The sequence below is a fragment of the Arthrobacter sp. CAN_A212 genome, from assembly GCF_015752345.1.
Classification (GTDB): Bacteria; Actinomycetota; Actinomycetes; order Actinomycetales; family Micrococcaceae; genus Arthrobacter_D.
In genome coordinates, this window is record NZ_JADOUT010000003.1 from 57,672 (window position 1) to 114,450 (window position 56,779).

General features: G+C 66.0%; 51 protein-coding genes (2 of these 51 only partly in view). 23 read left to right on the forward strand and 28 right to left on the reverse strand.

Annotation, left to right across the window (positions count from 1 at the left end; genetic code table 11):
• Window positions 1–80 carry the start of an aconitate hydratase gene (locus IWX64_RS04565; protein ID WP_196865978.1) on the reverse strand. Its footprint begins 2,752 nt before the window's first position, so 80 of the gene's 2,832 nt are visible here — the first part of the coding sequence; it begins with the start codon at window positions 78–80; its stop codon lies off the left edge, out of view.
• Between the two features lie 343 nt (window positions 81–423).
• On the opposite strand from IWX64_RS04565, the gene IWX64_RS04570 reads away from it, so the two are divergent.
• From IWX64_RS04570 to IWX64_RS04580, 3 genes are read left to right on the forward strand one after another with little or no spacing between them, the layout of a single operon-like run.
• Window positions 424–1,461, forward strand: coding sequence for an NAD(P)-dependent alcohol dehydrogenase (locus tag IWX64_RS04570; protein WP_196865979.1), 1,038 nt, complete (start codon window positions 424–426; stop codon window positions 1,459–1,461).
• Between the two features lie 2 nt (window positions 1,462–1,463).
• Window positions 1,464–2,066, forward strand: a complete 603-nt coding sequence (locus IWX64_RS04575) for a hypothetical protein (RefSeq protein WP_196865980.1) — start codon at window positions 1,464–1,466, stop codon at window positions 2,064–2,066.
• Complete coding sequence (locus IWX64_RS04580; protein WP_196865981.1) at window positions 2,063–3,661, forward strand: GMC family oxidoreductase; 1,599 nt, start codon at window positions 2,063–2,065, stop codon at window positions 3,659–3,661. Before IWX64_RS04575 ends, IWX64_RS04580 begins: the two co-directional genes overlap by 4 nt.
• Before the next feature lie 67 nt (window positions 3,662–3,728).
• On the opposite strand, the gene IWX64_RS04585 is transcribed toward IWX64_RS04580, so the two are convergent.
• Genes IWX64_RS04585 through IWX64_RS04595 form a run of 3 tightly spaced genes read right to left on the reverse strand, consistent with a single transcriptional unit; the run spans window position 3,729 to window position 5,300 of the window.
• The gene (locus tag IWX64_RS04585) at window positions 3,729–4,127 is read right to left on the reverse strand and encodes a hypothetical protein (protein WP_196865982.1); all 399 of its coding nucleotides are present in this window, start codon (window positions 4,125–4,127) and stop codon (window positions 3,729–3,731) included.
• Between the two features lie 20 nt (window positions 4,128–4,147).
• Window positions 4,148–4,942, reverse strand: a complete 795-nt coding sequence (locus tag IWX64_RS04590; RefSeq protein ID WP_196865983.1) for an IclR family transcriptional regulator — start codon at window positions 4,940–4,942, stop codon at window positions 4,148–4,150.
• A gap of 37 nt (window positions 4,943–4,979) precedes the next feature.
• Window positions 4,980–5,300, reverse strand: a complete 321-nt coding sequence (locus IWX64_RS04595) for a putative quinol monooxygenase (protein WP_196866077.1) — start codon at window positions 5,298–5,300, stop codon at window positions 4,980–4,982.
• A gap of 167 nt (window positions 5,301–5,467) precedes the next feature.
• Between IWX64_RS04595 and IWX64_RS04600 the strand changes: the two genes are divergently transcribed.
• From IWX64_RS04600 to IWX64_RS04610, 3 genes are read left to right on the forward strand one after another with little or no spacing between them, the layout of a single operon-like run.
• The gene (locus IWX64_RS04600; protein WP_245345745.1) at window positions 5,468–6,619 is read left to right on the forward strand and encodes a glycerol dehydrogenase; all 1,152 of its coding nucleotides are present in this window, start codon (window positions 5,468–5,470) and stop codon (window positions 6,617–6,619) included.
• Between the two features lie 20 nt (window positions 6,620–6,639).
• The gene (locus IWX64_RS04605; RefSeq protein WP_196865984.1) at window positions 6,640–9,462 is read left to right on the forward strand and encodes an FAD-binding and (Fe-S)-binding domain-containing protein; all 2,823 of its coding nucleotides are present in this window, start codon (window positions 6,640–6,642) and stop codon (window positions 9,460–9,462) included.
• Window positions 9,453–10,100, forward strand: a complete 648-nt coding sequence (locus IWX64_RS04610; protein WP_196865985.1) for an MBL fold metallo-hydrolase — start codon at window positions 9,453–9,455, stop codon at window positions 10,098–10,100. Before IWX64_RS04605 ends, IWX64_RS04610 begins: the two co-directional genes overlap by 10 nt.
• Before the next feature lie 5 nt (window positions 10,101–10,105).
• Here the strand turns inward: IWX64_RS04610 and IWX64_RS04615 are convergent, their stop codons facing one another.
• The gene (locus tag IWX64_RS04615) at window positions 10,106–10,453 is read right to left on the reverse strand and encodes a 2-polyprenylphenol hydroxylase (protein ID WP_196865986.1); all 348 of its coding nucleotides are present in this window, start codon (window positions 10,451–10,453) and stop codon (window positions 10,106–10,108) included.
• Window positions 10,454–10,490: 37 nt separating this feature from the next.
• The gene (locus tag IWX64_RS04620) at window positions 10,491–10,949 is read right to left on the reverse strand and encodes a DUF3817 domain-containing protein (RefSeq protein ID WP_196865987.1); all 459 of its coding nucleotides are present in this window, start codon (window positions 10,947–10,949) and stop codon (window positions 10,491–10,493) included.
• A 162-nt stretch (window positions 10,950–11,111) separates the two neighbouring features.
• Here IWX64_RS04620 and IWX64_RS04625 point away from each other — a divergent pair, with 162 nt between their 5' ends.
• On the forward strand, window positions 11,112–14,660 hold the full coding sequence (locus tag IWX64_RS04625; RefSeq protein WP_196865988.1) for a TM0106 family RecB-like putative nuclease: 3,549 nt from the start codon (window positions 11,112–11,114) through the stop codon (window positions 14,658–14,660).
• On the opposite strand, the gene IWX64_RS04630 is transcribed toward IWX64_RS04625, so the two are convergent.
• Window positions 14,657–15,214, reverse strand: a complete 558-nt coding sequence (locus IWX64_RS04630) for a helix-turn-helix domain-containing protein (RefSeq protein WP_196865989.1) — start codon at window positions 15,212–15,214, stop codon at window positions 14,657–14,659. The two genes, IWX64_RS04625 and IWX64_RS04630, sit on opposite strands and share 4 nt — an antisense overlap.
• An 83-nt stretch (window positions 15,215–15,297) precedes the next feature.
• Between IWX64_RS04630 and IWX64_RS04635 the strand changes: the two genes are divergently transcribed.
• Window positions 15,298–16,515, forward strand: coding sequence for a benzoate/H(+) symporter BenE family transporter (locus tag IWX64_RS04635; RefSeq protein WP_334683159.1), 1,218 nt, complete (start codon window positions 15,298–15,300; stop codon window positions 16,513–16,515).
• Between the two features lie 97 nt (window positions 16,516–16,612).
• A complete protein-coding gene (locus tag IWX64_RS04640; protein ID WP_196865990.1) occupies window positions 16,613–16,894 on the forward strand; it encodes a hypothetical protein in 282 nt (93 codons plus the stop codon).
• 84 nt (window positions 16,895–16,978) lie between these two features.
• Here the strand turns inward: IWX64_RS04640 and IWX64_RS04645 are convergent, their stop codons facing one another.
• Complete coding sequence (locus IWX64_RS04645; protein WP_019483883.1) at window positions 16,979–17,182, reverse strand: cold-shock protein; 204 nt, start codon at window positions 17,180–17,182, stop codon at window positions 16,979–16,981.
• 288 nt (window positions 17,183–17,470) lie between these two features.
• Between IWX64_RS04645 and IWX64_RS04650 the strand changes: the two genes are divergently transcribed.
• Window positions 17,471–18,448 carry a zinc-binding dehydrogenase gene (locus IWX64_RS04650; protein WP_196865991.1) on the forward strand — a complete coding sequence of 326 codons (978 nt, stop codon included), beginning with the start codon at window positions 17,471–17,473 and terminating at the stop codon, window positions 18,446–18,448.
• Between the two features lie 38 nt (window positions 18,449–18,486).
• A complete protein-coding gene (locus tag IWX64_RS04655; protein ID WP_196865992.1) occupies window positions 18,487–19,251 on the forward strand; it encodes a hypothetical protein in 765 nt (254 codons plus the stop codon).
• 37 nt (window positions 19,252–19,288) lie between these two features.
• On the opposite strand, the gene IWX64_RS04660 is transcribed toward IWX64_RS04655, so the two are convergent.
• Window positions 19,289–20,512, reverse strand: coding sequence for a hypothetical protein (locus tag IWX64_RS04660; RefSeq protein ID WP_196865993.1), 1,224 nt, complete (start codon window positions 20,510–20,512; stop codon window positions 19,289–19,291).
• Window positions 20,513–20,711: 199 nt separating this feature from the next.
• On the opposite strand from IWX64_RS04660, the gene IWX64_RS04665 reads away from it, so the two are divergent.
• Together IWX64_RS04665 and uvrA are read left to right on the forward strand one after the other, a co-directional pair.
• Window positions 20,712–23,993 carry a DEAD/DEAH box helicase gene (locus IWX64_RS04665; RefSeq protein ID WP_245345746.1) on the forward strand — a complete coding sequence of 1,094 codons (3,282 nt, stop codon included), beginning with the start codon at window positions 20,712–20,714 and terminating at the stop codon, window positions 23,991–23,993.
• A 10-nt stretch (window positions 23,994–24,003) separates the two neighbouring features.
• Window positions 24,004–26,535: an excinuclease ABC subunit UvrA gene (uvrA, locus tag IWX64_RS04670; protein WP_196865994.1), complete on the forward strand. Its 2,532-nt coding sequence runs from the start codon at window positions 24,004–24,006 to the stop codon at window positions 26,533–26,535.
• Between the two features lie 45 nt (window positions 26,536–26,580).
• On the opposite strand, the gene IWX64_RS04675 is transcribed toward uvrA, so the two are convergent.
• Window positions 26,581–26,826, reverse strand: coding sequence for a YegP family protein (locus tag IWX64_RS04675; RefSeq protein ID WP_196865995.1), 246 nt, complete (start codon window positions 26,824–26,826; stop codon window positions 26,581–26,583).
• A 249-nt stretch (window positions 26,827–27,075) separates the two neighbouring features.
• Here IWX64_RS04675 and IWX64_RS04680 point away from each other — a divergent pair, with 249 nt between their 5' ends.
• Entirely contained in the window at window positions 27,076–27,546 is a 471-nt protein-coding gene (locus IWX64_RS04680) for a DUF4383 domain-containing protein (RefSeq protein WP_196865996.1), read from the forward strand.
• Window positions 27,547–27,736: 190 nt separating this feature from the next.
• On the forward strand, window positions 27,737–28,954 hold the full coding sequence (gene fdhA, locus IWX64_RS04685) for a formaldehyde dehydrogenase, glutathione-independent (RefSeq protein ID WP_196865997.1): 1,218 nt from the start codon (window positions 27,737–27,739) through the stop codon (window positions 28,952–28,954).
• 72 nt (window positions 28,955–29,026) lie between these two features.
• On the opposite strand, the gene IWX64_RS04690 is transcribed toward fdhA, so the two are convergent.
• Window positions 29,027–29,458, reverse strand: coding sequence for an acyl-CoA thioesterase (locus tag IWX64_RS04690; RefSeq protein WP_196865998.1), 432 nt, complete (start codon window positions 29,456–29,458; stop codon window positions 29,027–29,029).
• A 309-nt stretch (window positions 29,459–29,767) separates the two neighbouring features.
• Here IWX64_RS04690 and IWX64_RS04695 point away from each other — a divergent pair, with 309 nt between their 5' ends.
• Window positions 29,768–30,529, forward strand: coding sequence for a transglycosylase family protein (locus tag IWX64_RS04695; RefSeq protein WP_196865999.1), 762 nt, complete (start codon window positions 29,768–29,770; stop codon window positions 30,527–30,529).
• A 104-nt stretch (window positions 30,530–30,633) separates the two neighbouring features.
• Here the strand turns inward: IWX64_RS04695 and IWX64_RS04700 are convergent, their stop codons facing one another.
• The 5 genes from IWX64_RS04700 to IWX64_RS04720 all read right to left on the reverse strand — a co-directional run bounded on the left by IWX64_RS04700 (window position 30,634) and on the right by IWX64_RS04720 (window position 35,823).
• Window positions 30,634–33,018: a Tex family protein gene (locus IWX64_RS04700; RefSeq protein WP_196866000.1), complete on the reverse strand. Its 2,385-nt coding sequence runs from the start codon at window positions 33,016–33,018 to the stop codon at window positions 30,634–30,636.
• Window positions 33,019–33,071: 53 nt separating this feature from the next.
• Window positions 33,072–33,398 (reverse strand): SHOCT domain-containing protein, encoded by a 327-nt coding sequence (locus IWX64_RS04705; RefSeq protein ID WP_196866001.1) that lies wholly within the window; start codon window positions 33,396–33,398, stop codon window positions 33,072–33,074.
• 147 nt (window positions 33,399–33,545) lie between these two features.
• On the reverse strand, window positions 33,546–33,851 hold the full coding sequence (locus IWX64_RS04710; protein ID WP_312884063.1) for a DUF6325 family protein: 306 nt from the start codon (window positions 33,849–33,851) through the stop codon (window positions 33,546–33,548).
• Window positions 33,852–33,986: 135 nt separating this feature from the next.
• Window positions 33,987–34,661 carry a hypothetical protein gene (locus tag IWX64_RS04715; protein WP_196866002.1) on the reverse strand — a complete coding sequence of 225 codons (675 nt, stop codon included), beginning with the start codon at window positions 34,659–34,661 and terminating at the stop codon, window positions 33,987–33,989.
• Between the two features lie 130 nt (window positions 34,662–34,791).
• Window positions 34,792–35,823: a hypothetical protein gene (locus IWX64_RS04720; protein WP_196866003.1), complete on the reverse strand. Its 1,032-nt coding sequence runs from the start codon at window positions 35,821–35,823 to the stop codon at window positions 34,792–34,794.
• 72 nt (window positions 35,824–35,895) lie between these two features.
• On the opposite strand from IWX64_RS04720, the gene IWX64_RS04725 reads away from it, so the two are divergent.
• The 4 genes from IWX64_RS04725 to IWX64_RS04740 all read left to right on the forward strand — a co-directional run bounded on the left by IWX64_RS04725 (window position 35,896) and on the right by IWX64_RS04740 (window position 39,375).
• A complete protein-coding gene (locus IWX64_RS04725) occupies window positions 35,896–36,366 on the forward strand; it encodes an SRPBCC domain-containing protein (protein WP_196866004.1) in 471 nt (156 codons plus the stop codon).
• Window positions 36,367–36,428: 62 nt separating this feature from the next.
• The gene (locus IWX64_RS04730) at window positions 36,429–37,559 is read left to right on the forward strand and encodes a type III polyketide synthase (RefSeq protein WP_196866005.1); all 1,131 of its coding nucleotides are present in this window, start codon (window positions 36,429–36,431) and stop codon (window positions 37,557–37,559) included.
• Window positions 37,560–38,255 (forward strand): class I SAM-dependent methyltransferase, encoded by a 696-nt coding sequence (locus tag IWX64_RS04735; RefSeq protein ID WP_196866006.1) that lies wholly within the window; start codon window positions 37,560–37,562, stop codon window positions 38,253–38,255.
• The gene (locus IWX64_RS04740; RefSeq protein WP_196866007.1) at window positions 38,248–39,375 is read left to right on the forward strand and encodes an FAD-dependent oxidoreductase; all 1,128 of its coding nucleotides are present in this window, start codon (window positions 38,248–38,250) and stop codon (window positions 39,373–39,375) included. The genes IWX64_RS04735 and IWX64_RS04740 overlap by 8 nt, the downstream gene beginning before the upstream one ends.
• A gap of 46 nt (window positions 39,376–39,421) precedes the next feature.
• Here IWX64_RS04740 and IWX64_RS04745 read toward each other — a convergent pair whose 3' ends face one another.
• The gene (locus IWX64_RS04745) at window positions 39,422–41,092 is read right to left on the reverse strand and encodes a thiamine pyrophosphate-binding protein (RefSeq protein WP_196866008.1); all 1,671 of its coding nucleotides are present in this window, start codon (window positions 41,090–41,092) and stop codon (window positions 39,422–39,424) included.
• Window positions 41,093–42,100: an agmatinase gene (gene speB / locus IWX64_RS04750; RefSeq protein WP_196866009.1), complete on the reverse strand. Its 1,008-nt coding sequence runs from the start codon at window positions 42,098–42,100 to the stop codon at window positions 41,093–41,095.
• A gap of 352 nt (window positions 42,101–42,452) precedes the next feature.
• Here speB and IWX64_RS04755 point away from each other — a divergent pair, with 352 nt between their 5' ends.
• Window positions 42,453–44,261 carry an amino acid transporter gene (locus IWX64_RS04755; RefSeq protein ID WP_196866081.1) on the forward strand — a complete coding sequence of 603 codons (1,809 nt, stop codon included), beginning with the start codon at window positions 42,453–42,455 and terminating at the stop codon, window positions 44,259–44,261.
• 4 nt (window positions 44,262–44,265) lie between these two features.
• Here the strand turns inward: IWX64_RS04755 and IWX64_RS04760 are convergent, their stop codons facing one another.
• On the reverse strand, window positions 44,266–44,844 hold the full coding sequence (locus tag IWX64_RS04760) for a helix-turn-helix domain-containing protein (RefSeq protein WP_196866010.1): 579 nt from the start codon (window positions 44,842–44,844) through the stop codon (window positions 44,266–44,268).
• 186 nt (window positions 44,845–45,030) lie between these two features.
• On the opposite strand from IWX64_RS04760, the gene IWX64_RS04765 reads away from it, so the two are divergent.
• Complete coding sequence (locus tag IWX64_RS04765) at window positions 45,031–46,569, forward strand: sodium:solute symporter (RefSeq protein ID WP_196866011.1); 1,539 nt, start codon at window positions 45,031–45,033, stop codon at window positions 46,567–46,569.
• 75 nt (window positions 46,570–46,644) lie between these two features.
• Here the strand turns inward: IWX64_RS04765 and IWX64_RS04770 are convergent, their stop codons facing one another.
• The 4 genes from IWX64_RS04770 to IWX64_RS04785 all read right to left on the reverse strand — a co-directional run bounded on the left by IWX64_RS04770 (window position 46,645) and on the right by IWX64_RS04785 (window position 50,459).
• On the reverse strand, window positions 46,645–47,886 hold the full coding sequence (locus tag IWX64_RS04770) for an AI-2E family transporter (protein WP_196866012.1): 1,242 nt from the start codon (window positions 47,884–47,886) through the stop codon (window positions 46,645–46,647).
• A 34-nt stretch (window positions 47,887–47,920) separates the two neighbouring features.
• On the reverse strand, window positions 47,921–49,627 hold the full coding sequence (locus IWX64_RS04775; protein WP_196866013.1) for a long-chain-fatty-acid--CoA ligase: 1,707 nt from the start codon (window positions 49,625–49,627) through the stop codon (window positions 47,921–47,923).
• 82 nt (window positions 49,628–49,709) lie between these two features.
• Complete coding sequence (locus tag IWX64_RS04780) at window positions 49,710–50,036, reverse strand: DUF202 domain-containing protein (protein WP_196866014.1); 327 nt, start codon at window positions 50,034–50,036, stop codon at window positions 49,710–49,712.
• A 27-nt stretch (window positions 50,037–50,063) separates the two neighbouring features.
• Entirely contained in the window at window positions 50,064–50,459 is a 396-nt protein-coding gene (locus IWX64_RS04785; protein ID WP_196866015.1) for a YidH family protein, read from the reverse strand.
• A 260-nt stretch (window positions 50,460–50,719) separates the two neighbouring features.
• Between IWX64_RS04785 and IWX64_RS04790 the strand changes: the two genes are divergently transcribed.
• Window positions 50,720–51,928 carry a VIT1/CCC1 family protein gene (locus IWX64_RS04790; RefSeq protein WP_395939878.1) on the forward strand — a complete coding sequence of 403 codons (1,209 nt, stop codon included), beginning with the start codon at window positions 50,720–50,722 and terminating at the stop codon, window positions 51,926–51,928.
• A gap of 25 nt (window positions 51,929–51,953) precedes the next feature.
• Here the strand turns inward: IWX64_RS04790 and IWX64_RS04795 are convergent, their stop codons facing one another.
• The 5 genes from IWX64_RS04795 to sucD form a co-directional block, all read right to left on the reverse strand.
• On the reverse strand, window positions 51,954–52,391 hold the full coding sequence (locus tag IWX64_RS04795) for an SRPBCC family protein (RefSeq protein WP_196866017.1): 438 nt from the start codon (window positions 52,389–52,391) through the stop codon (window positions 51,954–51,956).
• A gap of 4 nt (window positions 52,392–52,395) precedes the next feature.
• Window positions 52,396–53,961 (reverse strand): MDR family MFS transporter, encoded by a 1,566-nt coding sequence (locus tag IWX64_RS04800; RefSeq protein WP_196866018.1) that lies wholly within the window; start codon window positions 53,959–53,961, stop codon window positions 52,396–52,398.
• Window positions 53,958–54,581, reverse strand: coding sequence for a TetR/AcrR family transcriptional regulator (locus tag IWX64_RS04805; RefSeq protein WP_196866019.1), 624 nt, complete (start codon window positions 54,579–54,581; stop codon window positions 53,958–53,960). Before IWX64_RS04805 ends, IWX64_RS04800 begins: the two co-directional genes overlap by 4 nt.
• Window positions 54,582–54,730: 149 nt before the next feature.
• Window positions 54,731–55,786, reverse strand: coding sequence for a zinc-dependent alcohol dehydrogenase family protein (locus IWX64_RS04810; protein ID WP_196866020.1), 1,056 nt, complete (start codon window positions 55,784–55,786; stop codon window positions 54,731–54,733).
• A gap of 112 nt (window positions 55,787–55,898) precedes the next feature.
• Window positions 55,899–56,779, reverse strand: partial view of a succinate--CoA ligase subunit alpha gene (gene sucD, locus IWX64_RS04815; RefSeq protein ID WP_171620499.1) — the 3' portion only. The gene runs 22 nt beyond the window's last position; the window shows 881 of its 903 coding nt (coding positions 23–903); its start codon lies off the right edge, out of view; the stop codon is at window positions 55,899–55,901.

Consider the following 56,779-nt stretch of genomic DNA (forward strand, 5'->3'; position numbering starts at 1 on the left):
GCGTCGAGGCGGAAGATCTGATACTCAGCTCCCGCTACCTCGAGTACGTCTTTGGAACCGAATGTGTCGACAGCAGTCATTGCTAGTATCCCTTCCAGGATTGGTTACGCCTTTGAACCCATCATATCCCGAAACGCAAGAATGCTGTATACAGTCGTACACACTAGCGTGGCGCCCCGGAAAAGTGGCGGCCCCGCAGGCTAGTGGTGGCCCCACCGCTTCGATGCGGGTCGGCCACTTTTCTGGGCCGCCAGCCGCCCAACCGGCACCGTTGCAGCGCGGCAGCGGGATTCTCACCCCGCGATAAGCCCCCTTCCCTATCGATGTGACGCCGGGCACACTTGCACCAGCACTCATTTACCGCTGGGAGAGCGCCGGAAGTCCGTCGGAACCTGCCCGCGTACGCCATCGCCGAGGAGGACCATGAGAGCCGTTCGGGTACACCGCTACCAGGAAGACCCGCTGATCGATGACGTGGCGGAACCCACGGTAACCGGCCCGTGGGACGTCGTCGTCGACATCGGCGCTGCGGGCCTATGCCGCACCGATCTGCACGTCATCGAGGGGCAGTGGGACACCATCCAGCACCCCAAACTCCCCTACATTCTCGGACACGAGAACGCCGGGTGGGTCCGGGAGGTGGGCTCAGCCGTCACCAACGTCCAACCCGGCGACACCGTGATCATGCACCCGATCGTCACATGCGGCCTCTGCCTGGCATGCCGCGAAGGTCAGGACTCCCACTGCGAAAACTCCACCTTCCCTGGCCTGAACGTCGACGGCGGGATGGCCGAGGTGATGAAGACCAACGCCCGCTCGGTCGTGAAACTCGACCCGTCGCTCAAGCCCGCCGACATCGCCGCCCTGGCCGATGCCGGCCTCACCGCCTATCACGCGGTTCGCAAGGCCGCGCCGCTGCTGCACCCCGGAACCCACGCGGTCGTGATCGGAAGCGGCGGGTTGGGCCACATCGGCATCCAGTCCCTGAAGGCACTCACGGCGGCCCAGATCACCGTCGTCGACACGTCCGAGGAGGCGCTCGAGCTGGCGACGGCACTCGGCGCTGACCACACGCTGTCCCAGGCGGGCGACGGCGGGAAGCTCCTCGAGATCACCGGCGGCGGCGCGCACGTGGTTTTCGACTTCGTCGGTGAACACGGCACTGAGGCACTCGGGCTGAACGTGCTGCGGAACCGTGGCAGCTACTACACGATCGGTTATGGCGGGGCAGTGAGCATCGACACCATCGAGATTATTTCCCGGGAAATCAACATCGTGGGAAATCTCGTGGGCACCTACCTCGACCTCGTGGAACTTATGACCCTCACTGCGCAGGGCCAGGTCACCCTACACACCCAGACGTACGACCTCGAAAACGCCGTCCAGGCGATGCACGATCTGGACAGCGGCAAGCTGGTCGGCCGTGGCATTCTCGTTCCCAACCACACCCAAGGGAGTTAACAATGGCGTATCCCGCTAAGTATTCGACGCTCAACGAGCTGCAACTGACGGAGGAGGCCCGGCGGATCCTGGTCCGGATTATCCGGGTGGCGTTCCCGCACCCGAAGATTCCGGACGGGCCGTACGAGCGGATGGCCGACAAGATCATCACCGAGTCCAACGAATCCACCTGGTTCAGGGTGGCATTGACCCAGGGGCTGCTGACGCTGAACCAGCAGGGCGGTGAGAACTTTCTCGACCTCTCCGACGACCGCGCCCTCGCCGTGCTGCAGCGCATCGCCGACCTTGAGTTCTTCGGCTTCATCCGGCGCACCACCGTCCTGAACTTCTATGACGACCCCGAAGTCTGGGACGTCTTCGGCTACGAGGGCGAGTCATTCTCCAAGGGCGGCTACCTGCACCGCGGATTCGATGACCTGGACTGGCTCCCCAACCCCCGGGTCGAGGAGGCGGACGAGCCGCTCACCGAAATTGGGCCGCTCGGTTACGACATCGCGCAGCAGGCACCGCAGCGGGTCAGGGACGCCGCAGACAGCACCGGCGAAGAGCCCGTCGAGGACCTCTTCAAGGGCCAGGACAAAGTTCAAGGAGCACAGACCATATGAGCAACGAGACCGCTGAACACTTTGACAGCGCACACTTCGGCCTGGACGACGGCTCGGTGGTCGTCATCATCGGCTCCGGGGCGGGCGGCGGCACCCTGGCCCACGAACTCACCGCGAAGGGCATCAAGGTGGTGGTCCTCGAAGCGGGCGGCCACATCAAGCACGACGAGTACATCAACCACGAGTGGGAATCGTTCAACCAGATGGCCTGGCTGGACCCGCGGACGACGTCGGGCACCTGGCGGATTGCGCGCGACTTCCCGAATCTGCCCGCCTGGCTGGTGAAGGCAGTGGGCGGCACCACCACCCACTGGTCCGGCGCCACCCCGCGGTTCAAGGCCCACGAGTTCAAGACCCGCAGCACCTACGGGCGGATCGACGGCGCCAACCTGCTGGACTGGCCCATCACCCTCGACGATCTGGCACCGTATTACGACAAGGCCGAGCAGAAAATCGGCAGCACCCACCGCCACGGGCGCCCGGCGATGCCCGCCAACAACAACTACAAGGTGCTCGCGGCTGGCGCCGAGCGGATCGGTTACCGGCATTACGCCACCGGTCCGTACGGCACCAACGCCGAACCCTACGATGGCCGGCCCGCCTCCATCCAGGACGGCTTCAACTTCCAGGGCGACAAGAACAAGTCCAAATGGTCCACCCTGGTGTCCGAAATCCCGAAGGCACTGCGCACCGGGAAGCTGGACCTCCGCCCGAACTGCCACGCCGTGCAAATCACCCACACCCCCGAAGGCACCGTGGACAGCGTCATGTACATCGACGACGCCGGGAACCTCCAACGCCAGCAGGCTCGCCTCGTGGCGGTGGCTGGAAACTCGATCGAGACGCCGCGCCTGCTGCTGCTCTCCGGGTCTCCCCTGTTCCCGGATGGGCTGGCCAACTCCTCCGGCCAGCTGGGCCGGAACTACATGCGCCACACCACCGGCTCGGTGTACGCCAAGTTCGACAAGCCGGTCCACATGTACCGCGGGGAGACGATGGCCGGTCTCGTGGCTGACGAGTCACGGCACGACGTCGACCGCGGCTTCTCGGGTGGCTACTACCTCGAGACCATTGCGTTGGGTCCGGCGTTCCTGGCCAGCTTCGCGGACCCGGGAGCGTGGGGTCCGAACTTCGCGTCGTTGCTCGACGACTACGAGAACACGGCGGGTCTGTGGATTGTCGGCGAGGACATGCCGCAGGAGACCAACCGGGTCACCCTGAACACCAGCGTGACGGACCGGCTGGGCCTGCCTGTCCCGAACGTCCACTTCGACGATCACCCCAACGATACGGCGATGCGCAACCACGGCTACCAGCAGGCGTCGCTACTCTACGAGGCGGTGGGCGCCCTGTCCTCGCACCACACCCCGCCGTACCCGTCGACCCACAACATGGGAACCGCACGGATGAGCGAGCGCCCGGAAGACGGCGTGGTCAATCAGTGGGGTCAGACCCACGATGTGAAGAACCTGTTCGTGTCCGACGGTTCGCAGTTCACGACGGGCGCGGCGGCCAACCCGACCCTGACCATCGTGGCGCTGGCGATCCGGCAGGCGGAGTACATCGCGGAGCAACTGGCGACGTCGGCCCTATAAGGCGGTCGGGAGGACCGCCAAGGGGTGTGGTCCCGAGCCGAGGCTCGGGACCACACCCGCCGGAACATCACACGAAGATCAGCACGAGCCCCACCACCGCGGCGACCGCACCAATCCCGGTCAGGACCCAGCCAAGGACCCTGAGCGAGTGCGCCGGTGGGACCGGTTCAGTCAGGGAGTACTGGTCGGGATCCCGCCGGTTGTAGTAAAGGGTGAATTCGGTGCCCGGCACCATGTCCTTGCCCTCCCTGAAGGAGAACAGGGCCTCCCGGATCTCGTATTCCTGGTCATGCCAGCGATAGCCGATGCCCTCGCCGGTGACGAAAACCACTGCGTCAGTGGCGGTCCAGCCGAGCTGGGAGGTGCGGATGATCCAGGCGATGAGAATCAGCAGAATCCCCGGCACCAGCCCCACCCACGTCAGCACCTCAGTAATGACACCCCACAACTGAGACTGGTTCTCCATAGCTCGATGCTATCGAGAATCTATCGACGCTGCGGTAACACTGAGGTGGCCCGGAGCGCACGGCCCACCTTGTCGGCGGTGTCACGCAGCAGCACGGCGATCCGCCCCGCCCGCCGATCAAAGTCCGCCGCGTCGAGGGAAACCGCAACGGATCCAACGATCTGCCCGGCCGCGTTCCGCACCGGCGCCCCCAGACAGGACGACCCGATCATGAACTCTTCGCGCTCGACGGCGATGCCGCCCGCGCTGACCTTCTCCAGTTCCAGCTCCAATTCGTCGCGGGTCCGGATGGTGTTGGACGTCATGGGGGGCAGCCCTTGCCTGCCCAGGAACGCCCGCCGCCGTGTGGGGTCCATCCCGGCGAGAAGGATCTTGCCGAAGGCTGTGGCGTGCGCAGCGTCGTTGAAACCGAAGCCCATGGGGGTGATGCGGCGCCGGGTCGGGGAATCCACCACGTGGGCCACCACAATATGATCGCCGCGGTGCACCGCATAGTAGGCGGCGGCGTCGCCCCTCGAATGCAGTTCAAGCACCAGCCTGGCGACGGCCGAGGGCGTTCCGATCTGGCGGTGCAGCGACGCATCCAGGGCATGCAGTTTGTAGCCGAGGGCGTACCGACTCTCCTCCTTTAAATGAACCAGATGCCGTGATTCAACCAGGGTTTTCAGGAGCCGGTACACACTCGGGAGCGGCATCTCCAGGGCTGTCGCGATTTCCTTGGCGGACAGTCCACGCTCGTCGGCGGCGACGACGTCGAGCAGAGCAAAAGCCTTCTGCACCGAGGCCATGCCGGTCAGAGCATCGTTGCGTCCCATACCCCCATCTTCGCCGGTCCGTCAAGCCATCGGCAACCTACTCGACGGTCAGCTCACCCATGCGACCCCACCCGTCGGCGGAGATCTTCTCGCTGATGATGTGCGGCGTCTCCACGAGTGCCTGCGGCATGTCCTGCATTGCCTGCTGGAAGTGGGCGCTGTTGACGTGGTCCCCGGCGGCATCGTCCTGGAACGCTTCGACCAGGACGAACTCGTTGGGGTTTTCGACGCTGCGCGACCAGTCGAACCACAGGTTCCCGGGCTCGTTGCGGGTGGACTCGGTGAACTGGCGGGTGAGGTCGAGCCACCGGTCGGTCCAGTCTGGTTTGACGTTGAATTTGACGACGATGAAGATCACTGCGCGCCTGCCTTTTGGGTCGTGGGATTGAGCTCGTGTTCCCAGCAGTCTGCCGTTAATCACCGCCGCCTCCAACTTCCGTTCTCGCCTTGTGAGAATACGCGGTGCCGTCCAGGCGACGGAGGCCTACGCTGGCAGTAGACCACCCTCTATCAAAGGAGATTGAGATGAGTAATCCCATGCAGGTCCGCACCATGATCAGCCCGGCCAGGTACGTCCAGGGGAAGGGCGCTATCCACCGGGTAGGCGAATTCCTCACCCCGCTGGGCAGTAAACCGTTGATCGTGGCGGACGATCTGGTCTGGGGATTCGTAGCGCACGACGTCGAAGCCTCCCTTACCGCCGCTGGTTTGCCCACCACCCGGGTGGGGTTCGGCGGGGTCCCCAGCGCCAACGAGGTCGACCGGCTGACCGCCCTGATCGCCGAGCATCAGACCGACGTCATCGTGGCAGTGGGCGGCGGCAGCACCATCGACGCGGTCAAAGCCTCGGGCTTCGCGTCAGGGATCCGCTGGGTCACCGTGCCGACCATCGCCTCCACCGACGCGCCCACCTCCGCTCTGGCAGTGATTTACACGGACGACGGCGTCTTCGAGGAGTACCGTTTCTTCCCCCGCAACCCGGACCTGGTGCTGGTGGACACCCAGCTGGTCGCCAACGCGCCGGCGTCGTTCCTCGCCGCCGGGGTGGGCGACGCCCTCGCCACCTGGCTTGAAGCCCGCGCAACCACCCAGTCCTTCGCCAACACCATGGCAGGCGGCCTGCCCACGTTGACCGGTACAGCCCTGGCCCGGTTGTCGTGGGACGTGCTGTGGGAAAACGCCCTGCCGGCGCTCGACGCGGTCCGCGACAACGTAGTCACCCCCGCCCTGGAGAAGGTGGTGGAGGCCAACACGTTGCTGTCCGGGCTCGGGTTCGAGTCCGGTGGGCTGGCCGCCGCCCACGCCATCCACAATGGGCTGACCGCCGCTAACCAGACCCACGGCCTGGCGCACGGGCAGAAGGTCAACATCGGGTCCCTCACCCAACTGGTCCTTGAGGGCGCGCCCAGCGCCGACATCCGGGACTTCGTCGAATTCACCACCCGGGTGGGGCTGCCGAATACGCTGACCGAGGTGGGCCTGTCCCCCGACGACGACGAGGACCTGCGGCGGGTGGCAGAAGCTGCAACCGTGACCGGCGAAACCATCCACAATATGCCCTTCCCCGTGGGCGTCGACGACCTCACGAGCGCCCTGAAGTCGATCGAAAGGCTGTCGGCCGGCATCCGTCGCCAGGCGGGCCTGCCCGAACCAGTGCAGTACAAGGCGAAGCACTGAGCGCCCGCCCGGCACCGCAGATGCTCGATGCCCTGCGGGCGGCAGTCGCCGACCCGGGGCAGGTCAAGACCCGCGCCATCGACCTGCATGCAAACGCGCACGACGCCTCGCATTTCCTCCTCATCCCGCAGGCGGTGGTGGTGCCGTCCAACGCCGCAGAGGTGGGGGCCTTGCTTCGGGCCAGCGCCGCGCAGGGCATTCCGCTGACGCTCCGAGCTGGTGGCACCAGCCTCAGCGGGCAGGCGGTCACCGACAGTGTGCTCGTCGACGTGCGCAGGAACTTCCGGGAGATCGAGGTGCTCGACGACGGCGCCCGGGTGCGGGTCCAGCCGGGCGTCACCGTCCGGGCGCTGAATGCGCGGCTGGCCCGGTATGGGAGGAAGTTCGGGCCCGACCCCGCCAGCGAAGCGGCCTGCACCATCGGCGGGGTGGTGGCAAACAACTCGTCGGGAATGAACTGCGGCACCACGGACAACGCGTACCGGACGCTTGAATCGGTCACGGTGGTGCTGCCCAGCGGCACCGTCGTCGACACCGGGGCCGTCGATGCCGACGCCAGACTGCGGGCCCTCGAACCCGACCTGCATGAGGGGTTGCTGCGGCTATCCGAGCGGCTCCGGGGTAACCCCGCGTCCGTGCGGACGGTACGCCACCAGTTCTCCATGAAGAACACCATGGGATACGGGCTGAACTCCCTGCTGGACTTCCAAACCCCCGCCGACATGCTGGCCCATCTGATCGTGGGCAGTGAGGGCACCCTGGGGTTCATCGCCGAGGCCGTGTTCCGGACCATTCCCCGCCCGAAGTTCGCGGCGACCGGCCTGCTGGTGTTTCCGGACCTGGACACCGCTACTGCAGCCCTGCCCGCCCTGGTCGACTCAGGAGCGGCGACCGCTGAGCTGATGGACGCCGTCTCCCTGAAGGTGGGCCAGACCCTGACAGGGGCTCCCGACGTCGTCCGCGGCCTCGACATTCTGCAGCACTGCGCGCTGCTGGTGGAGTATTCGGCGTCGTCGCCGGCTGAACTCGACGACGTGCAGGGAAACCAGCCACGACTACTCGCAGGTCTCGGGCTCAGCGAACCTGCCCGATTCAGCTCCGACCCGGCGGCCCGCGCGAGCCTGTGGCAGTTACGCAAGGGCCTGTATGCGTCGGTTTCCGGTGCCAGGCCGCCGGGCACCACGGCCCTGCTGGAGGATGTGGTGGTTCCTGTCCCTGCGCTGGCCCGGACCTGCACCGAACTGACCAGGCTGTTCGGCGAGCACCGTTACAGCGACACCGTGATCTTCGGGCATGCCAAGGACGGCAACATTCACTTCATGCTCACCGACCGGTTCGCGGCCCCCGACGAACTGGAGCGGTACCGGGCGTTTACCGAGGACATGGTGGACCTGGTGCTGGGTGAGAACGGGTCGCTGAAAGCCGAGCATGGCACCGGGCGCATGATGTCACCCTACGTCCGCCGGCAGTATGGCGATGAGCTGTACTCGGTCATGCGTGAACTCAAGCAGTTGTTCGACCCGGCCGGGATGCTCAACCCGGGGATCATCCTCGACGACGACCCGGAGGCGCACCTCCGCCATATCAAGACCGTGCCATTGGTAGCCCCCGAGGTGGACCGCTGCGTCTCCTGCGGCTTCTGCGAACCCGTCTGTCCCAGCAAGGACATCACCCTCACGCCGCGCCAACGCATCGTGACCCTGCGCGCCATCGAGCAGGCACGGCTCGACGGCGACACCGGCCTGGTGGCGCGGCTCGAGAACGATTACGACTACGAGTCGGTCCAGACCTGCGCCGTCGACGGCATGTGCCAGACCGCGTGCCCGGTGGAGATCAACACGGGATCACTGGTCAAACGGCTGCGCCGCGAGGACGCCGGACCAGCGGTAAATCTGGCATGGAGTGGGGCGGCACACCGGTGGAACCTGATCACGCGCGGGGGCGGGTTGGTGCTCGACGCCGCCGCGAAGGTTCCCGGCGCCGTCGTCGTTCCGGCGAACCGGCTGGCCCGGACGGTGCTGGGCCACGACACGGTGCCCCTCTATTCTTCCGACCTGCCGTCGGGTGGAGCTCGGCGGGCGCGGGCCACCCCCACCGCGGCGCCCGATGCCGTGTACTTTCCGGCCTGCGTCGGGACGATGTTTGGGCCGGCTGGGACCGGGTCGGGGGTACAGGACAGTTTCTCGGTGCTCTGCGAGCGCGCGGGGCTGTCGCTGCTGGTACCGTCCGGGATTGATGGGCTGTGCTGCGGGACGCCGTGGTCGTCGAAGGGCATGGCCGCCGGTGAAGCGACGATGCGGGCGAAAACCGTCGCAGCGTTGCGGGAGGCCACCCACGACGGCGAACTCCCGATCGTCTGCGACGCCTCCTCCTGCACGGAGGGGCTGATCGGCGCGCTTGAGCACGCTTCCCTTGAACTGGTGGCAACCGGCCGGCCACCGCTGGTGGTACTGGACGCGGTGCAGTTTGTGGCCGACCGGGTGCTGCCCCGGCTCGGCACCGTTGAACCGCTCGAGTCGCTGGCACTGCATCCCACGTGTTCCTCGACGCGGCTGGGGCTGAACCCAGCACTGGAGGCAGTGGCCAGCGCCGTCGCGGGTGAAGTACTGGTCCCCGAAACGTGGGGGTGCTGCGCCTTCGCCGGTGACCGCGGGATGCTTCACCCCGAGCTCACCGCGTCCGCCACGAGTCGGCAGGCCGTCGAGGTTGCCGGCTTCAATGCCTCGGCCCACGCCTCGTGCAACCGCACCTGCGAACTCGGCATGACCCGGGCTACCGGGGACGATTATCGCCATATCCTTGAGCTACTAGAGGAGAGAACGAGGATCCCCCCATGCGACTGATCGCCGAGAACTGCTACCAACTGGAACGGTCCCGAGGCTCGAACGGCTACGTGGTCAGCGGCAACGGGTCGACGGCGATCATCGACCCGGGCATGCGCGGCGGGTACACCGGGTTGTTGGAGGAGCTGCGCGACGCCGAACCAGTGATAGGCCCGGTCACCCACATCCTGCTGACCCATTACGACGCCGACCACTCCCGCGTAGTGAAGCAACTGCAACAGACCCTCAAGGTGCCGGTGTGGCTGGGCGCTGCGGATGCCGCGATCCTGCGCGGCGAGGTTCCGCCGCCGACCCGTTTCCGGCGGTTCCTTGCCAGGGCCTTTCCCTCCCAGTATCCGGCGGAGGTCAGGGAACTGACCGGCGAGCAAAGCATCTTCGAGGGCCTCACCGCCTTCCCGACGCCGGGACACACCCCCGGGCACCTGGCGTTCCAGTTTGGTGAGGTGCTGTTCTCAGGCGATGCAGTGATGGTCTCCAAATCCGGAGAGCTCAGCCAGTTTTACCGCCTGTCGATCACCGATAAGGCGCAGGCACGGCGAACGGAGGAGCTGCTGCGCGCCCGGATCGCGGGCGGGGGCGTCCGGTGGGTCTGCGCCGGGCACAACGCACCCGCCAAGACCGGGATTGCCCGGGGCTAGATCGACTAGGGCTTGTCTGCCTGCTGCGGACCGTCGTCGGGAGTCCGGAGTTCGTCGAGGGTCTTGATGGCCTTCTCCCAGCGCTGCTGCCGCTCGGCCGGCGACTGCTCCCACCAGGGTGTTCCGCGTTCGCCGAGCCCTTCCTTGGCGATCTGCACGCGGCGGCGCGCGTCCTTGACCTTGGGTTCCTGCTTGGCCTTGCGGTGCTTGTTGACCGCTGAGCGGGCACGACCCAGTTGGGAGAGCAACTGCTTGGCGACGTCGTCGGGCAGGCTCGGATCGGCGCGGCGCCACTTTCGGCCTTCGTGCAGGAAGAAGCGCTCGTCGTCGGGGGTCTGGGGTGTGCTGGGCATGGGGGCCTATCGAAGAAAGTGGTGGGTTACCAACCTACTAGCTGCTGGGAACCGGTGGGCCGATTACCAGCAGTGCGGCAAAAACCACGGCAACCGCAACTACCGTGACGGCGGCAGCGAGGAAAGGCTTGCGTAGCACCCACGCCTGCAACTGCTCGATCGGGCCGCGCGGGGTGTCGGCGCCCGGCGCGAGCCGCCAGCCGCCGTCGAGCTTCCCGCGGCGTTCCATCGTCTGGTCAAAGACCACCGAGGCAAGGGGAATGATGGCCGAGACCAGGCCCAGCAGCCCGGTCTTGAAGGACCAGCGCTGGTTCACCCAGACAAAGACCGTGACCACGACGAACACCAGGAAGACGAACCCGTGAATCCCACCGGCCGGGGAGATGAGCGCCTCGGTGGTCTCGGTGACGTACTTGAGGAACATGGCCAGGAGCAGGAACGCCCAGGTCAGGGCCTCGGCGACGGCGACGGTACGGAACAGGATGCGGGGGCTCATGCGGGTCTCTCCAGAATGGTCGGTCCTTCCAAATTACCGCAGCCGGTTCCGCCACCGGCATTTGGTGGGCGTTGGAAATGTCACACTGTCAGTGGCGGATGGTTAGCTGAAACCGTCCGGATACCGTGAACAGCTTCAAGGTTGCAGCCGCTGGGAGGCACAGTGTTTCTTCTCGACCCCACACTCCCCGGTGAGCCGCCGGACCTGATCTTTTCTGCCACCGATCTGGTGACCGCAGCCGAGTGTGAGTACCGGTTGCTCTACATCCTGGACGAGAAGCTGGGCCGCGCCACCCGCCCGGAGTTCGAGGTGGATGCCATGCTGGAGCGAACGGCAGTCCTCGGCGACGTCCATGAACACCGGGTGCTTGAGGCCCTGGTCGCCGAGCACGGCGATTGGAACCCCGAGAGCGGGACGGGCGTGTACGACGTCGTTCCCGCCACCGGCATGGACCGCACCCTGCTGGCGGACAAACACCGGGAATCGACCGCCGCACTCCGTTCCGGAGCCGACGTCGTCTTCCAGGCAGCGTTCTTCGACGGCCAGTTCCACGGCCGGTCCGACTTCCTGGTAAAAACCTCTGACGGCTCCTATGCGGTCTGGGATACCAAGCTGGCCCGCCACGCCAAGGTGAGCGCGCTGCTGCAACTGGCCGCGTACGGCGATCAGCTCGTGGCCGCCGGCATCCCGACGGCGTCCGAGGTCACCCTGGTGCTCGGGAACGGCGCTCATAGCATCCACAGCCTCGCCGACATCCTGCCCGTGTTCCGCGAGCGCCGGGACCGGTTCCTGAATCTGGTCGACCGCCACCGCAACCAGCACGAGCCGGTGCAGTGGGGAGGCACGGACCACAGCGCCTGTGGCCGCTGCCCCTACTGCCAGGTCCAGGTTGCCGACACCCGTGACCTGCTGCTGGTGGGAGGGATGAGCACCACCCGCCGGGCGAAGCTCCACGCCGACGGTATCCACACCATCGACGAACTTGCCGCCCTGGAAGTCCCGACCACAGACAGAAGCCTGCTCCGGCTCCGCGACCAGGCCCGCATGCAGACCGGCTCAGCCCAGCCCGACGGCAGCGTCCAGTACACCGGCAAGGACGGGCTCCCCGCCACGCTGAGTTACCGGGTGCTGTCCGACCACACGCTCGCTACCCTTCCGGCACCGAGCCAGGGCGACATTTTCTTCGACTTCGAGGGCGATCCCCTCTGGCAGGACGACGCCGGTCGGTGGGGGCTTGAGTATTTGTTCGGCGTGGTCGAGAACCCCGACCGTCCCGGCGACCCTCCCCCATTCCGGCCGCTCTGGGCCCATTCGCGCGGCGAGGAACGGCACGCCTTCACCGATTTCCTGGCCTATGTGGCCCGGCGGCGCGCGCAGTACCCGGACCTGCACATCTACCACTACGCCTCCTACGAGAAGACGGCGCTGCGCAATCTTTCCCTTGCCCACGTGGTGGGCGAGGACGCGGTGGACGCGCTCCTCCGCGACGGCGTCCTGGTGGACCTCTATGAGACCGTCCGGCATAGCCTGCGCATCTCCGAGAGTTCGTACAGCATCAAGAAGCTGGAGCCCCTCTATATGGGGGAGAATCTGCGCAGCGGGTATGTCAAGGACGCTGGAGCTTCGGTGGTGGCCTACGCGGATTACTGCACCGCCCGGGATGCCGGGGACAGCGCACTGGCCGCTGAGATCCTCGCGGGTATCCGCGACTACAACGAATATGACTGCCTGTCGACGCTCCGGCTCCGGAACTGGCTGCTCGACCGTGCCGCGGAACGGGAGATCATTCCCGCAGCGTCGCGCGCCCAGGAACCAACTGTGGTGCAGGAGCCCAGACCGGAGGAGACCCGGCTGCTGGACTATCTGGAGGGTCTCCCGCTGACCCGGGCCCTGACCGCAGACGAGCAGACCGTGGCGATGGTCGCGGCCGCCGTCGGCTACCACCGCCGCGAGGACAAACAGTTCTGGTGGGAACACTTTGACCGGCTGGACAAGGCAATCGAGGATTGGCCGGACACCCGCACCCTTTTCGTGGTGCAGGAAGCGGAAATACTGTCCGGCTGGGAACGTCCCACCTCCCGCAGCAACCCCGTGCGCACCCTGAAGCTGACGGGTGTGGCCTCGGACGGCTCCGAATTTGTACCGGGCAAGAAGGTGTTCAGGATGTTCGCTCCGCCGTTGCCGGAGGACCTTGTTCTTGAGGCGGAGGGCGGAACCTCCCCGCGGGCCGGTTGGTTTGGCACCGAGGTGGTGTCCCGCAGCCACGACGGGGGCCGGGACGTGCTGGTGGTCCGGGAGAGGCTTCGGACGAAGGGGGGCGAGTACAGCGAGCTGCCCATCGCATTGACTCCCGACCAACCGGTTGCCACCGCCTCCATCCGCGCGGCCCTGTCCGAGCTGGCTATCCAGGTGGGATCCACGCTGCCTGACCTCCCCTGCAACCCGGGTCTTGAGGTGCTGCGCCGGTCCGCGCCTATTCTTTCCGGGCGGCAGTCTTTGCCGACCGTGGTCGACGGCGATTACGTCACCGCCATTACCGCCGCCGTCGTCGCCCTGGACCACTCCTACCTTGCTGTGCAGGGGCCACCTGGCACCGGCAAAACCTACGTCGGCTCCCATGTGATCGCTGCCCTGGTGGCCGACGGCTGGAAGGTGGGGGTGGTGGGGCAGTCCCACAAGGTGGTTGAGCACATGATCCAGCAGGCGCTTACTGCAGGCGTACCGGCGGGCCGGACGGCCAAGAAGACCAGCGACGCCCAGGCCCCCTGGGGGCACCAGACCGACGAGGGTCTGGCGGAACTCCTCGATTCGCCCGGTGGCGCCCTGGTGGGCGGCACCGCCTGGACCATGACGGGAAGCAAGGTGCCGGCGGGTTCACTCGACCTCCTGGTTATCGACGAGGCGGGACAGTACTCGCTGGCCAACACGCTCGCAGTGTCGCGGGCGGCCAAGCGACTCTTGCTGCTCGGCGACCCGCAGCAATTGCCACAGGTGACCCAGGGCAGCCACCCCGAACCGGTGGACACCTCGGCCCTAGGCTGGCTATCAGCTGGGCACGCCACCCTCCCGCCGGAGTTCGGGTACTTCCTGGCCGACAGTTGGCGGATGCACCCGGACCTGTGCGCGGTGGTGTCCCGGCTGTCCTACGACGGCAAACTGGAGGCGGCTCCGGCGGCGAGGCAGCGCTTCCTGGCGGGCAAACCGGCGGGTGTGGATTGCGTGCTGATTCCGCACGTCGGCAACACCACGTCGTCAGCCGAGGAAGCCGACGAGGTAGTCAGCCAGGTCACGGAACACCTGGGGCTGCAGTGGACCGGCGGCCCGGACGCCGTCGCGCGGCCGCTGGAGCCAGAGGACATCCTGGTGGTGGCTGCCTACAACGCACAGGTCCAGAAGATCCAGGCTGCCCTGGCGGCAGCCGGGCTCGATGGTGTGCGGGTGGGAACCGTTGACCGGTTCCAGGGTCAGGAAGCCCCCGTAGTGATCGTGTCGATGGCCTGCTCTTCGGCTGCGGAAGCGCCGCGGGGAATCGGATTCCTGTTGAACCGCAACCGGATCAACGTCGCGGTGTCGCGAGGGCAATGGCGGGCGGTGGTGGTCCGTTCCCCGGAACTCACCCACCATCTGCCTCCCCGTCCGGAGCAGTTTGAGGAACTGGGCGCCTTTGTGGGCCTGTGCACCGCGAGCGCGGGCATGCTGCAGCCCCGCTAGGGGGTCGGGTTTCCACTAGGCGGTGGGGAGGTGATCGTCAGGACGGCGACCGCCCCCTCAGCACCTGCGCCATAGGAGTGTTCGGTGTCGCTGGCCCAGGCGTGGAACCCGCCGGTGGGTATCGACGCTTGCTCGCCGGTGCGCCCCGCCGTTGCGCTCCCCCTCACCACCAGCAGGTGCTCGGAGACGCCCGGCCCGTGCGGTGGCGACACCCGGGACCCGTTCGGCGCGATGGCGAGCCAGTAGACCTCGGTAATGCCGCCGTCGTCGTGGTGGCGGACTCCCAGCAACCGGGCCGTGACCGCCTCGTCGCTGGCCTCGGCTCCCAGTTCCTCTCCCAGGAGCACGGCCAGCGGCACCCGCAGGGGTGCCGCCAGGGCGTAGAGGGTTTCCAGCGTCGGGTTGCGTTGACCGGTCTCGAGCTCCGACAGGGTCCCTTTGCCGATGCCGGCCCGGGCCGCGAGCGCGGAGAGGGAAACCCGTTGCCCCTCCCGCAGTTCCCTGATTCTGCGGCCGACGGCGGTCAGACGCTCGGGTGTGGTGTTGCTGGTCATTGCGTGCCTCCTGCGGCTACGATAGCAGCGTTCTGTTTACGGAACATGCGATCCTTCCGCTAGCCAGATTGCGAGCCAGTCCCGTGCCACCCGCCAGCTCCGCAGTTGTGCACACCCCGCTCCGGGAACCGGTGCTGGCCGGGGTGGTGACCGCCCTTGTGGGTTTCACCTCTTCGTTTGCCGTGGTGTTGGCCGGGCTGCGGGCCACCGGCGCCACGGAGCAGCAGGCCGCCTCGGGGCTGCTCGCGCTGACCGTGCTCTTCGGTCTCGGGATGATTCTTCTCTCGGTAAGGTACCGGGTCCCGGTGACCCTGGCCTGGTCCACCCCAGGAGCGGCGTTGCTGGCCGGAGCGGCCTCGTACGATGGCGGGTGGCCGGCCGCCGTCGGCGCCTTCCTGGTCACCGGGGTGCTGATCGTGGCAACCGGAACGGTGCCTGCCCTGGGCCGGCTGATCGGACGGATTCCGACCACGCTGGCGCAGGCGATGCTCGCCGGGGTGTTGCTCCCCCTGTGCCTGGCCCCCTTCCGCGCCCTGGGCACGATCCCGTTGCTGGTGCTTCCCGTGCTCGCCATCTGGCTGATCGGGACCCGGTTCGCCCCGCGATGGGCGGTGCCGCTCACCCTGGCCGGCGCTTTGCTGGTGATCGGCGGTTACCTGACGGTGAACCGGATTGCACTGGACTGGAGTGCCGCCGCACCCGCGGTCGAGCTGACCCCGCCGGAGTTCAGCCTCCAAGCGGTTGCCAGCCTGGCTCTCCCGCTCTATGTCGTGACGATGGCATCACAGAATGTTCCCGGCGTGGCCGTGCTGAAGTCCTTCGGTTACCCGACGCCGTGGCGGGCGTCGATGCTGGTCACCGGCATCGGGACGGCCGCGGCGGCGCCGTTCGGCGGTCATGCGATCAACCTGGCGGCACTTTCGGCCGCGCTTTCGGCTGGTGAGACGGCGGGTGCGGACCGGGGTCGCCGCTGGATTGCTGCGGTCAGCGCCGGATGTTGCTACCTCATCCTGGCGGCGGCATCAGCAGCGCTGGTCACCGTGGTCTCCGCCGCCCCACCCGGCCTGATCGAGGCGGTGGCCGGTCTGGCCCTGATGGGAACCATGGCGTCGGCGCTGGCAGCAGCCCTGTCCGACGTCGGCCAGCGCATGAGCGCGGTGGTGACCTTCCTGATCGCGGCGTCCGGCCTGAGCTTGGCCGGCATCGGCGGTGCGTTCTGGGCCCTGATTGCCGGACTGCTGGTCCGGTGGGTGCTGGAACGCCCGGCTGCGCGGTCGCCCCGGCACCGCACCAACCCGTGATCTGCTGAACACCAATGACCGACCTGGCAGCGACCATAGGTCGCGATTCCTGGATAATCGAGCCGAAAGAGGCCGCGGCGAGGGTAGGTTATATGCCATGAATGAGTTCACAGTAGAAAAATCGGCGGGCGCTACGACCCTTGGCCTATTCCTGACGGTATCCGGCATCCTGGCCTGGCTCTTCCTGGGAGTACCGCAACAGATCAGTTCCGGACCGAACTTCTGGACCACCACGGGCATTGCCTTGGCCGTCGCCGGGTTCGTGCTGGTCCTGATCGGGGTGCACCGCGCTATGTCGAGCCTCGACGCCCTGGCCCAGCAGCATTTCCCCGCCTCTCATTCAGACCGCCGAATAATGAGCCAGTATCTCAGTGATTGAGCCGTCCGGAATTAGCCGTTAACGCAAAATAGGGCGGGAATTGCTTCCCGCCCTATTTCAGTGGTCATTGACCACTAAGTCGAATTAGACGACCTGGATGTTTACGGCCTGAGGACCCTTGGGGCCCTGCTCGGTCTCAAAGCTAACCTTCTGGTTCTCGTCGAGGGACTTGAAGCCGCTCGAGTTGATAGCGGAGAAGTGAGCGAACACATCGGCGCTGCCATCTTCTGGCTCGATGAAGCCGAAGCCCTTGTCAGCGTTGAACCATTTCACGGTACCTGTTGCCATTTTTAAAACATCCTTCTGGAAATATGAAACCGATCCCGACTGTCGGGTAGTCTCAGTCGCGGCGTTCGTTTCCCGCTTCTACAGAAAAAGCGGCTGGCCCGTCTGGGTTTCGCCGCTTGAAATACAAAATGCGCAACACTACAACTGCGTACGAGTCTACATGGATTTCACGGCAGGCAAAAACGGGGCCCACCCCCAGCTCCGCCGACCGGCCCGTGCTGGTGGAATACCGCACCCGGCCCCGTGGTTGTTTTCCCCGTAACCGCACGGCAACGAGAGAAGGCAATCATGCGCGCTATTCGTCAGCACACATTCGGCGAACCATGGGACGTCCTGCAGGTAGAGGACATCGCCACACCGGAACCCGGCCCCGGCCAGGTGAGGGTCCGCACCCTCATGTCAGCAATCCACAACCACGACCTCTGGACCGTTCGCGGCACCTACGGTTTCAAGCCCACGCTCCCTGCCCAGGCGGGCACCGAGGCCGCCGGGGTGGTGGACGCCCTGGGCGACGGCGTCGAGCACCTCAGCATCGGCCAGCGGGTTGCCACCGGCGGTACCTTCGGTGTCTGGGCCGAGTACTTCATCGCCCCGGCGGCGGGCCTCATTCCGGTGGCTGAGGGTGCCACCGACGAGGTTGCGGCGCAGCTCGTCGCCATGCCGTTCTCTGCCCTCGCCCTGCTTGACTGGCTGGAGCTTTCCGAGGGTGACTGGATCATCCAGAATGCCGCCAACGGCGCCGTTGGAAGGCTGCTGGCGCAGCTGGCGCCCTCCCGCGGAATCAACGTCATCGGCCTGGTCCGTCGTGACGCCGGCGTCGAGGAACTCTCGGCCCAGGGCATCGAGCGCATCGTGTCCACCGAGAGCGACGGCTGGCAGGACCGCGTCGCCGAGCTGACCGGCGGCGCAAAGATCGTGGCCGGAGTGGATTCAGTCGGCGGCGACGCCAGCAACGATGTCCTCTCCCAACTCGCCGAGGATGCCACCCTGGTGATCTTCGGTGCCATGGGCGGCAGCAACCTGGCGCTGAACTCCGGGTCGATCATCTTCAAGAATCTGGTCGTCAAGGGATTCTGGGGCAGCCGGGTCATGGGATCGATGACTCCCGAGCGGCGTGGGGAGCTCCTGGGTGAACTGCTGACGCGGGTCACGGACGGCTCCATTTCGCTGCCCGTCGAGGCGGTCTACCCGTTTGACCAGGTGCAGGCTGCGGCGAAAGCGAACTTCGTCGCAGGCCGCAAGGGGAAGGTCATGCTCCGCCCGTAGGGCCACCCGCTCCCACGTCCCGTGAGAGCATTTAACGCATGCCCCGCAACGAGACACCCGGACGACGTCGGCCGTACCGGGTGCTCGTGGGCCTGCTGGTCGTCGGGGTCATCGCCGCGGCGCTGATGCTCGTGGGGCCACGCCTGGTGGGCCCTCTCGCCAGCCAGGGAGGATCACTGCTCGGCGGCCCGGAATGCACCGTTGAAACCGCCGAGGGGAACGTCGGTCTGGACCGTGAAATGGCGAAGCGGGCGACCACCGCCGCGGCGCTTCTGGCCCGCGGCGCCGAGGCCCCCGACACCACCGGCATCGACGACGCGGTCATCGAGCGCCTCGTCGACGGGCCAGCCGACGACGCTGGCCCCAGTCTCCACTGCCGCGGCTCGGCCGCCAGCGACCTTGAGGTCGAGGACATCACCGCCTCCGGTCTGACACCGCGCGCCGAGCAGGTACGGATAGCGATGGCCGAGGTGTTCGGCGACCAAAGCCTGGGCGGCTTCGCCCCGGGTGGCGTCGGCCAGGGTCACGGCGGGGAATCCACCCATTACGACGGCCGGGCGATCGACGTCTTTTTCCGCCCGGTGACCGAAGACAACCGGCGTCAGGGGTGGATTCTGTCCCACTGGCTGGTCGCCCACGCGGCAGACCTGGACATCCAGTACGTCATCTTCGACGACGAGTTCTGGAGTGCGCGCCTTGCCCGCGGAGGATGGCACTACTACGACGCTCCTGCCCCCGGAAACGAAATCCTGCGCCATTTGGACCATGTGCACGTGGACGTGATCGGCGGAGGAAACGGCTAGGTCCTGACCACACCACTGCTCCACCCCGCACCGCCGGTCAGGGTCCGGAGGAGCCGATTGCGCCCAGATTCGTCGTCCCACCTACCGACCCGACCGCCACTGTGCCGGTTGCCTCCCGCCCGAGATACCACCCTTTGGTGCGCTCAGCACCGTCGCCCGGCCTGATCTGCCAGCGGGTATCGCTCACCCGCACGAGGGGCCCCGTTGCTACGAGGTCGAGCGTTACTGGGAGAACAACGGTGTCGACGACCGTCCCACCACCCTGACATTCGTCATTGACGAATCGGTCGAACTGGATGGAACCGGATGCGGTAGCCGATCCCAGCTTGCGCGCGATGGTCAGCACACCAGGACCTGACCCGACAACGAACTGCTCGCGAAAGCCGGTGGTGCCGTCACCACAGTCGATCAGCTCAACGGTGAGGCTCGACGCACTGACGGTCGTAGCTCGCTCCGGTGGGCTGGTGGTGCTGGCCTGCACAATCGCATCCTCGAAGACCACCCCGGGATTGCCGGTGAGCTCAAATTCGGCACTGTAATCTCCCCGCGCTCCGGTGCCGCCTGACGGCGCGACCGGATCCGGCGCCACCGGGGCCTCTCCGTGGGTGCGCCGCTTTTCGACGGCGAATTTCAGGAACGCGGCGGGACTCCCGACCCCCACGATGAGCGAACCAACGCTCAGGGTGCCGGTCCCATCTCGTGAAAAATCGTAGAATCGTCCGCTGGAACGGTCCGAGCCCGACGAGGTGGTTCCACCGATGCCCGTGAAGAACCTCGGCGTCGTCCCAGTCACCGTGATCTGGACGTCCTGGGCGCGCAGCACCGTGACCGACTCAGGTTCGCCGCACCCCGGGCTGGCCGTGACTGTCAGATCAACAATTGCGTGCCCGAAAGCCTGGTCCAGGCTGTGCCCGATGTCGAGCTCCACCGGGCCGGGCGCTCGCGCCTCCCGATCTTCGGTCTGGATCGTGGTGGTAGCGAAGTCCTCGCTCAGGTCCGGGCACGTGATCGTGGCCGCCCGGGACAGGAATACGTCGACCGATGCTTCGCCCCTGAAGTCTTGCCGGAATGAGACGGCGCCAGCATAGGCTCCGTCCGTGTCCGGGATGAGGTTGACCGCCGCCTGGTAGTAGCGCAGGTCATCAGGTTTCGCACCCGCAGGCGGTGCCGCCGCTGCAGCCGGAGAGAGTGTCGGAGCAATGAGCCCCAACGCGATGACACACCCGATAAGTTGGCGCTGTATCCCCGTGCGTGGCTTCATGGCCATCTCCCTGCCCTCCCTCTGAATTTTACTCCCGGGAACGGCGTGAGTCACCGATCGCGGACAGCCAGTTTCACCGTCAGGTCAACGTCAGCTCACCCTCGGTTCAAGGTCAGGTTGACGTCGGTCCTGCGGGCCCGTTCAGCCGCCCCGCCGCACCACCGACCATTCGGTCGGTGGTGCGTGAGAGCATTAATCCATGCCCCAGACCAGCTCCCCCATGATCGATGTCACCGACATCATCCGCATGGTGGGCGGCGCCTCATTTCAGCGGGGCCAGACCTACGCGAAACAGGGTGCGGTCACCCAACTGGCCTGGGACCCGTCGGCAAACACCCTGGACGCCAGGGTGCAGGGCAACTCCCCCGGTGCCTACCGCACCCGGCTTTTCCTCAGCGCGAAGGGCGACGGGCGTTACCACCTCAGGGACAGCTTCTGCAGTTGCCCCATCAGCCTCGACTGCAAGCACGTCGCCGCCACGGCCCTGCAGAGCAACACCGAGCACCTGCTCTCCCGGCAAGAGCTCACCGCGCCGGTCCGAAAATCTGCCCCGCAGGGGTGGCAGAGCTCGCTTTCTGGACTCATCAACCCGCCGACCGATGAGGTCACAGGACCGGTCACCGCCCGCACACCGTTGGCGCTCCAGTTTGAGTTGCGCTCCGTCCAGGGCCTCCACACCGGTTGGCAGTCCACCCCGAAGACGCAGCGCCGGACGGCGAAGCCGCAGCTCGGCGTGCGGCCGGTGATCCGCAACAGCAAGGGCAACTGGGTCAAGAACAACCTGTCGTGGGGCAGCATCAGCTATCAGACCTACGGGATGCTCCTTGACCCGGACCAACACCGGTGGTTTTCCCAGTTCCCGTCCCTGCACCGGGGAACGGGTGTCAGTTACTTCGGCAACAACGACTCCTGGCTCTATCTGGAGGACTTCAGCAACCCCCTGTTGTGGCAGTTACTGAGGGAGGCGCAGCGCCTGGGTGTTGAGTTTGTTGCGTCCACGAAGGGGGTCGCAGTGGTCCTGGCCGGCAGCGCCACCCTGAAGCTCGATGCCACCACTACCGACGACCAACTGCGTCTCTGCCCGATTCTGGAAATCGACGGCCATCAGCACGCGCCGGAAACCGCGCAGCCAATCAGTACCCACGGCATCTATACGGTCCACCCGGGCAGCCCCACCCAGAGCACCATCATCACCCTGGCCCCCTCCGCCAAACGGCTCACCGACCATGACATCGGGCTGCTGCTGCAGACAGCCCCGGTGGTCATCCCCGCCGCGGAAAGGCCCCTGTTCCTCGACAGTTTCTACCCGCGGCTCCGCCAGGCCATCGAAGTCATCAGCAGCGACGACTCGGTAACCTTCCCGGACATTGCCCCGCCCCTGTTGGTCCTGACGGCCCACTACACCTCCGGAGACCGCCTGGAACTGGCCTGGGACTGGGAGTACCGGCTCGGCGAGGACACCACCCGCAAAGCCCTGCACCCCGAGCCGGGCGCCCAGGATTACCGGGACCCTGTGGTGGAGGAGGCGCTGCTCCGCACCGCGCGCGTCCACCTCGGAGCGACCCCCCTGGAGGCTCTCACCCTGGAGGACATGGGTGCCGTCGAGTTCACCGAAGACACCCTGCCGAAGCTCCTGGAACTCGACGGAATCCGCGTGGACGTCGTCGGCGAGCAGCCCAGCTATGAAGAGCTCACCGAACCTGCCCAACTGACCATCACCACTGTGGAGACGGACAACCGCGACTGGTTTGACCTCGGGGTGCTGGTGACCGTCCAGGGGCGCAAGATCCCCTTCGACCATATTTTTCGGGCGCTGGCGCAGGGCAAGAAGAAGATCAAACTGGTGGACAACAGCTACCTCTCAATGAACCAGCCGGTCTTCGAGCAGCTGCGTGAGCTGATCGAAGAAGCCCGCGCGCTCAACGAGTGGGAGCCGGGCCTGAAGATCAGCCGCTACCAGGCGGGACTCTGGGCGGAGTTCGAGGACCTGGCCGAGGAGACGGAGGAGGCCCAGGGCTGGCGGGCCGCAGTCGCCGGGCTCAATGACCTGCAGGAAATCAGCCCCACCCCCGTACCGCCCACCCTGTTCGCAACCCTTCGCCCCTATCAACAGGACGGCTTCAACTGGCTCGCGTTCCTCTACCAGCACGGGCTCGGCGGTGTCCTCGGAGATGACATGGGGCTCGGCAAAACCCTGCAGGCCCTGGCACTGCTCACCCATGCGAAGGAACAGGGTGAGTCGAAGCCTTTCCTCGTCGTCGCACCCACCTCGGTGGTCCCCAACTGGGTATCCGAGGCGCACCGTTTTGCCCCCGGGCTCGCGGTGACCGGGGTCGCAGACACCCAGGCGAAAAGCGGCGTCGACCTGGCCACGCTGACGGCGGGGGCCGACGTCGTCGTGACCTCCTACACGCTGTTCCGGCTGGACTTCGAGGGGTACCAGTCGCAGGAATGGGCGGGGCTGATCCTCGACGAGGCCCAGTTCGTGAAGAACCGGACCGCGAAGGTGCACCTGTGCGCCAAGGAGTTCTCCGCGCCCTTCAAACTCGCCATCACCGGCACCCCGATGGAGAACAACCTGATGGAGCTGTGGTCGCTGTTCTCGATCACCGCTCCCGGCCTGTTCCCTTCGGCCCGCCGGTTCACCGAGGACTACCGGAACCCGATCGAGAAGTCAGCCAACACGGAGCGGCTTGCGCGCCTGCGCCGCAGGATCCGGCCGCTGCTGATGCGGCGCACCAAGGAAGCGGTCGCCTCGGACCTGCCCCCGAAGCAGGAGCAGGTACTGGAGGTGGAACTGCATTCCCGGCACTGGAAGATCTACCAGACCCACCTGCAGCGCGAGCGGCAAAAATTGCTGGGCCTGATCGAGGACCTGGACCGCAACCGGATGATCGTCTTCAGGTCGCTGACCCTGCTGCGAATGCTCAGCCTCGACGCGTCGCTGGTGGATCAGGCGTACGACGGCGTCCCCTCCGCCAAGCTCGACGTCCTGTTCGAGCAGCTCGAGGATGTGGTGGCCGAGGGCCACCGGGCGCTGGTCTTCAGCCAGTTCACCTCCTTCCTGAAGAAAGCCGCAGAGAGGCTCGACGCCCAGGGCATCGCCTACAGCTACCTTGACGGGTCCACCCTGCGCCGCGGCGACGTCATCAACAGGTTCAAGGACGGGGAGGCGCCCGTCTTCCTGATCAGCCTCAAGGCCGGCGGGTTCGGCCTGAACCTCACCGAGGCTGATTATGTGTTCCTGCTGGACCCTTGGTGGAACCCGGCTACCGAGGCGCAGGCCGTGGATCGTACCCACCGGATCGGTCAGACCCGCAACGTCATGGTCTATCGGATGGTGGCGTCGGGAACCATCGAGGAGAAGGTGATGAAGCTCAAGGAACAGAAGGCCAAGCTCTTCAGCTCGGTGATGGACGACGACGCCGTCTTCAGCTCAGCACTGACCGCCGACGACATCAGGGGGCTGCTGGAGGGCTAGAGTCGGAGGGGTGAGTCAACAACTATCAGCCGATCTGCCCGCAACCTCCCCCCTGACCGGTTTTGTCCAGGTGAGGGGTGCCCGGGAAAACAACCTCCGCAACGTGAGCGTGGACGTCCCCCGGGACGCCATCGTGGCCTTCACCGGCGTCTCCGGCTCAGGCAAATCCTCCCTGGCCTTCGGCACCATCTACGCCGAAGCCCAGCGCCGCTACTTCGAATCGGTGGCCCCCTACGCGCGGCGTCTGATCCAGCAGGGTTCCAACCCCCGGGTCGACGAGATCACCGGCCTGCCGCCCGCCGTCGCGCTGCAGCAGCGCCGCGGCACTCCCAGTTCCCGGTCAACCGTGGGTACCGTCACCACCCTCTCCAACTCCGTCCGGATGCTGTTCTCCCGCGCCGGCACCTACCCCGAGGGTGCCGAGTCCCTGGACTCTGATTCGTTCTCCCCCAACACTGCCGCCGGCGCCTGCCCACAGTGCCACGGGTTGGGTATCGCCCACACGGTCAGCGAGGAATCCCTGGTCCCCGATACGTCGCTGACCATCCGCGATGGAGCGATCGCTGCCTGGCCCGGAGCCTGGCAGGGCAAGAATCTCCGCGATATCGTGCGTGAACTTGGTCACGACATCGACACTCCGTGGGACCAGCTCCCCAGGGAGTCCCGCGATTGGATCCTGTTCACCGAGGAACAGCCGGTGGTGGAGGTCACCCCGCAGCGGGACCGGGTCGCCAAGCCCTACAAGGGCCGATTCTGGAGCGCGAAGAGCTACGTGCTCCACACCCTCGCCGACTCGTCCAGCCAGTCGATGCGCGAACGCGTCCTGCAGTTTATGCACAGCGGCCCGTGCCCCCTCTGCGATGGCAGCGGGCTGCAGCAGGCAGCACTGGCGGTTACCTTCGCCGGCTACTCCATCGCCGAACTGACCGATGTGCCCCTCGCCGAGCTGGCAGCCATCGTCGAACCCACCGCCACCCTGCAGGGTGCAGGATCCAGCTCCCGTGCCCTGAGCTCCGGCGAGACCACGGAGGTGGCCGTCACCCTGACCAAGGACCTGCACCAGCGCGTCGGTGTCCTGCTGGATCTTGGCCTGGGCTACCTGAGCCTTCGCCGGCCCACGCCGACCCTCTCGCCCGGTGAGATGCAGCGGCTGCGCATTGCCACCCAGCTGCGGTCCGGCCTCTTCGGCGTCATCTACGTGCTCGATGAGCCATCGGCCGGGCTGCACCCCGCCGACGCCGAACCGCTGCTCGAAGTGCTGCAGCAGCTGAAGTCCTCCGGCAACTCGGTGTTTGTGGTGGAACATGACATGGACGTGGTCCGCAGCGCCGACTGGGTGGTGGATGTGGGACCCAAGGCCGGCGAAGCCGGCGGTTCGGTCCTCTACAGCGGCGCCGTGTCCGGTCTCGCGGACGTCAAGGACTCGGTCACCAGGCCGTTCCTCTTCCCCGAGCAGGCTCCCCCGGCCGCCGACGCCGCGTTGCGAAAGCCGGACCGCTGGCTGAGCATGAACAACATCAGCCGCCACAACCTGCGGGGCCTCGACGCCACCATCCCGCTGAATGTGCTGACCGCCGTCACCGGTGTCTCCGGCTCCGGCAAGTCCACGCTCGTCTCCCAGGTGCTTGCCGACGTCGTCAATGATTACCTGCACGCCGGTGTTCCGGCGGAGGACGCCGACGACGGCAGCGACCGCGACTGCGCACCGGGTGACCACATGACGGTGGGCCACGTGGAGGGCCTCGACCTGATCGACCGGCTCGTCCGGGTGGACCAGCGCCCAATCGGCAGGACCCCCCGGTCCAACCTGGCCACCTACACGGGCCTGTTCGACGCCGTCCGGAAGCTTTACGCCGGGACCGATGAGGCCAAGGCTCGCGGCTACGGGGCCGGACGGTTCTCGTTCAATGTGACCGGCGGCCGCTGTGAGACGTGCCTGGGCGAAGGGTTCGTCTCGGTGGAGCTACTATTCCTGCCCGGCAGTTACGGGCCCTGCCCCACCTGCGACGGGTCACGCTACAACCCCGAGACACTGGAGATCACCTACCGGGGCCGGACCATCGCCGAGGTCCTCAGGCTCACCGTGGACGCCGCCGCCGAGTTCCTCGCCGATGTCCCCGCTGCGGCGCGCAGCCTGACCACCCTCCGGCAGGTGGGGCTCGGCTACCTGCGGCTCGGCCAGCCAGCCACCGAGCTCTCCGGCGGCGAGGCACAGCGCATCAAGCTCGCCACCGAACTGCAGCGTGCGCGCCGCGGGCACACCCTGTATGTGCTCGACGAGCCCACCACCGGGCTGCACCCCTCCGATGTGCAGCTGCTGTTGGCTCAGCTGAACAACCTGGTCGACGCCGGCAACACAGTGGTCGTCGTGGAACACGACATGGCAGTCATCGCCGCGGCTGACTGGGTGATCGACCTGGGGCCGTCCGGCGGGGACGAGGGTGGCCGGATTGTTGCAGCGGGGACGCCGTCGTCGGTTGCAAGTACTCCGGAAAGCCGGACCGCACCGTACCTCGCCCGGCGGTTGGCGACCGCCGGGTAAGGTCTCGGGGTGAAGGCTGCGGAGAGGCGGGCCAGGTCTGGCGGGCTAGCGGCGCGGGGCGCTGTAACTCTTCCTGCCTGCGGCGCTGGCAGTCGCGCCGATGTGGTTCCCTCGGGTCTGGTCCACCACGGGACCGGTTCCAGCGATTTCGCGGATCTGTTCGATGCCAGCGATGGCCTGCGACTTGGTCGGATAATACGTGGAGACGGCGACGAGCACTCCGTCGCCGGCCATGAGTTTGATCCGGTATCCACCGTCGTGCGCATCCACTATTTTGAAGTAGCCTGACACTTTCTTACCTCCTTGTAAGGAATGTCGTTACGGGTACCTTTCATAGTAAGCATCCTTAGCGCCGGTGGATATGGTGCGGGGTGTTATTTTCGCCGCCATTTCAGGGTCTTTCGTCCTTTGTCTGGTTCTCTACCGGCGGTAAAATAGTAGTGCTGGCATGGGCAGCGATCCCATGCCAACGGCCCTGTAGAAGCTCGGCGAATAGTTCCGCAGTATTTGGGGTTATTTTCTTGTTTCAAGGGAGGGGAGATGACTACCGCATCACATCATGCACGTGACTTTCACGTGACCCACGAGCTCGTTCGTAGCGGCTCGATGGGATTGGGCGTGGTCTTTCTGCTTTTGGGCGTCCTGGCCTTCGTGCCGGGACTGACAACACAGTACGGTTCGCTGGCCCTCGCCAGCGGGTCAGAGGCATTACTCTTCGGCGTCTTCCAGGTGTCGATCCTGCTCAACATCGTCTATCTGCTGGTTGGAGCGGCCGGAATCATCATGAGTAGGGACAGTAGCGGCGCCCGCAACTTTCTGCTGGGAAGCGGCGCACTATTCCTGATCATGTGGATCTACGGCATGGTCATCGACCTGGGGTCGACGGCCAACTTTCTGTCCTTCAACGCGGCAGGCAACTGGCTGCATCTGATCCTGGCGCTGATCGCCGGGGGCATCGCCCTCACTCACCTGGCGCGGACCCGTGGAGGTGGCCGATCAACCCACACCTAACCAGCGGCCTAGGGCCCAGATCATCAATGCTGCCTTGCGCCGGTTCTCTCCGCCGCAAGGCAACTTTGTGTGGGCTTCCACCCAAAACCAATGCAACGTGAATGCAACCTTGGTGCAACCCGAATCGCGGTACGTTCACCCTGTGCCCCGTCACCGACGACAGGGCTGTTCGGAAACGGAAGGGAAGCTCATGCCTGGAAACAAAGCCGTTGCTTACAAAGGACCCGGGAAAGTGGAGGTCATCGATATCGACTACCCCACCTTCGAGCTGCAGGATGGACCAGGGGTGAACCCGGCCAATGTGGGCCGTAAGGTGCATCACGGTGTCATCCTCAAGACTGTTACGACGAATATCTGCGGCTCCGACCAACACATGGTTCGGGGCCGTACCACTGCCCCCTCCGATCTAGTGCTCGGCCATGAGATCACCGGTGAGGTGGTCGAGGTGGGCCGCGACGTCGAATTCATCAAAAAGGGCGACATTTGCTCCGTGCCCTTCAACATCGCCTGTGGGCGCTGCCGGAACTGCAAGGAACGCAAGACCGGTATCTGCCTGAACGTGAACCCCGACCGTCCCGGAAGCGCCTACGGGTACGTGGACATGGGCGGCTGGGTCGGCGGGCAGGCCGAATACGTGCTGGTGCCCTATGCCGACTGGAACCTGTTGAAGTTCCCGGACCGGGACCAGGCCCTGGAGAAAATCCTTGACCTGACCATGCTTTCGGACATCTTCCCCACGGGTTTCCACGGTGCAGTCACTTCAGGTGTGGGTGTCGGATCCACCGTCTACGTTGCAGGTGCGGGACCTGTCGGCCTGGCAGCCGCCGTATCGGCTCAGCTGCTTGGCGCCGCCGTCGTCATCGTGGGCGATCTGAATGAGGAACGGCTGGCCCAGGCCCGCAGCTTCGGCTGCGAGACGGTCGACGTGTCAAAGGGCGATCCCAAGGACCAGGTCGAGCAGATTCTCGGCATCCCTGAAGTGGATTGCGGTGTGGATGCCGTGGGCTTCGAGGCTCGCGGTCACGGTGACGGCTCCGCCAAGGAGGCACCGGCAACGGTGCTGAACTCATTGATGGGCCTCACCGCCGCCGGCGGTGCGCTGGGCATCCCGGGGCTGTATGTGACGGGCGACCCGGGAGCGGTCGACGACGCCGCGAAGGTTGGTTCCCTGTCACTCAGCCTGGGAACCGGCTGGGCCAAGTCGTTGTCCTTCACCACCGGTCAGTGTCCGGTGATGAAGTACAACCGGGGCCTGATGATGGCGATCCTGCACGACAAGGTGCAGATTGCCAAGGCCGTCAACGCCAAGGCGATCAGCCTGACTGACGCTCCTCGCGGTTACGAGGAGTTCGACGCCGGGGCAGCCACGAAGTACGTGCTCGACCCCCACGGGTACGTTGCTGCGTAGCTGACACGGATGCGGACCGCGGGCACCCCTGTGGTGCCCGCGGTTTTGCCCTGCCGCCCGGCCGGAGCACCCTCAAGCGAACAGTGGGCTGCCTTGGTAGGGGGCCAGCGCGCGCTTCTGCTCGGCGGTCAGCCGGAGCAGGCTCCCCAGGTTCGTGTCCACGAAAGCGAGGATTGTTTCGGCCTTCACGCAGACAGCGCCCGTCGCTGGGTCGTGGATCCGGTAGGCGAGAGTGAAACTGGCCGGCTTCACTGCGCTGACCCACACATCGATGCGTACCGGAACATTCCGGTAATCGAGCGTGTCCACAAACCGCACGCGATGCTCGACGACAAGGGCCTGGGTGCCCGGTTCCACTGAGGAAAACACGGCAACGGGCGGTGACTCCCCCTCGGCTCCGGTGCCCCCAGGAGGCCCAAAAGCGTGGATCCTCGCTTCCTCCAGCAGGCGTAAAACCTGTACATTGTTTATGTGCCCATAGGCGTCCATATCGGACCACCGCATCGGCACCCTGCAGGTCAGTATCTGGCCAACCAAAACCACCCGGTTCCCCCTCGTTCGTCAAGCTCCGACACGTCTCGATTTGGCAACGATTGAATTCTGTTCTACCGTAGACGATAACCCGCTCAGGGAAACCCTCCGCTATCAGGTCTTACGAGACCTCTGCGGAAATGCCCGGTGCTGCCACTCCACCCGACGTTGCTCGTCCGGCAGACACCAAAGACCTGACCACAAAAACAGTCGAGGCGAGCAACGGCGCAAAAATGTCCGGGGACGGAACTAGCGTTGGTGGCCTTTCGGAGCATCTGACCCATGAAGAACCAGAAATTCAGCACTACCGCGCGCCGCGGCGTCGCAGTCATCGCCCTCGCAGGCCTCGGCCTCGGAGCATCGGCAGGAGTTGCCAACGCAGCCCCCGCCAGCACCTGGGACGCCCTCGCTCAGTGCGAGAGTGGCGGCAACTGGGGCATCAACACCGGAAACGGCTTCTCCGGCGGCCTGCAGTTCACTCCATCCACCTGGGCCGGCTTCGGCGGTAAGGGTGCTCCCCAGGACGCCAGCCGGGAGCAGCAGATCGCTGTAGCAGAAAACGTACTGCAGGGTCAGGGCTGGGGCGCATGGCCAGCATGCTCGGCCAAGCTTGGCCTGAGCGGTGGCGCCAACCCATCAGCCCAGCCAATGCAGCAGGCACCTGTTGTCCAGGCACCGGTTCAGGCGCAGGCACAGCAGATTCAGCCTCAGGTTGTTCAGGCACCTGTCGTCCAGGCCCCAGTAGCGCAGGCACCCGTAGCCCAGGCCCCAGTAGCGCAGGCACCCGTAGCCCAGGCCCCAGTGGCTCAGGCTCCCGTTGTGCAGGCACCCGTAGCCCAGGCCCCAGTGGCTCAGGCTCCAGTAGCAGCTCCCGCACTCAGCGGTGACACCTACACGATCCAGTCCGGCGACACCCTCAGCACCATCGCCGAGAAGCTCGGCGTCGTCGGTGGCTGGCAGGCCCTGTACGAAGCCAACTCCAGCACAGTGATCCACGCTGACCTCATCTTCACCGGTGACGTCCTGCAGCTCCCGGCCAAGTAGCCCCATGCTGTAACCGGCTCTCACCAGCCGGACTCAATAACGACGACGGCGGCCGTTCGGGATATCCCGGGCGGCCGCCGTCGTCGTTATTGTGCTCTAAGGGGTTAGGCCAGACCTGCCCGTCGCAAGGCCTCGGCCATGGCGGAGTTCGCGGGCGGTGCAGGATTCCGTGCCGCCGGGGTCTTCCCCGCTGCAGGTTTTCCACCGGACCGGGGCTGATCCTTGCGGGGCTGGCTGCGCTGACCGGACCGGGGCTGCTCCTTACGGGGCTGTTCCTGCCGGGGCTGCCGTTGCCCACCACCGGCGGCGGCTGATGCCGGGTCGTCGTCGAGCCGCAGGGTCAGGGCGATCCGTTTGCGCTCAGGGTCTGCCTCGAGCACTTTCACCTTGACCACCTGGCCGGACTTCACCACCTCGTGCGGATCGCTGATGAAACGGTTCGACATGGCCGAGATGTGGACCAGACCGTCCTGATGCACTCCCACGTCCACGAACGCCCCGAACGCGGCCACGTTGGTCACCACACCGTCCAGAATCATCCCTGGTCGGAGGTCGGAGATCTTCTCGATACCCTCCGAGAAGGACGCCGTGACAAACTCGGGCCGCGGATCCCTGCCAGGCTTTTCCAGTTCCGCCACAATGTCCTTCAGGGTCGGCAACCCGAAGCTGTCATCCACGAACGCCTGCAGGTCTACGTCACGCAGCGACGCGCCACCCGCGCTCAGGATGCGGCGGGCCACCCCGTAGGCCTCCGGGTGGACGCTTGATGCGTCCAGCGGCTCGGATCCGCCGGAGACCCGCAGGAAGCCCGCGCACTGCTCGAACGCCTTCGCCCCCAGCCGTGGCACCTTCAACAGATCGGCCCGGCGGGTGAAGCGCCCGTTCGCGTTCCGGTGTGCCACGATGTTCTCGCTCAGCAGCGGGCCGACGCCGGCCACCCGGCTGAGGAGCGACGGTGACGCCGTGTTCACATCAACGCCAACGGCGTTCACGCAGTCCTCGATCACCGCGTTCAGCGACCGTTCCAGGTTGGCCGCCGTGACGTCGTGCTGGTACTGGCCCACCCCGATCGATTTGGGGTCGATCTTCACCAGTTCGGCCAGCGGGTCCTGCAACCGCCGGGCGATGGAGACGGCCCCGCGGAGCGACACATCCAGATCCGGGAGTTCGGCTGAGGCAAGCGCGGACGCCGAATAGACCGAGGCTCCAGCCTCCGAAACCACCAGCTTCTGCAGCTTGCGCTCCGGAAGCCGCTTGATCAGTTCGGTGGCCAGCTTGTCGGTCTCCCGCGACGCGGTTCCGTTCCCGATCGCGATCAGTTCAATGTCATGCCCGGTGATCAGATTGGTCAGGGCTGCCAGGGCGGCGTCCCACTTCCTGGCGGGCGCGTGCGGGTAGACGGTCTCCGTGGCGACCACCTGGCCCGTGCCGTCGACCACTGCCACCTTGACTCCGGTGCGCAGCCCAGGATCCAGCCCGACGGTGGTCCTGCCTCCCGCCGGTGCAGCGAGGAGCACGTCCCGAAGGTTGGCGGCGAAGACCCGCACCGCCTCGGTCTCGGCTGCGGCGAAGAGCCGGACCCGGAGGTCGAGGGAGAGCTTGGCCAGGACGCGCCGCCAGGCCTGGCCCACGGTCTGGGTCAGCCACGGGTCGGCGGCCCGTCCGGAGGCTGCAATTCCCAGGACCGCTGCCACGAAATTCTCATACGTGGCACGGATCTTGCGGAATTCGCTGGTGTCCGCGGGGTCAGCTTCGGTGATGGCCAGTTCCAGCACACCCTCCTTCTCTCCGCGGAACAGCGCCAGGACACGGTGGGAGGGCATGGTGGCGGGCGCCTGGGTGAACTGGAAGTAGTCGGCGAATTTCTGTCCATCCGCCTCCTTGCCCGCGCGCACCTTTGAGCGCAGCTGGCCGTGCTTCCACAGTTTCTCGCGCGCCGAGGTCAGGAGGTCAGCGTCCTGGCCGGCGCGTTCGATGAGGATTGACCGGGCCCCTGCGAGCGCCTCCTCCGCATCAGGGACAGCGTCGCTCACATACCGGGCCGCCTCGGTGGTCGGGTCAAGGGACGGGTCAGTGACCAGCGCATCGGCCAGCGGTTCCAGTCCGGCCTCGCGGGCGATCTGCGCCTTGGTGCGTCGTTTTGTTTTGAACGGCAGGTAGATGTCCTCCAGCCGCGACTTGGTGTCCGCTGCGGCGATGGCCGCCCGCAGGTCATCGGTGAGCTTCCCCTGCGCCTCGATCGCCTCGGTCACTGCCCGACGGCGGTCACGCAGCTCGCGCAGGTATCCAAGCCGTTCCTCGAGGGTCCTGAGCTGGGCGTCGTCAAGGGAGCCGGTGGCCTCCTTGCGGTACCGGGCGACGAACGGCACCGTCGAGCCGCCGTCGAGCAGGTCCACCGCGGCTTTCACCTGCCACGGTTGGACACCGAGTTCGGCGGCGAGTTGGTCAAAGATGGCAGCGTCGGAAGTCAGAGATAGCACGTAGGCCATTCTCGCCTACCGCGGGCGGGAGGTCCCAACCGGCCTGGCTCCCAGGCGGACGGCTAGGACGTAGTCCCCAGGACCCGTGCTTTCTGGGCGGCGAACTCCTCCTCGGTCAGGATGCCCTGGACTTTAAGTGCCGCGAGGTCCTTGAGTTGCTGGATCGGATCTGCAGCTGCCGGTGGCTGCGTCGCTGCCGGGGGTTGCGGCGGTGCCGGGGGTTGCGGCGGTGCGGCAGCCTGCTGATCGTAGGCCCGCTGGCGTTCCGAGATGATCGCTGCTTCACGCTCGGCGAACCGTTCGGCCTGGCGTCGCTGGACCCGGCCGCTGACGGCCGTGGCGGTTCCCGAGATGGCAGCGGTTCTGGCGATTCCGCGGAGTAATCCCATGGTGGTGCTCCTCAGGTAATGGTGGAATCCAGTGCGGCCACGAGGTCGGCCGCCGGGATCCGGGCGCTGGCGATGAGCTCACCGCCGCTGCGACGGGCAGCGCGACGAAAGGGATGGCCCAGGTGTTCTCGTAGACGATCAGTACGGCTACGGTATTGGGTTCGAGTGCGTTGGCAGCCTGGCGCAGGTCGTCGTCGTCGTCGTCAGCAGGTTGGACCGGGCGCCCGCGAAAAGGTCAAAACCGCCGGCGTCGGGCGTTGCCTGGGTGAGGTCCAGCACGGTGACTGCACCGTCCGGGTCTTTGCTGATGACCGTCAGGTCATAAAGGCGGATCACCCCGCTGTCCACGATGTTCCGGAGTGCATCGCTTGCCTCGCCGGTGAACCGGCCGTGCGGGAACTCGAGAAGGACGTAGTCGACTGGGCCAAGTACTTCGGCCGGTGCTGTGCTCACGTGGGTCCCCTATGGCAACGGACGTGTGGATGCCTATGCCGAGAGTCTTCACCCAGACGACGCGAGTCGCATCACCCGTGGAGGGTGAGCAGCTGCGCGGCAAAAGTTAATCAACAGCGGACGGCTGCGGGCATCCTAGGCGCAGGAGTCACGGTCCATGGTGATGGCGAGGGGGTGCTGGCCGCTGAAGGAGCCTTCGGCGGTGGAGTAGCCGATCTCGATAAACCCGGAGGTGCCGCGGTCCACCCCGTCGTCCAGGGAGACCGAGACCACCACGTTGAGGTACTCGAGGGTGGAGATTTCGTAGCCGATGGCCGGCACCGGCTCGGTGAAGAACACGTTCTCCGGCATGTCCTCCATGTCGGCCATTTCGCCGGCGCCGTGGGCTCCGGTGTGTTCGTCGCCGCCCATCACGGTTCCGTCGTCCATCCCGTGGGTGCCATGGCCGCCACGGTTGGCGGGGGTGACCTCGGCCGCGTTCAGGGTGACGCCGGAAGGCGATCCCAGGCTGACGTCGTCGACAGTGAATGATTCGAGGGTCTCGTTATGGATCAGCACCGTGTACTTCTGGTAGCCCAGGGCAGGTTGAACGGAGCACAACTTGGAGCCATTCGCGCCGAGCTGCAGCGGATCCTCGCCCAACGCCCCGGCGAGCACTCCGGTATCAGGCTCCCCGGCGACGTCAGCACTCTGGACTGGCTGCGGAGCACTGTTGACGTTGAGGGGATTCTCCTCCACCCCGCCGCACCCGGAGATCAGGGCTGCGGTGATCACTGAAACGCCTAGCATCGTTGCGGTTCTGCTGATCATGGTTCCTCATGCTCTCAAGGTGTCGCCGGCCGCGACCGAACTCCGGTCCGCGCTTAGCAGTCATTCGTTCCTGCCGCCCCGATGGCTTGGTGGTCCTCACAACTGCGGGCTCGTCCCACCCATGACGAACCTATTCGTACAGCACGTAGTCCGGTTTCGGGTCCAGTCCCAGTACCTCCGGCGGCAGCATCAGCGGGCCCAGCACGGTGTCTTCCTCGAAGAAGAGCTTGAAACCCGGGTTCACGGTTGGGGGTAGCTCCAGCATCAGCTGGTTGTACGTTTCGATCTTCGACCCGGGGGCACCGATCCCGTCGACGCTCTTGATCACCTCGACGCCGTCGTACTCGCCTACCGCTGCCTCGTTGGTCACCACCGAGGGCGCCACCTGGTGGAAGACCAGCGCCTTCTGGGGCAACTGATGCTCGGCGACCAGTTCGTCGAGGTAGTTCGCGATCTGGTCGATCTCCTCGCCGGAGGTTTGGCCGTAGGACACCCCGGGGAGCTGATCGCCAGTGATGTCCCACTCGGGGTCCAGCGCCAGCCCGACGTCGGGTTCCAGCAGCCATTTCTCCAGCAGCTCCACCTCGGCGGTCATGGTGGACCGGCCGGGCTGAACGTTGAGCAGCAACAGCGCGTCATGCCGGCGCGCCGCTTCCAGGTAGGAGCTGATGAAGTCATCGTTGGCGGCCGCCCGGTACAGGCCATCGGCTCCCGGGGAGGCCTGCACGACGACGGTGATCAGTTCCAGCACCGGCATCACCTTGCGTCCGTCGGCGTACTGCTCGCCGAGTAGCTCCATCTCATCCACGCGCTCGTCGATGTCGCCGATGCCGAGCCTGCCCATCCCCTCGGCGGTCGGGTGGCCACTGAACCCGACCAGCCGGTAGTCGGGGAACAGGTCGGTGCCGCCTCGGGGAAGCTCGAGGGGTTCCGCCGTCGGAGTGGGGGACACACTCGGGCTGGGGGACGCGCTCGGGCTGGCGCTGGGGGCTGCACCAGCAGCGGGTGAGGGCGACGTCGTCGTACTGGCGGCTGCCTGGCCGCTGGCCCCATCTGCTGCCGGTTCGCTGGTGACACACCCGGTGAGCAGGAGGCAAAAAGCGGCCGCCAAGGGCACCGAAATGCGGCGGACGGAGGGGCGTGGCTGGCTGGTGTGTCGCATGTCATTCCTCGGCGAGAGTATCGGTGGATCAACGCGGGTTTAACGGTACAGGTGCTGGGCTACGATTTAGCCATGACAGAGCCTGAGTTCGTGCATGAAACCGAAATTGCCACCTCCCCCCTCCGGCTGTGGGAAGCACTGACCGAAGGCGATGTGACCCGGCGCTACTGGTCCGGACGGCGTCTGGAATCCACCTGGGTCCCCGGGTCCCCCATCCGCTTCTACGACGGGAGTTCGGAGACCATCACCCACCACGGCGTGGTCCTGGAAGCCGACGAGCCCCGCCGCCTGTCCTACACGTTCCGTGAGGTCCCCGAGGGCGAGGATGGGCTCACCGACCCGCAGGAGGACGCCGCCACCCGGGTGAGCGTGGACCTGGACCAGATCAGCGGCGGCGGCATGCGATTGCGCCTCACCCATGACCGGCTGGCGTCACCATCGGAGGTCGACGCGGTAGGCGCTGAATGGGCGCCAGTGCTGACGAACCTGCAGTCGCTGCTGGAGAACGACAACGCGCAGTACCCCGCCCCCGGCAACAGCTAAGAGCTAAGGGCGAAAACCCGGGCCACATTGTCTTAACGGGCGCCCACCCCTAAGAATGAACTATGACAGTAATCATGAGGTCCCTTGAAACCGCCGTTCCAGAGACCGTCATGGTGCAGTCTGATGTGAGGGACGTCTTCGCCGCCCAACCCGGGCTGAGCCGGCTCGGCACCCGCCTGGTGGGTGCGGCGTTCGATTCGTCAGGCATTGAACGCCGGTACACGGCGGTGAAGGAAATGACGCTGGAAGCCTCCTCCGAGGACCCCGTGTTCTTCGACGCTGCTGACCGGCGTATCCTCTCCCCCAGCACGAAGGTCCGCAACGAGGTGTACGCGGAAGAGGGCACCAAGCTGTTCATCGAGGCGGCCAGCAAGGCCCTTGCCGCCGCCGACGGGATCGAAGCGGCCGACATCACCCATGTCATCACCGTGTCCTGCACCGGGTTCTTCAATCCCGGGCCGGATTACAAGGTGGTCCGCGCCCTCGGGTTGAGCCCCGCCGCGCAGCGCTACCACCTGGGTTTCATGGGCTGCTACGCGGCGTTCCCGGCCCTGCGCGCCGCGAAATCCTTCTGCGAGGCCGAGCCGGACGCCGTCGTCCTGGTGGTGGCCGCCGAACTTTGCTCTCTGCATGTCCGCTCCTCGAACAACCCGGACACCATTGTGGGATCCTCCCTGTTTGCCGACGGCGCCGCCGCTGCGGTGATCAGCGCCCGCGAGTACACGCCCACGGCACCCGCGCTGAGCCTCGACTTTTTCGAGACGGTCCTGACCCCGGTGGGCGAAGAATCAATGGCCTGGAACATCGGTGACGAGGGGTTCGAGATGGTGCTCGGAACCTACGTACCGCACATCATCGACGAGCACATCGTGGGTGCACTGGAACCCCTCCTCGCCCGCGACGAAACCCTCGCCAACCTGCAGTACAAGGACATTGAGCACTGGGCCATCCACCCGGGTGGGCGCAGCATCCTGGACAAGGTCGAGGCCAAGCTGGACCTCAAGGAGGACCAGCTGGTGCCGGCACGGGAAACGCTGCGCGACTACGGAAACATGTCCAGCGCGACCGTGATGTTCGTGTTGAAGCACATCCTTGAGCAACCCTTCGACGGCCAGGACGAGCGGATCTGCTCCATGGCGTTTGGCCCCGGCCTCACCGTGGAGACCGCCTTGCTCACCAAGGTGGGTCCCTGAGTGCAGTTCCTCGCTCACCGCGACCTGCATGCGGTGGAGGAGATGGACAAACCGGACTGCGACCCGCTGCTGCTGGATCGGACCTACGCCCAGTTTGGGCTGATCAATGCCACCGTCGCCGGCTGGCGACGCACCTGGGCGCAGCAGATCCGACCGCACCTGTCGACGTCGCGCCCCTCGACGCTGCTCGACATCGGATCCGGCGGCGGGGACATGCCGCGGGCGTTCGCCCGGTGGGCGGCACGGGATGGATTGCAGCTGTCCATCCTGGCCATTGACCCCGATGAACGGGCCCACGCTTTCGCCGTCAGGCAGCCCCCACTCCCGGGGCTTCGCTTCCGGCGGGCCTTCAGCGCCGAGCTGGTCGCGGAGGGTGAGCGGTTCGACGTCGTCACCTCCAACCACCTGCTGCACCATCTGACCCCTGAGCAGTTGACCGGGCTGCTGGCCGACTCGGAGCAGCTGACCCGGCGCGTCGCCGTGCACAACGACATTGAGCGCAGCCGGCTGGGCTACCTGCTCTTCTCCGTGGGCACCCTGCCGCTGCGCCGGTCACTGATCCGGCAGGACGGACTGACCTCGATCCGCCGCAGCTACACGTCCGCTGAACTGAAGAAAGTTGCCCCGCCCCAGTGGACGGTCACGGGAAGATTCCCCTCGCACAACCTGCTGGTCCACCGGGCGTCCGATGCATGACGTGATCCTGGTCGGAGGAGGTCCGGTGGGCCTTTACGCGGCGATCCTGCTCCGCCAGGCCGGGCTCGACGTGCTGGTCCTGGAGCAGCGGACCACGCGGAGCAACCATTCGCGGGCCATCGGCATTCACCCTCCCGCACTGCAGGCGCTGGCGGAGGCGGGAGTGGCCGACGAGCTGATGCTTCGCGGCGTCAAGATCCGCGAGGGGGTGGCACGGAGCGCAGGCCGGGAGGTGACCCGCCTGTCCTTCACCGGGCTGCCCGGCGACTACCCGTTTGTCCTCGCCGTCCCGCAGGTCCAGACGGAGCAGGTGCTTGAGGACCGGCTCGCCGAGGTCGCTCCCGGGTCCTTCCGCCGCGGTGTCGAAGTGACCGGCGTGTTTGATACCGGCCCGTCAATGCTGGTGACCACAGCCTCCGGGGAGGTGCTGCAGGCGCAGCTGGTAATCGGGGCCGACGGCGGCAAAAGCACCGTCCGTGCCAGCGCCGGTGTGACCTCGTCGATGCAGCACTACCCGGACACCTACCTGATGGGCGACTTCGCGGACACCTCGGAGGACCGGTCGTCAGCGGTGCTGTACCTGGAACCGGGCGGCATCGTCGAGTCCTTCCCGCTCCCGGACGGGGTGCGGCGCTGGGTGGTGCGGACGCCGTCGCTCATCGGCTGCCCCACCGCCGGGATGCTGGGGCAGCTGATTCTTGACCGGACCGGAGTTTCAGTGGACGTCGGCAGCACTTCGATGCTGAGCGCTTTCGGCGTACACCGGCGGCTGGCCCGGCGCTTCGTGGTGGGCCGGACCGTGCTGATCGGCGATGCTGCGCACCAGGTCAGCCCCATCGGCGGGCAGGGCATGAACCTTGGCTGGCTCGACGTTACCGCCCTGGTGCCGATCATCACCGCCTCCCTGATCGACGGAGCCGACGTGGGTCAGGCGCTGGCCGCCTTCGATGCGGGCCGTCGTGGGGCAGCCATGACCGCTGCCCGGCAGGCGCACCTGAACATGGCGTTGGGACGCCCACTCCCGGCGCCGGTCCTGACCCTTCGGAACGCGCTCTTCGGCCGGTGCAACCGGGTGCCCGCGGTCCACGACACGATTGCCCGCACCTTCACCATGCAGTAACCGGACCGCGCGGTATCGCGGCAGCTGCCCTCCCTATCCCGACGGGCTAGAGGTGGGTCGGGGCGAAGAGCCGCAGCAGGGTTTCGACGACGACGACGTTCGGCCCCTCGGCGGCGAAGCTGTCCTCCAGCGCCTGCCGCACATCGCCCGGCGCCACCTTGACCGCCGGCACGCCGAACGCCTCGGCGAGTTTGACGAAGTCGGGGCGGGTCAGCTCGGTGGCGGTGGCCTTCCCGAACGCACCCTCCATGTATTCACGGAGGATCCCATACCCGCCGTCGTCGACAATCAGCCAGGTGACCGGCAGGTTGTGCTGCTTGGCGGTGGCCAACTCGGCGATCGAGTACATCGACGAGCCGTCACCGGACACCGCGAGGACGCGTTCCCCCAGCCCGACGGCGCCACCAATGGCCCCGGGGAATCCGTAGCCCAGCCCGCCGGCACCCTGCGCCGAGTGGAACTGGCCGTCCTTGGCATCCCAGCAGCTCCAGGCCCAGTAGGCCGCGATCGTCATGTCCCAGTAGGTCTGGAGCCCGGCGGGTGCAGCGGCGCGGATGTCCGCCATGAACGTGCGCTCCATCGCGAGGTCCTGGGAGTCCAGCCGGCCCTGCACCTTGGCGAGGGTCTCGGCAACCAGCGCGACGGCGTCGTACCCGTCGGTGCGGTCACGCTCGAGCGTTGGCAGCGCCTCGTCCAGCGCGGAGAGCGCCTGGCCGGCGTCGGCGCGGATGCCCAGAGCCGGTCGGTTGGATTCCAGGACCCGGGGTTCGGCATCGATCTGGATGATGCGCCCGCGGGGTTCGAGGGTGAAGTAGTTGCTGGTCACCTCGCCGAGGGAGGAACCGACCACGAGGACGACGTCGGCGTCCTCGAGGACCTCGGTGACGTAACGGTCTTCCACCCACGCCTGCAGGGACAGCTCGTGTTCCCAGGGGAATGCACCGTTCCCGCCGGGCGAGCACAGGACGGGGGCGCCGAGCTTCTCAGCGATGGAGAGCAACCAGTGCTCGGCTTTGCCGCGACGTGTGCCGCCGCCGGCGACAATGGCGGGCATCTTGGACTCGGTCAGCCACTTCACTGCCTCACGGACCAGTTCCACCCGGGGCGGGTTGTCGAACGGCTCGGCGAGCGCGTCCTCGACCTGCGGCACCATCACCGGGTCCAGCAGGACATTCTGCGGCACCTCGATCCAGACCGGGCCCTGCGGGGAGGAGACGGCCTCGGTCCAGGCGTCCTGAATGGCTGACGGGATACCCGACGCGTGCTGGATCAGCCGCTGGCTCTTGGTGACGTTGGCGGCCGAGGCCTTCTGGTCATCGAGCTGGTGAAGCATGCCCTTGCGCCGGGCGCCGAGGCCCTCCAGCGGGATCTGGCTGGCGATGACCACCATCGGCACGCCGGTGGCGTAGGCCTCCTGCAGGCCCGCGAGCGCCGTCAGGGCGCCTGGCCCGGTGGACAGGAACAGCACTCCGACCTGTCCGGTAGCGCGGGAAAATCCGTCGGCGGCGAACGCCGAGTTGTTTTCCACCCGGGAGGATACGAAGCGCAGGTCCGAGCGCGAGAGCGCGTCAAACAGGCCCAGGGCATGCTGGCCGGGGATGCCGAACACCGTGGTGGCGCCCAGCGCGCTGAGGGTTTCGACGACGAGGTCCCCGCCGTTGCGTTCTCCGGTGAGGGGCTGCGGGGGTGCTGCTGCGACACTGTCGGTGGTGACCATTTAGCGTTCCTCTGTTGTGCTGTTCGGGGTGGCGCGGGTGGAGGTTGCCTGGTCGGCCATCAGGCTGACCAGGTCATAGGCGACGTGGGAGGCGGCAACGCCGGTGATTTCCGCGTGGTCGTAGGCCGGGGCCACCTCGACGACGTCGGCGCCGACCAGGTTCATCCCGCGCATCCCGCGGAGAATTTCCAGTAGTTCGCGGCTGGTGATGCCGCCAGCCTCGGGGGTTCCCGTGCCGGGGGCGTGAGCGGGATCCAGCACATCGATATCCACTGAGATATAGAGCGGACGGTTCCCGATCCGGTCACGCAGCTTGGCGACCACCTCGTCCACACCCTGACGGAACACGTCGGAGGAGGTGACAATGCCGAAGCCGAACCGTCGATCGTCCTCAAGGTCCTTCACCCCGTACAGCGGTCCGCGGGTACCCACGTGGGAGATGGCTTCGGTGTCGAGGATGCCCTCTTCAACGGCACGGCGGAACGGGGTGCCGTGCGTGTACTCGGCGCCGAAATAGGTATCCCAGGTGTCGAGGTGCGCGTCGAAGTGCAGCATCGCCACGGGCTGGCCTGCCCGTTCGGAGGCGGCACGCAGCAGCGGCAACGCAATGGTGTGGTCGCCACCGAGAGTCACCAGTTTGGCGCCATCGCGGGTCAGGTCCAGCGCATTCTGCTGGATGGTTTCGATCGCCTCGTTGATGTTGAACGGGTTGACCGCCATGTCGCCGGCGTCGGCAACCTGCACCCGCTCAAACGGGGAGATGTCCAGGGCCGGGTTGTACGGCCGGAGCAGGCGCGAGGACTCGCGGATGTGGTTGGACCCGAACCGCGCCCCGGGCCGGTAGGAGACACCCGAGTCGAAGGGGACACCGACGACGGCGATGTCGGCGCGTTCCACCTCATCGAGCCGTGGCAGCCGGGCATAGGTCGCGGCGCCGGCGTACCGGGGAATCCGTGAAGAGTCGATGGGGCCAATATTTCCATTGGCCGTGACGCGCGGCTGGTCCATGGGTACCTCCGGGTTGGGGCAGGGGCTGCCCGCACAAGTCTTTCGAATGGGTCAGAAGTTGCCATATAAGCATCAACTGTTTTTCATAAGGCTAATTGTGATGTCCGTCTCGGTCAACATTACCCCCGGGAAACAGGCAGGAAATTGCCCCATAAAGGATCCATAAAAACCGGCCCTTCCACCCCTGCCCCAGGCCTACAGTCAAGCAGTGACCACAACATTGACCAGTGCCATCCAGAGCATCAGGGAATCCCGCCGAGCCCGCCGGTTAGGCCACTGGCTGCTGGACGACGAGAACCAGCGCAAGCCACAACGGGCCCACCACACCGCGACCCATTCCTGGTGGAAGGTGATGTGCCTGACCGGCGTCGACTACTTCTCCACGCTCGGCTACCAGCCGGCCATCGCCGCCGTCGCCGCCGGCGTGCTCTCCCCCATCGCGACGATCGTCCTGGTCCTGGTCACCTTGCTCGGCGCCCTTCCCGTCTACAAGCGGGTCGCCGAGGAGAGCCCCCACGGCGAGGGCTCAATCGCCATGCTGGAGCGGCTCCTCCCCCGCTGGAGTGGAAAGCTGTTTGTGCTGGTCCTCCTCGGGTTCGCCGCCACCAGCTTCCTGATCACCATGACGCTGTCGGCAGCCGATGCCAGCGCCCACCTGATTGAGAACCCGTTTGCACCCGGCTGGATGCACGGGCAGGAAGTGATCATCACCCTGGTCTTCCTGGGACTGCTTTCGGTGGTGTTCCTGCGGGGATTCCGGGAGGCCGTGGGGATCGCCGTCGCACTGGTTACCGTTTTCCTGACCTTGAACCTGGTGGTCATCACCGTGGCCCTGGGCCAGGTAGTGCTTGATCCTCCCCTGGTCCAGGACTGGTGGACGGCCCTGAACACCCAGCACGGCAACCCGATGCTGATGGTGGTCGTGGCACTGCTGATCTTCCCCCGACTGGCGTTGGGCCTCTCGGGCTTCGAAACCGGCGTCGTCGTCATGCCCCTCATCAAAGGGCACCCGGGCGATGAGCACGCAGACCTCGCGGGCCGCATCGCCGGGGCCAAGAAGCTCCTCACCTCCGCAGCCCTGATCATGAGTGGCTTCCTCATCACCTCGAGCCTCGCGACCACCATCCTGATTCCCGCTGCCGAATTCCAGGAGGGCGGCGAGGCCAACGGCCGCGCCCTCGCCTACCTGGCGCATAAATACCTGGGTGACGGCTTCGGCACCGCCTATGACATCAGCACCATCGCCATCCTCTGGTTCGCTGGGGCGTCGGCCATGACCGGCCTGCTGAACCTGGTCCCCCGCTACCTACCCCGCTACGGAATGGCACCCGACTGGTCCCGGGCCGTCCGCCCACTGGTGATCGTGTTCACCGCCGTCGCTTTCCTGGTCACCATCGCATTCCGGGCCGACGTCGAGGCGCAGGGCGGCGCCTACGCCACCGGCGTCCTGGTGCTGATCACCTCCGCATCCGTCGCCGTCACCCTGTCCGCGCGACGCCGGAGGCAGCGCCTGGCAACGGTGGGCTTCGGCGCCGTGACCGCGGTCCTGTCGCTGACCACCCTCATCAACATGGTGGAACGTCCCGACGGCGTCCGGATCGCCGGACTGTTCATCCTCGGAATCATGGTGGTGTCCTTTGCATCCCGCTTCCGCCGCGCATTCGAGCTGCGCAGCACCGGGATCAGGCTCGATGACGAGGCGCTGAGGTTCGTGGCGTCCACCGACGACGGCGAGATCCTCCTCATCGCACACGAGCCGCAACGGCTCACCGCCGGGGCCTACCGCAGGAAGCTGGAACATGCGTGCACGGTCAGCCACCTGACCCCGGCTGGCAACCCGCTCTTCATCGAGGTGACTGTCGACGACTCCTCCGAGTTCGCCACCGCTCTCCAGGTGCGCGGAACCACCCGGCACGGGTACCGGATCCTCGAAGTGCACGGGTCGAATGTGCCCACCACCATTGCTGCGGTGATGCTGCATATCCGGGACATCACCGGCCTGATGCCGCACGTGTACTTCCGGTGGACCGAGGGGCACCCGCTCACCAACCTGTTCAAGTTCCTCATCACCGGTGAGGGGGAGATTGCGCCGGTGACCCGTGAGGTGCTGCGCGAGGCGGAACCCGATGTGAGCCGCAGGCCCTGGGTGCACGTCGGTTAGGGTACTACCCGCCGGATGCCGCCGGGACGAGGGTCCAGAGCACGATCGCCTCGACGCCGGTGGGGTTGAACCAGGTGTGTGGTTCGCGTCCGGGGAAGGTCACGGTGTCCCCTGCCTCCAGCTCATAGCGATCATTCGAGAAGATCAACACGAAACTTCCGGCGATGACGTGGAGGGTTTCCACCTCGCAGTCCACCGAGTAGAGCTCGGCCTCACCGCGCCCATGCGGTGCGATCACCGCGCGGATCATCTGCAGCCGGCGCTCCGAACGCGCAGTAATCAACCGCTCGTTGATGCCCTCGCCGCCGAGGCTGATGTGCGGTGCCTCCCCGAGCCGGGTGAGGTGCGTCTCAGGCACCAGAAACAGATCGCCTATCGACACCGACAGCACTTGGCAAAGAGTGACCAGGGAGGCGACCGACGGCGACGTGAGGTCACGTTCCACCCTGCTCAGAAAACCCTTGGTCAGGCCGGTCGCGGCGGCCACCTGCTCGATGGTCATGCGCTGGGACTGCCGCGCCGCACGGATCCGCGATCCGATGGCTACGGGGGCGTTACTGGGTTCTACAGGCAGAGCCTTCACTACGTACCATCTCTCCGCAATAGGTCGCTTCCCCGGGCTGACACAAGACTATGAGCATACCGAGGAATCTGTTTGTAACCTGGTGGGTCCACACTTGACGTGTTAGCAAGGTCACAACTAGCCTATAGCGAAACATAAGTTTCCTATAGGTTACTTTTTACCGCAAACCACTTCTTCAGGAGCACCATGGAATTCATCAACATTGCGATCGTGGTGGTCTACCTCGTGGGCATGCTGGCGTTCGGCTGGTGGGGCAAGTCACGCACCAAGAACACCAGCGACTATCTTGTCGCTGGCCGCCGGCTCGGCCCCCTCCTTTACACCGGGACCATGGCGGCCGTCGTTCTCGGAGGCGCCTCCACCGTCGGCGGCGTTGGCCTCGGCTACACCTACGGCATCTCCGGCATGTGGCTCGTCGTTGCCATCGGCTTTGGGGTGCTGCTGCTCAGCCTCCTCTTTGCCCCTACCCTGCAGAAGCTGAAGATCTACACGGTCTCGCAGATGCTCACCCTGCGCTACGGCGCCGAGGCCACCAAGGCCTCAGGCATCGTGATGCTGGCCTACACGCTGATGCTGTGCGCCACCTCGACCGGCGCCTACGCCACCATCTTCGTGGTGTTGTTCGGCTGGGACCGGGCCGCCTCCATCGCCGTCGGCGGCGCGATCGTCCTGATCTACTCGACGATCGGCGGCATGTGGTCCATCACCCTCGCGGACATGGCGCAGTTCATCATCAAGACCGTGGGTGTGTTTGCCCTGATGCTCCCGTTTGCGCTCATCAACGCCGGCGGATTCAGCGGCATCTCCGAGCGCGCCGGTGCCGAATTCTTCAGCATCACCGGCATCGGCCTGCAAAGCATCATCACCTACTTCGTGGTCTACACCCTGGGCCTGCTCATCGGTCAGGACATCTGGCAGCGCGTCTTCACGGCACGGACCCCCACGGTCGCCCGCTGGGGCGGCGTCACCGCTGGCGTGTACTGCATTCTCTACGGCGTAGCCGGTGCCGTCATCGGCATGTCAGCCAGCGTCATCCTGCCCAACATCGAATCCCAGGACGATGTGTACGCGGACATCGCGATCAACGTCCTGCCGATCGGCATTGGCGGACTGGTCCTCGCGGCAGCCGTCGCGGCCATGATGTCCACCGCCTCCGGTTCACTGATCGCGGCAGCAACCGTGGCGCGGGCCGACGTCGTCCCGTTTGTCAGCAGCTGGTTCGGACGCAGCGGCCAGACCAGCATCGATACCACCACCGAAGCCGACGCCGAAAATCCCGAGCACGACGTCACCGCCAACCGCTGGTGGGTGCTGGGCCTGGGCCTGGTCGCCATCGCACTGGCCGTCATCGTCCAGGACGTCGTCGCCGCGCTGACCATTGCGTACGCCATTCTGGTGGGCGGCCTCCTGGTATCCATCCTCGGTGGACTGGTGTGGAAGCGTGCCACCGGCGTCGCAGCAGCGGCCTCAATGGCCGCAGGTACGGTCTTCACCCTCGGCACCATGATCTACCTTGAGGTCAACGCCGAGAACCAGTACGACGGCATTTACGCCAATGACCCGATCTACTGGGGTCTTGGCGCGTCGGCCATCGTGTTCATCGCCGTCTCGTTCCTGACCAAGCGCACCGACCCAACGGTCATGGCCGCCTGGGAACGGCGCGTGGCAGGTGCCGCTGAAGACGAGGTTCCCGTCGCCGATACCCGGCGGGCAGCCCGCCGCTAGAGAAGGCATTCGGCATTACAAAAGGCCGGCGTCCACTGCATGTCAGTGGGCGCCGGCCTTTTGTGATGTCACCGGTTATGGCTTGGCGATCGAGGCTCCGATTTTGCGGCCTGGCCGGCTGCTGCGACCGCGGCCTACGGCGTCGGCTTTCGTATCGATTTCGGCTTGTTTGATGTCGGCAGGGGTCACGGGTCCGTCTTCTTCACCGGTCCAGGACTTGATAGCGCTCCAGGTGACGGCGGCAATCGGGACCGACAGGATCGCTCCGACGATGCCAGCCAGAATGGTGCCGGCGGTCAAGGCGACCAGGATGACCAGTGCGTGGACGCTCAGGGAGCGGCCCATCACTACCGGCTGCAGGAAGTTACCTTCGATCTGGTTCACCGCCACCACCACGATGATCACGATCAGGGCAGTGGTGGGCCCATCGGAGACGAGAGCCACCAGGGCGGCGAGCGCTCCGGCTGCTGTGGCGCCCACCAGCGGGATGAACGCACCGACAAACACAATGACTGCCAGTGGCAGTGCCAGCGGGATGCCCAGCCAGAAGAGGGCGATGCCGATGAACACCGAATCCACAAGGGCGACAATTGCCGTCCCGCGAACGTAGCCGCCGAGGGTTTCCAGCCCGTGGGTGCCGACGCGGCGCGCCTTGACCAGCCGCTCGCCCTTGAAGGGACGGAGGGCGAACGCGAAGATCCTGTCGCCGTCCTTCAGGAAGAAGAACAGAATGACGACCATCAGCACCGCACCGGTCAGGAACTCTCCGGCGGCGGTGATGCCTGATACCGCACCGGCCCCGACCGTGGCGCTGGTGGCGAAGTCAATCAACCACTCCTGGGCGTCGGCGATCTGCTGTTCGTCGATCGGTAGCGGACCGTCTCGGACGAACTCGTAGATCTGGTCGAAGCCCTGCGTAGCGCTGTCGACCAGTTCGTCGGCCTGGCTACGGACCGCGAACACAATGCCGGTAATGACCCCGCCCAGCACGCCCAGCAGGAGAAGGAAGGAAAAGGCTGTCGCAAGCACGCTCGGCCAGCCCTTCCGCCGCAACCAGTTCACCAGCGGGCCGATAGCGGCTGCCAGAATGAGCGCGATGATCAGTGGGATGACTACGAGGCGCACCTGGATCAGCCCGAAGATCACGATCACTGCCAGAACCAGGATCAGCAGCACCTGGGCCGCCCGGGTGCTGGTCCTTCCCAGGGAGTCCTTCCACGGACTTCCGGGCCCCTGCGGCGGATCGGCGCTGGCGGCTACCTCGCGGTGCTCCTCGCCGCGGGGGGCGCCCTTGGCGCGCCTGAATATGTTCAACACTTCTGGTTCTCCTTGCTTCCTCCGGTGGCGCTGTTCAGCTGTCCCCGGCAATAAGTTGGTCACGAACCTGCCGTCGCAGTACCTTGCCAATCAGCGACCTTGGCAGTTCGTCTACCTCAACAATACGACGAGGTATTTTGTAGGCAGCGAGGGCACCTCGGCAGAAGGCCTTCAGCACGTCCGCGCTGAACGGTTGCCCATCGCGGACGACGACGGCGGCGACTACCTCTTCGCCGCCGCCAGCCAGGGGCAGACCAACCACGGCCGCATCGGCGACGCTGTCATGGTCGAGTAGCACCTCCTCCACCTCGGTGGGGGTGACGTTGAACCCACCGGTGACGATCATCTCCTTGATCCGGTCGACGATGGTGACGAAGGAGTCGGCATCGACCCGGACGATATCGCCGGTCTTGAACCACCCGTCGGCGGTCAGGACGGCGCTGGTGTCTTCGTCATTCCGCCAGTACCCCTGAAACACCTGGGGTCCACGGATCAGCAGTTCGCCCGAATCACCGGGTTCCCGATCACGGTCAGGGTTCTCGGGATCGACCACCCGGATTTCAGTGTTGGGGAACGGCACGCCGACCGTCCCCGGCTTGCGGGTGGGCCCAATGGGGTTGCCAAGGGAGACGGGTGACGTTTCGGTGAGTCCGTATCCTTCGACCAGGTACCCGCCCGTCACGGACTCCCACAACTCGATGGTCTTAACGGGAAGGTTCATTGCCCCAGAAATCGCAAACCGGATACTTTTCAGGCTGACATCCCGCTCCACCGCCCGCTTGGCAAGCCGCTCGTAAATCGGGGGTACGGCAGGCAAAAAGGTTGGTGGGCTGGTCTTGACCGCGTCCAGCACCAGATCCTCGTCGAACTTCGGAAAAAGAACCAGCCTCGCCCCGATGCTCATTGCGAAGGTCAGGCACAGGGTGAGTCCGTACGCATGGAACATCGGCAGGACCGCATAGATGACCTCCTTGCCGTCCTCCAGCCCGGGAACCCAGGCGCGCCCCTGCGCCGCGTTGACGAGCAGGTTCCGGTGGGTGAGGATTGCGCCCTTCGGATGGCCGGTGGTGCCGCTGGTGTATTGCAGGGCTGCCACGTCGGTGGCCACTGGCCCGGGGTGCGTTGCGGCGAGGGGCCGGTTGCTGACCAGCTGGTCCCAGTGGGTGACGCTTCGGTTGCCGGACAGTTTGGCGGTGGTGGTCAGGGCCGCCCGAGCCTGCCTGGCCTTCCTGACGGGAAGCCGCAGCGCTGCCCGTTTGGAGAACGGCATGGCCCGCGTCAGGTCGACTGTCACGATCGAGGTGACGTGTACGTCCCCCGGCAGGTCCTGGACACGCTGCGCCGCCTTGTCCCAGACGATGGCCACGCGGGCTCCATGGTCCTCGAACTGGTGCCTCAGTTCACGGTCGGTGTAGAGCGGGTTGTGTTCGACGACGATCGCTCCGAGGCGCAACACGGCGTAGAACGCGACCACGTGCTGCGGACAGTTAGGGAGGACCAGCGCCACCCGATCGCCAGCCACAACCCCCAGACGCCGCAGTCCTTCGGCTGCCCGCTGGATTGACTCCCCGAGCTGACGGTAGGTGGTCTCGGCGCCGAAAAATTCCAGTGCGACGTTCTTGCCGTACTGGTTGGCCGCGTCCTCAACGAGGTTGACGAGGGAGCCCTCGGGTAGCGCGACGGCGGCGGGCACCCCGGCGCTGTAGTTCCGCACCCAGGGGGCGGTGGATTCAAAAGTCATCAGTCTACTTCCTGTCTCGGCCTGTTGAACTCTATCCTGCTTGGCGTCCGAAATGGATCCCATGGTCCTGGGTCCGCCGGAATTACTCGTGCAGCGAGCGGAACAGCACTGCATAAATACCAGCGGCGCCCACGGCAATCACCACGCCCGCGGTCCAGAGCACCGCTGCCACATCCGCCTTCAGCACCCCGCTGCTGATCCCGTTGAGGCTGCGGCGGTAACGGAGCTGTTGACTGACATAGATCCCTAGCGCTGCTGCGAGCGACATCGTGATCAGAGCCAGAACGAAGCCTCCATGCTGGGGCACCCAGCGGACAAACAGCACGGCGCAGATCACCAGCGCGAGCAGGGTCCGACCCCAGGCCAGTGACGTGCGCTCCGGTTGCAGGCCCGGATCGGTGGGATTCATGGGGCTGGATGGATTCGTCACGCCCACTCAGGCCGGGCGGAGGAACACGACAACGACGACGATCGCCACGACCACTGTCGCGCCAACCGACAGGACCGGAGCCAGCAGGGGCAACGGCAACGGCAATCCGTGCCGCATCGCCCGCTCGACCGTGAGCCACCGGCCACTGGCGGCAGCAGCAATGAGCATGGCCAGAAGGAGCAGCAGGATCGCGATGCCCTTGCGGAGTGCCGGATCGAAAAGATCAACAGTGAACGCCTCCACCGCAATGCCACCAGCGAGGAGGGCGAGGGCCGTGCGGATCCAGGCAAGGAAAGTCCGCTCGTTGGCCAGGGTGAACCGGGGATCCGGATCGGTCCCGCCGCGCAGCAGCCACTGGGACAGTGAACTGCGGCGGGGCGGTTTTTCGGGTGGGGCGGCCATCGTTTCATCTTAGCGACCTCCCTTCCCTCTCCCCCTTCTCTACCGGGGGCGAAGTTGCCGGGTCTTCTCTACCGGGGCGAAGTTGCCGGGTCTTCTCTACCGGGGCGAAGTTGCCGGGTCACAGAAGGGGACTGGTGCGGTCGAGTACTGGGCCGAAGTCGGGCTAAGATTGGTTCCGAGAAGGGGAGTAGCTCCTGTTCGGGTCCGGTCTTTTACGAACCCTGAACGGAGGCCTGTCGACACACTGGCTACCAATGACGCTGGCCCGGCAGTCCACCGGAGAGAGTCCGGCGAGCGAGACCTTCGGCCGCGTTAACGACGGCCGGAGCCCCGTCACGGTCCTGGTCGCTATATCCCAGGAGACCGTTGTGACAGCAACACACAGCAAACCATCCCCGGCCGATATTCGCCGGTGGCGCCAGTATCTGGCCGACGAACGCGCCGAAGCCGCAACCTACCGGTACCTGGCAAGCCGCCGCGAGGGCGAAGAACGCGAGATCCTGCTCGCCCTGGCGAAGGCTGAGGGCCGTCACGAAGCCCATTGGCTGTCCCTGCTTGGCGACCATCAGGGCAAGCCCGCCCGGCCCTCCTTCCGGAACGTGGCGCTCGGGTTCCTGGCCCGAAGGTTCGGGAGTGTCTTCGTCCTGGCCCTCGCCCAGCGCGCCGAAAGCCGGTCGCCGTACTCGTCCGATCCGATGGCAACCGATGCCATGGCAGCCGACGAGCAGATCCACGAAGAAGTCATCCGCGGCCTCGCCACCCGGGGGCGCAACCGGCTCTCCGGCAACTTCCGAGCTGCCGTGTTCGGCGCCAATGACGGGCTGGTCAGCAATTTGGCCCTCGTATTGGGTGTGGGTGCCACCGGTGTCTCCACCGGGTTTGTGTTGTTCAGCGGGATCGCTGGCCTCCTCGCCGGGGCGCTGTCCATGGGTGCCGGGGAGTATGTGTCGGTGCGGTCGCAGCGGGAACTGCTGGCGGCGTCCCGCCCCACCCAGATCACGCTCACCGCGGCGAAGGAACTGGATATCGACGCCAACGAACTGGTGTTGGTGTATCGGGCACGGGGAATGTCCAGGGACGCCGCAACTCACCGCGCCGAGGAGCGGTTAGGGGTCCGGGACTGCGACTGCGATCCGAGCCTGTCCCTCCAGCCGGAGACGGCCGGCGACCGGGACCACCACGAGCACATCGGCACCGGCCTCGGCGCCGCGGGGGCGAGTTTTTGTTTCTTCGCCTCGGGCGCCCTGATCCCGATCCTGCCCTACCTGTTCGGCCTCAGCGGGACGACGGCGGTCATCGTCGCCTGCGTCCTGGTCGGTCTGGCGCTGCTGGGAACGGGCGCCGTCGTCGGGCTGCTCTCGGGAGCCTCACCGCTGAAACTGGCGCTGCGGCAGGTGGCGATCGGACTGGGTGCGGCCGCGGCCACCTACCTGCTGGGCCTGCTGTTCGGCGTCGGACTGCTCCACTGACAGGTCCCGGCAAGACCTCGGGCGATCAGGCCTTGGTGACGTAGTCCTCGAGCTTGGCGAGCGTCTTCTCCATGGCGACGGGGTTCTTGCGGAGGAACCCCATCGGCCGGAGGACGATCTTCCCGGTCACCGCGCGGGCATCCCATTGCTCGGTAACCAGGGTGCCGCCGTCGCGGGGCTCCAGCACGTAACTCCAGGTGGCCTTCGTGAAGTGACGCCAGGTGATCCGGCGCCCCTCCTCAAACTCGACCACCTTATTGAGGATCTTGTACTTCGCCCCGATGCGCATGTCCATCCCGAACTTGGCCCCCTGATACAGGCGCTGCGGCCCGCCGGGCTGCTCGCCCTGGACGGTGTCCGAGCCGTCAATCACACTATGGAGCGCCGGGGTGGCCAGGACCTCGAAGATGTCACTGGCTGGCGCGTTGATGAATCGTTCACGGGTGATCAGGTAGGGGCTCATGCTCCTATTCTGCCTTGCTGACCTCGACCGGCACTTCAGGCTCGTCCGCGATCGACGTAGCCAACGGTGCTTCCTTGACGAAGTACAGCAGGATCGCGGCGATGATTCCCAGTGGAGCCATGTAGAGGAAGAGCGGGGTGAGCGCATCGTTGTAGGACTCGATCACCGCGTTCCTGGCGGCGTCGGGCAGCGTGTAGACCAGTTGCGGGGTCAGGGAGTTGGCGCCGCCCTCGGTGTCCACCGCTCCGCCGGGTAGCCGTTCGGTGAGCAGGTCGGCGACCCGCGCCGTGAAGAGGCTACCCACGATCGCGGAGCCCAGAGTGGCGCCGATCTGGCGGAAATAGTTGTTGGAGGCGGTGGCGGTGCCCACCATCCGGTTGGGGAAGGTGTTCTGGACAATCAGCACCAGGATTTGCATGCTCAGGCCCAGTCCCGCACCCAGCAGACCGATGTAGGTACAGATGACCCACAGCGCGGTTTCCGGCTGGATGGTGGAGAGCAGGAACAGCGCGACGGCGACCATGAGGGAGCCGGCGATCGGCATCCACTTGTAGCGGCCGGTCCGGCTGACCAGCACCCCCGATCCGGTGGAGGTGAGCAGGAGTGCCCCCATCATCGGGATCATCAGCAGGCCGGCGTTGGTGGCGCTGGCCCCGGTGACCATCTGCAGGTAGGTCGGCATGTAGCCAACGGCACCGAACATGGTGACCCCGATCAGCAGCCCCCCGGACGTGGTCAGGTTGAAGTTGCGTTCCCGGAACAGGTGCATCGGCAGAATGGGCTCGTCGGCACGCCGTTCGACCATCACGAAGGCGACACTGGTGATGATGGCAGCAGCGGCCAGGCCCAGGATGATGGCGGAGGTCCAGTCGTAACGGGTGCCGCCCCAGGTGCCGACCAGCACAATCGAGGTGGTGGCGATGGCGAGGAGTGCCATGCCCGCGACATCGGGCTTGGTCCGCTGACGCTCCTTGCCGGGCAGGTGCAGAAAGAAGACGACGACCAGGAGCGCAAGGACGCCCAGCGGCATGTTGATCCAGAACATCCACCGCCAGCCGGGGCCCTCGGTGAAGAATCCGCCGAGCAGGGGACCAGCCACTGAGGCGAAGGCGAACACGCCGCCCATGACGCCCATGTACTTGCCGCGCTCCCGGGCGGGGACGACGTCGGCGATGATGGCCTGGGCCAGGATCATCAGCCCGCCACCACCAAGGCCCTGGATCGCCCGTCCGGTGATCAGCCACGGCATGTCCGGGGCGAGCCCCCCGACGATGGAGCCGGCCATGAAGATGCTGATTGCAATGAGCAGCAGGTTCTTGCGGCCCATCAGGTCACCAAGCTTGCCGTAGATCGGCATCACGATGGTGGCGGCCAGGATATAGGCGGTGATGACCCAGAGCATCTGGTCGACGCCGTTCAGTTCGCCCACGATGGTGGGGAGGGCCGTGCTGAGGATCATCTGGCTGAGGGCGGCGAGGAGCATCGAAAGCATCAGGCCGATGAAGAGCAGCAGCATGCCAGTGGGTTTCTCGACAACGGCTTGAGGACTGGTTTTGGTAGTGGTACTCATTGGATTTCCGGGAGAACCTCTCTGAGGAGTGCGCTGGCGCTACTGAGAGCCGCGAACTGGTTGTCGAGTGTTGGCGCGTGCGCGGATTCCTGCATGGCGTACCGCATGGGCGCACCGGCGATCAGGACGATCATGCGGGAGATGTCTTCGGCGCGGTGGTGCTGTGCGACGTCGGCCCATTTGGCTGAGGAGCTAATGCCCTCGGTGACGACGTCTCGAACCAGTTGCTCTACCTTCAGGAAGTAGCCGAAGCGGCGCTGGCGGAGCTGCGGGAACCGCTGCACCACCTCCATCCGGAGGCTGTCGCCGTCAGCGCCGCCCTCGGTGGAGTGGACCACATTCACGAGCAGCCGGGAAACCTGGTCGAGGAGGTTCGTATCGACGTCGAACGCTTCCAGCCAGGCGTGGTCGATGGAGGGGTCCTGGAGACCAAGGATCGCGTCTTCCTTGGTGCTGAAGTAGTTGAAGAAGGTGCGGGCCGAGACGTTGGCCTGGGCTGCGATGGCCTCTGTGGTGACGCGGTCCGGCCCATTCTCGAGGGTGAGCCGGGCGGCGGCGTGGTGCAGGGCAGCCCAGGTCTCGGTGCGTTTGCGGTCCCGGAGGGAAAGTAGTTGACTCACCGAACTATCATGACACTCGGCGTCGTTTTACACAACTGCAAAATTGCGGCGCTGCATATTTCGGACGCCACGGCGACATGGTCCGACAGTTAAACAGCGGACGCGCCGGCCGCCGTGTGAAACACAGTTACCGACGCGTCCGTTGAGACCTAGGGCTTCAGGAGCACCTTGATGGCACGCCGCTCGTCCATGGCCTTGTACGCCTCGGCGGCGTCCTCGAGGGGCATCTCGACGTCGAACACCTTGCCCGGGTTGATCTTTCCGGCAAGAACGTCGGCAAGCAGCTCCGGAATGTAGGTGTGGGCCGGGGCCATGCCACCGCCCACGGTGATGTTCTTGGCGAACAGGAGGCCGATCGGGAGCTCTGCTCCACCAGCGGGAACACCAACGAATCCGAGGTTTCCACCGGGACGGGTGCTGGCGAGGGCCTGCTCCATCGATTCTTTGGTGCCGACACATTCCAGTACCGAATCGGCGAGCACTCCCCCGAGCAGTTCGCGGACCTTCTCGACGCCAGCGTCGCCGCGTTCGGCGACAATGTCGGTGGCGCCGAACTCGCGGGCCAGCGCCTGCCGGTCCTCGTGCCGGGACATGGCGATGATGCGCTCCGCGCCGAGGCGCTTCGCTGCCAGGACGCCGCACAGGCCGACGGCGCCGTCGCCTACCACCACGACGGTGCGGCCCGGCCCAACCTGCGCGCTGACCGCAGCGTGGTGCCCGGTGGACATGACATCGGAGAGCGTGAGCAGGCTCGCCGTCAGTTCCTTGCCGGGGTCGGTGACCCCGTCGACCCGGCGGAGGGTGCCCTCGGCCTGGGGCACGCGGACGGCTTCGCCCTGTGCGCCCTCGACGTAGTGGCCGTTTTCGTCGTCGCCGCCCCAGGAGGTGAGGTGGTCGCACGCCACCGTCACACCGTTGAGGCACTGGGGACACATGCCGCAGCTGTCGACAAAGGGGGCGATGACGAAGTCACCCACCGCCAGCCCTGTCACCTCGGAGCCGATTTCCTCGACGACGCCAACAAACTCGTGCCCGATCGCCCGGGTGCCACGGTTCTTGCTGATGCCGCGGTAGGGCCAGAGATCCGATCCGCAGACGCAGGAGGCCGTGACCTTCACGACGGCATCGGTGGGGAGTTTGATCGTGGGGTAGTCGCGGTCCTCAACCTTGATGTCGCCGGGGCCGTGGATGATGGTGGCACGCATGCGTACTCCTCCAACTGGGGTGGTGGGTGAAAACGTTAGCCTAGCGCGGTCGCCTGACAGAAGAGGCCCCGACCGCTGGACGAATCCAGCTGCCGGGGCCCCTCGGGGAGAATTACAGTCCCGCGTAGACCTCGCGGAGGAGCTTGGCGGTCTCGGACGGCGTCTTGCCGACCTTGACGCCTGCAGCCTCGAGGGCTTCCTTCTTGGCCTGGGCCGTGCCCGCTGAGCCCGACACGATGGCGCCAGCGTGGCCCATGGTCTTGCCTTCAGGGGCGGTGAAGCCTGCCACATAGCCGACAACCGGCTTGGTGACGTTGGCCTTGATGAACTCGGCGGCACGCTCTTCAGCGTCGCCGCCGATTTCGCCGATCATCACGATGGCCTTGGTTTCGGGGTCCGCCTCGAACGCAGCGAGTGCGTCGATGTGGGTGGTTCCGACGATGGGGTCACCACCGATGCCGATGGCGGTCGAGAAGCCAAGATCGCGCAGCTCGAACATCATCTGGTAGGTCAGGGTGCCGGACTTGGACACGAGGCCCACGCCGCCCTTGCCGGTGATGTTCGCCGGGGTGATGCCGACCAGCGACTCGCCCGGCGTGATGATGCCGGGGCAGTTGGGGCCGATGATCCGGGTGACCTGGTTGCCGTCGGCGTCGACCTTGGACTGGGCAAGCGCCCAGAACTCGGCCGAGTCCTGCACCGGGACGCCCTCGGTGATGATGACGACGAGTCCGATGCCGGCCTCGATGGCCTCGATAACCGCATCCTTGGTGAAGGCCGGTGGGACGAAGACGATCGACACGTCGGCGCCGGTCTCGGTCATGGCTTCGCTGACCTTGCCGAACACCGGCAGGGTGACGTCACCGTGAGTGACGGTGGTGCCGGCCTTGCGGGCGTTGACGCCGCCGACCACCTGGGTGCCAGCGGCAAGCATCAGTGCGGTGTGCTTGGTGCCTTCACCGCCGGTGATGCCCTGCACAATGACCTTGGAGT

Bases quoted from the DNA above. Each gene is read 5' to 3' on its own strand.
- IWX64_RS04570 (WP_196865979.1), top strand. From the start codon at position 424: ATGAGAGCCGTTCGGGTACACCGCTACCAGGAAGACCCGCTGATCGAT.
- IWX64_RS04575 (WP_196865980.1), top strand. From the start codon at position 1,464: ATGGCGTATCCCGCTAAGTATTCGACGCTCAACGAGCTGCAACTGACG.
- IWX64_RS04580 (WP_196865981.1), top strand. From the start codon at position 2,063: ATGAGCAACGAGACCGCTGAACACTTTGACAGCGCACACTTCGGCCTG.
- IWX64_RS04585 (WP_196865982.1), bottom strand. From the start codon at position 4,127: ATGGAGAACCAGTCTCAGTTGTGGGGTGTCATTACTGAGGTGCTGACG.
- IWX64_RS04590 (WP_196865983.1), bottom strand. From the start codon at position 4,942: ATGGGACGCAACGATGCTCTGACCGGCATGGCCTCGGTGCAGAAGGCT.
- IWX64_RS04600 (WP_245345745.1), top strand. From the start codon at position 5,468: ATGAGTAATCCCATGCAGGTCCGCACCATGATCAGCCCGGCCAGGTAC.
- IWX64_RS04605 (WP_196865984.1), top strand. From the start codon at position 6,640: ATGCTCGATGCCCTGCGGGCGGCAGTCGCCGACCCGGGGCAGGTCAAG.
- IWX64_RS04610 (WP_196865985.1), top strand. From the start codon at position 9,453: ATGCGACTGATCGCCGAGAACTGCTACCAACTGGAACGGTCCCGAGGC.
- IWX64_RS04615 (WP_196865986.1), bottom strand. From the start codon at position 10,453: ATGCCCAGCACACCCCAGACCCCCGACGACGAGCGCTTCTTCCTGCAC.
- IWX64_RS04620 (WP_196865987.1), bottom strand. From the start codon at position 10,949: ATGAGCCCCCGCATCCTGTTCCGTACCGTCGCCGTCGCCGAGGCCCTG.
- IWX64_RS04630 (WP_196865989.1), bottom strand. From the start codon at position 15,214: ATGACCAGCAACACCACACCCGAGCGTCTGACCGCCGTCGGCCGCAGA.
- IWX64_RS04640 (WP_196865990.1), top strand. From the start codon at position 16,613: ATGAATGAGTTCACAGTAGAAAAATCGGCGGGCGCTACGACCCTTGGC.
- IWX64_RS04645 (WP_019483883.1), bottom strand. From the start codon at position 17,182: ATGGCAACAGGTACCGTGAAATGGTTCAACGCTGACAAGGGCTTCGGC.
- IWX64_RS04650 (WP_196865991.1), top strand. From the start codon at position 17,471: ATGCGCGCTATTCGTCAGCACACATTCGGCGAACCATGGGACGTCCTG.
- IWX64_RS04655 (WP_196865992.1), top strand. From the start codon at position 18,487: ATGCCCCGCAACGAGACACCCGGACGACGTCGGCCGTACCGGGTGCTC.
- IWX64_RS04660 (WP_196865993.1), bottom strand. From the start codon at position 20,512: ATGAAGCCACGCACGGGGATACAGCGCCAACTTATCGGGTGTGTCATC.
- IWX64_RS04665 (WP_245345746.1), top strand. From the start codon at position 20,712: ATGCCCCAGACCAGCTCCCCCATGATCGATGTCACCGACATCATCCGC.
- IWX64_RS04680 (WP_196865996.1), top strand. From the start codon at position 27,076: ATGACTACCGCATCACATCATGCACGTGACTTTCACGTGACCCACGAG.
- fdhA (WP_196865997.1), top strand. From the start codon at position 27,737: ATGCCTGGAAACAAAGCCGTTGCTTACAAAGGACCCGGGAAAGTGGAG.
- IWX64_RS04690 (WP_196865998.1), bottom strand. From the start codon at position 29,458: ATGCGGTGGTCCGATATGGACGCCTATGGGCACATAAACAATGTACAG.
- IWX64_RS04695 (WP_196865999.1), top strand. From the start codon at position 29,768: ATGAAGAACCAGAAATTCAGCACTACCGCGCGCCGCGGCGTCGCAGTC.
- IWX64_RS04700 (WP_196866000.1), bottom strand. From the start codon at position 33,018: ATGGCCTACGTGCTATCTCTGACTTCCGACGCTGCCATCTTTGACCAA.
- IWX64_RS04705 (WP_196866001.1), bottom strand. From the start codon at position 33,398: ATGGGATTACTCCGCGGAATCGCCAGAACCGCTGCCATCTCGGGAACC.
- IWX64_RS04715 (WP_196866002.1), bottom strand. From the start codon at position 34,661: ATGATCAGCAGAACCGCAACGATGCTAGGCGTTTCAGTGATCACCGCA.
- IWX64_RS04720 (WP_196866003.1), bottom strand. From the start codon at position 35,823: ATGCGACACACCAGCCAGCCACGCCCCTCCGTCCGCCGCATTTCGGTG.
- IWX64_RS04725 (WP_196866004.1), top strand. From the start codon at position 35,896: ATGACAGAGCCTGAGTTCGTGCATGAAACCGAAATTGCCACCTCCCCC.
- IWX64_RS04730 (WP_196866005.1), top strand. From the start codon at position 36,429: ATGACAGTAATCATGAGGTCCCTTGAAACCGCCGTTCCAGAGACCGTC.
- IWX64_RS04740 (WP_196866007.1), top strand. From the start codon at position 38,248: ATGCATGACGTGATCCTGGTCGGAGGAGGTCCGGTGGGCCTTTACGCG.
- IWX64_RS04745 (WP_196866008.1), bottom strand. From the start codon at position 41,092: ATGGTCACCACCGACAGTGTCGCAGCAGCACCCCCGCAGCCCCTCACC.
- speB (WP_196866009.1), bottom strand. From the start codon at position 42,100: ATGGACCAGCCGCGCGTCACGGCCAATGGAAATATTGGCCCCATCGAC.
- IWX64_RS04755 (WP_196866081.1), top strand. From the start codon at position 42,453: ATGTGCCTGACCGGCGTCGACTACTTCTCCACGCTCGGCTACCAGCCG.
- IWX64_RS04765 (WP_196866011.1), top strand. From the start codon at position 45,031: ATGGAATTCATCAACATTGCGATCGTGGTGGTCTACCTCGTGGGCATG.
- IWX64_RS04775 (WP_196866013.1), bottom strand. From the start codon at position 49,627: ATGACTTTTGAATCCACCGCCCCCTGGGTGCGGAACTACAGCGCCGGG.
- IWX64_RS04780 (WP_196866014.1), bottom strand. From the start codon at position 50,036: ATGAATCCCACCGATCCGGGCCTGCAACCGGAGCGCACGTCACTGGCC.
- IWX64_RS04785 (WP_196866015.1), bottom strand. From the start codon at position 50,459: ATGGCCGCCCCACCCGAAAAACCGCCCCGCCGCAGTTCACTGTCCCAG.
- IWX64_RS04795 (WP_196866017.1), bottom strand. From the start codon at position 52,391: ATGAGCCCCTACCTGATCACCCGTGAACGATTCATCAACGCGCCAGCC.
- IWX64_RS04800 (WP_196866018.1), bottom strand. From the start codon at position 53,961: ATGAGTACCACTACCAAAACCAGTCCTCAAGCCGTTGTCGAGAAACCC.
- IWX64_RS04810 (WP_196866020.1), bottom strand. From the start codon at position 55,786: ATGCGTGCCACCATCATCCACGGCCCCGGCGACATCAAGGTTGAGGAC.